Origin of the sequence: Streptomyces sp. NPDC000229 (assembly GCF_040300825.1) — a bacterium.
GTDB lineage: Bacteria > Actinomycetota > Actinomycetes > Streptomycetales > Streptomycetaceae > Streptomyces.
This window is the reverse complement of sequence record NZ_JBEPEL010000004.1, coordinates 112944-169764: the sequence shown is the minus strand read 5'-3', so window position 1 is coordinate 169764 and position 56821 is coordinate 112944. Positions and strand designations below refer to the sequence as shown.

The following is a 56821-nucleotide window of genomic DNA, read 5'->3' as shown; positions in this document are numbered from 1 at the left end:
CGGGCCCGGCCTCGGCGGTCGACGCGTCGGTCAGACGCGGTCGGCCGCGATCAGGACGTACTGGAAGGAGCCGTCCTTGTAGGAGTTGATGAACGCCTCTTCGATGCCGGTCACCAGGGAAGAAGTGGCCCGCAGCTCCCAGTAGGGCAGGGTCTCGGCAGTCAGGTCGATGACGGCCTGCGGTACGAGACGGTTGTCGGCCATGGCGCGCAGGTACTCCCGGCGGGAGTGGATGTTGCACTCGAAGTGGGCGTTGATCTGGGAGACCCACTTGGAGGGCTGGCCGTAGCGCGGGTTCCAGCAGCCGGTGATGGTGACGTAGCGGCCGCCGACCGCGAGGATGCGGGAGTGCTCGGCGAAGAGGTCGTGCAGGTCGACGTACATGCTGGACTCGTTGTTCCACGAGGCCGCCGCCTGCCCTGTCTCGAAGGGGGTGGCGAGCATGTTGCACACGCGGGCGCGGACATGGTCGTCGATGCCGAGCTCGCGGGCGCGCTGGTTGGCGAAGTCGGCCTGCTTGGCCGACAGGGTGACGCCCTCCACCGTGCATCCGAAGCGCTGGTGGGCCATGACCATGGAGCCGCCCCGGCCGCAGCCGGCGTCCACGAGCGTGTCGTCACGGTCGATGGAGCCGAGGTGGTCCAGGAGGACTTGGGCCTGTGCCGACTCCAGGCGGTGGAGCTCGGCGATCAGCCTCTTCTCGTACGCGCTGTCGTCCGGGCTTCCGAGGGCGGCGTGGTCGACGTCGCCGATGCCGTAGTGGTGGTGGTACAGCCCGTCGACATCGCCGAGACGCAGGTTCACGGGCCTGGCCTCCTGGTCCCAGTAACGGGCGATGTCACCCTGGTAGGGGGACGCCGGGGAGGGGATGAACGCGGAGGTGCCGTTGGCGGTGGTGAACTCGGTGCTGGTCACAGATGAATCCTTCTTACCAGAAATCGGGCAGGCTGTAGCGATAGGTGTTGGTCATGTGCCAGTAGTGGTTGCCGTCGACCCACGCGGCCACTCCCCGCAGGAAGCGCAGCACGCTCGGGGCGGGGCAGGCGGCGGCCAGGGCGGCCGCTTCGGCTTCGAAGGCGTGCATGAGGTCGTTGTGGACGTCGACGGCCTTCAGGTAGGCGTCCCGTTCGGAGCGGTCCTCGCGCTCGGCGATGACCACGGGCAGGTTCAGGTGCCGGCCGGGGCTGTCGAGTTCCTTGGTGTACGAGTACAGGTCGTTGACGATGGTGGTCGCGTTTCCGGCGAGCGCGATGACCCGCTGCATGGCGGGCCGGGCATGCAGGTCCGCCGGCAGTTCGTACCCTCCGACGCTGTCGGTGATGGTGGGACAGGGGCGGAAGTTGTTGAACTGACGCATTGCCAGGTACTCCCACACCTCCGGAACGTGATCCGTCTCGGCCCAGGCGGCTTCGGCGAGGTACCCCATGTGCAGACGGGCCATGTCGTGCCGGAACCGGTCGGCCTGGGAGGGGGTCGCCAACTGGACGAAGTACTCCATGGCGGAGCGGTAGGCGCGCCGGGGGGCGTCCGACTGGAGGGACTCCACCCATCCCGGCTCGTACTCCTTCGTGGTGTGCAGCGGGTCGAGAGCCGTGTGCGCCAGCAGAAGTCGGCTGCCGAGGCCGATCGGTGAGCCACCGTGGTCTTCGCAGTAGCAGTCGTCGACCGCGTTCTCCGCGACCATCAGCCGCGTGGCGATCATCAGATGGTCGATGGTGGGAGCGTCCGGGTGGCAGGCGACCATGTAGCGGCCGACGGAGAAGCCGTCGAACTGGTCCTCCCACTCCGGGGGGAACGCCTGGACCTCGTCCACCGCCCATGCCTTGATCCTGCGGCTGACCTCGGCCACCCGCACCGCATCGGGCTCCGGCACCGGGTGGTGGTACAGGCCCGGGATCGGCCTGCCCTGCGCCCGCTCCTCGGGTGCCGGAGGTGCCGGCGGCTCCTCGCGCCGCACCAGGTGCAGGCCCGCGGTGCCCAGACCACTGGGGCCGCGCAGGATACGTTCCAGGGCGGGCTTCGGTTCCCTCACCGCGGTTGTTGCATCGTGGCTCAGGTGATGAGGGATCGGATCGCCGCTCGGGCCGCCGCCCGGTACGGACCCGGCTGCGGGCTCGGGCGCTGTGGCGGGGATGGGCACGGGCGGCGGGCCGGGCAGGAAGGGCAGGGCGGGCCGGGCGTCGGCCTCGGCGCCGACGGTGTGGGCCTGGTCGAGGACGTGGGTTCCGAAGCGGTCCGCTGCGGCAGACAGGCTCGACTGCAGAGGGGAAAGCCCAGGATCGGGCATCCGTGACTCCTTGGTGAGGTGGGTGGGCTGTCCCGGGTGCCGGGCGGGCTCGCCCGGCCCGGGAGGGGCCGGGCCGAGACGGCCGTCGGACGGGCCCACTAGGGCGTGTCTTTTGGATCAGGCCGGATCAGCGAGCGGGGTCCGGTGCGTGCAGATGCAAGGCGGATGTGGGGGTCCCCCCGCCGAAGGCACGGGGAGGCGCCACTGCGGAGCATGGGCGACCGACGACAACGCAGCAGATGCGCGTGCCAGGGCTCGCGAGCCCGGCAAGATCCGAAAGACACGACCTAGTCTCGCCTTCGGGCGATCTGCACGTTCTCCAGCACGCCGAGCGCGTCGGGCACCAGGATGGCGGCGGAGTAATAGGTCGTGACCAGGTACGAGACGATCGCCTGTTCGCTGATGCCCATGAAGCGCACCGAGAGGCCCGGCTCGTACTCATCCGGCAGGCCGGTCTGGCGCAGGCCGATGACGCCCTGGTTGTCCTCGCCGGTTCGCATGGCGAGGATCGAGCTGGTGTTCTCCTTGCTGATGGGGATTTTGTTGCAGGGCAGGATCGGGACCCCGCGCCAGGCCGGGACGTGCTGCCCGCCGACATCGACGTGATCCGGGTAGATCCCGCGGGCGTTCCACTCCCGCCCGATCGCAGCGATCGTCCTGGGGTGGGCGAGGAACAGCTTGGTGCCGCGGCGGCGGCAGAGCAGCTCGTCCATGTCGTCCGGGGTGGGCGGGCCGGAGTGGGGCTGGATCCGCTGTCTGAAGGCGGCGTTGTGGAGGAGCCCGAACTCCCGGTTGTTGATCAGCTCGTGTTCCTGGCGCTCACGCAGCGCCTCGATGGTGAGCCTGAGCTGCTCCTCGGTCTGGTTCATCGGCCCGTTGTAGAGGTCGGCGACCCTGGTGTGGACCCGCAACACGGTCTGCGCGACGGAGAGTTCGTACTCGCGCGGGTTGAGCTCGTAGTCGACGAAGGCACCCGGCAGCTCGACTTCGCCGGTGTGGCCCGCCGACATCGCGATCTCGGCCTCGCCGTGACGGTTCTGCCGCTGCTGAGGGAGCGACCTGAACCGCTGGATGTGGTCCTGGAGCCCCGGTGCCGAGGACAGTACGGCGGCGAAGTCGGCGCGGGACAGGGTGAGCAGGGTGCCGGCGGTCTCGGCAGTGGCGGTGCAGTCCCATGTGGCGTCGGTGTCCAGCAGGGCGTTCTCACCGAACCGGTCGCCGTCGGCGAGTACGGCGACGGTGACCTCGTCGTCGTACTTGCCGACGGAGGTCCGGTTGATCCGGCCGTGGGCGATCAGGTGGATCTGCTCGGCCGGGGCACCGCGCTCGGCCAGCACCTCTCCGGCCCGGAAGTCGCGCTGGACGCACCGGCCGGCGATCGCGGTCAGGACCTCCACGTCGTCGAAGCCCCGCAGCAGCGCCAGTTCGCCGAGCTCGCGGGGGATCACCCGGACGCCGGCACCGTCCTGGACGAACTCGATGCGCCCGTCGCCGACGGTGTAGGTCAGCCGGCGGTTCACCCGGTAGGTGCCGCCCTTGGTCTCCACCCAGGGGAGCATCCGCAGCAGCCAGCGAGAGGAGATCTCCTGCATCTGCGGGGCGGACTTGGTTGTGCTGGCGAGGTTGCGGGCAGCCGCGGTGCTCAGGCTGGACTGCCGAGGCGGCTCCAGCTGCGCTTCCCGGCTGGTCTCAACGGTCATCGGGCGAGCTCTCCTTGGCAAGGTGGTGGTCGGCGTACACGCGCTGCTCGCGCGCCAACCGGCGAAAGAGGCAAAGAGGAGGAAGAAGCGAAAGACGAGCAGTCTCTTGGGAATCGGTCCAGATGCCGGGGAACAGTAACGGCCGGTGCACCCGGCTCGCCCCGAGAGTCCGATGGCATTAGCTCAATGCAGTGATCTTGCTCCGTGCAAGGTTTGTCCGGACCGGTGCGGGCATGCGGAGCCGGGCCGAGAGCATGCGTCGGCATGTGAGGGTCGGGCTGCGGCCGGTGTCGTCCGGCTCGGCGCGGGTCGGACGCCGCTCACGGTCGGTCCCGCTCGCGTTGTGTCGTATGCCGACGGCGGGGAAGCGGGAACGGGGTCAGCAGCAGGGCAACGGCCCGAGCCGCCCGTTCGCCGGTCTTCACCGGACCGTTCGAGCGAGCGGCCTGGCCGCATGGCCGGCTCGGTGTCGTCGCGGCAGCGTCGGCCGCGAGGTCATACGTCCTGGATGCGCGGGAAGGGCCGGTCCGCCTCCAGGGCGAAAGCCACTTCGAGGAGCGTCCGTTCACTGCCGGGGCGGCCGGAGAACATGACGCCGATGGGCAGTCCATTCTCCGTCGTGCTGGTGGCCGGTACCGAGATCGACGGCGTGCCGACGACGTTGTTGAGCGGTGTGAACGCGACGTAGGCGAGAATCCGCTCGATCAGTGCCGGGTAGGGAACGGCCGGGCTGAGGTGACCGATCGGCGGTGTGGTGTGGGCGAGCACCGGGGAAAGGACGAGGTCGAGTCCCCGGAACGCAGCCGCGTAGGCCTCCCTCGTACGCTTCAGCCTGCTCAGTACGCCCGGAGTGCGCCGCCAGTTCTTCAGGTAGGCCTCGCGCAGGCCCCGGCTGAGGCCGTCCATGCGGCGCCGGTCGAAATCCGTGCCGAGGGTCCGGCCCGTGACGCCGAGGAGGAACGACAGCATCCCCCAGTAGGTGAGGAAGTCCTCGGTGAAGCGGGGGTCGAGGGCCAACTCCACCGGCTCCACGGTGTGGCCGAGCCGTTCGAGCGTCGCCACCGTCTCCGTGACGGCGGCCCGGGTCTCGGTGTCGGAACGGACACCGTTCGGCGAGTCCAGCAGGAACCCGATGCGCAACCGCCGTTCCGAGGGGCCTTCGACCAGGCCCAGGGGCGGCAGCTTGGGGTTGCGCCAGTACGTTTCGGCGGCGGCGAGGAACGCGGCTGTGTCCCGCACGGAGCGGCTCACGACGCCGTCGGAGACGATGTCGATGGGCAGTTGACGGCTCTGGGCGTTCGCCAGGACCCGGCCGCGGGTGGGCTTGAGGCCGACGAGTCCGCAGCAGGCGGCGGGGATCCGGATCGATCCCCCGCCGTCGTTGGCGTGCGCGATCGGCACCGCACCGGCAGCGACGAGCGCCGCGCTGCCGCCCGACGAACCGCCTGCCGAGTGGCCCGTGTTCCACGGGTTGCGGACCGGCTCGGCGCCCTCGTACTCGGTGGTCGGACTGAACCCGAACTCGGGCAGCCGGGTCTTGCCCAGCACCGTGACACCGCTGCTCAGGAACTGCCGGGCGAACGGCGCATGCCGTCGCGCGGCCCTCGGGGTGAAGGCCGCGCTGCCGTGGCCGGTGGGCAGTCCCAGGTAGTCGGTGTTGTCCTTGACGAAGGTCGGCACCCCGGCGAAGACACCGCCCGCCCCTGTGGCGTGCGCCGGGGCATCGATGTGCACCTGGACCGCGTTGAGCCGCGCCTCGACCGCGCGTACTCGCTCAGCCGCGTCCCCGGCGGCCTCGGCGGCGCCGACCTCGCCCCGCCGGATCGCCGCGGCAAGGCCAACGGCGTCGTGTTCTCCCAGGGCGTCGTCCCGGAAGGCGTGGACCGTGGTTCGTCCCTCGTAAGTCGTCACCGCTGCCTCAGCCCCCGGACGTGTGGATGGTTGTCCGCCATCATTCCTTACCAGTAAGTAACAGGCGAGGGTTCCGCAGAGGCTCGTCGGCATGGCGTCAACTCCGTCGCGGCGGGTACCTGCTGGAGCGCCTCGCCCCTCTGATCGCCCAGGGGCGGGCAGCCGGCGGGCCGGGGCCGCTGGAGGCCGCATTGTGCGACTGGCGCGGGGCGGTTGTCCGCCCGTGGGCGGGGGATGCTGACCGGGGCCGCAGAGCTGGAGGCATACCTCCGCGAGCACGGATGAGACGTCGGTCACCGGCCGGGGCCGGGCTCGTCGGGCAGGCGCGGCGGCCGTCCCCCGGTGCTGCCGGTTCAGTACGCCATCGGCGAGAACCGCTGCGCCGTGTTCGGCTGCCGCTGCGTCAGGGACGGCACGATCGGGACCACATGGGCGATCGGCCCGGCGAGCGATGGGCCCAGCAGCGACAGAGCCTTGGGGGAAACCCGGTCTCGGTCTCAGTGGGCGAACACCGGCCCAGCCGACGGATCCGGACGTCCTTCGGGCAGCAGAGCGAGGCCGGCAACGGCAACGACGACGGAGATGACCGCGCAGGTCAGGAACGCGGTTCCGAAGCCGTCGACCGACGGGACGCCCGCTCCCCCGCCGCCCTCGAGGCTCGCGCCGGCGACGGCCGCCACGACCGCGATACCGAGGGAGGCGCCCAGTTCGTGGCCGGTGTTCACCAGGCCGGAACCCAGGCCCGCGTCGGCGTGCTCCACACCGTGCATGGCGCTGGTGATGGCGCAGACGAAGCCGGCACCCAGGCCGAAGGCGAGCAGCAGGAAGCCGGGCAACACCTGGGTCCACGCGTTGCCGTCCCGCTCCAGCCCCGTCAGCAGGAGCGCACCGACCGCGGCGACAGCCAGCCCGCCACCGGCCGTCGCCCGCCAGCCGAGCCGTGCGACGGCCTGTCCACCGAGGTGAGCTCCCATCGTGGTGACGAGGGCGACCGGCAGGAACACCAGACCGGTCTTCAGCGCGGAGAAACCGAGGATGTGCTGGAGGTAGAAGGAGCACAGGAAGAACGCCGAGATCAGGATGCCCGACGCGGCGAGCATGACGAGGCAGCCGCCCAGCAGCGAGCGGCGGGCGAGGAACGGCAGCCGTACGAGCGGCGCGGCCGCCGACCGCTCGGCCGCGGCGAACAGACCGGCTGCGACCAGCGCTCCGACGAGCGGAATCCACGCGGACGCATCGCCGAACCCGTGGTCCCGCGCCTGGACCAGACCGTAAATGAGCAGGGCGGGCGTTGCGGTCATCGTCAGCGCACCGGGAATGTCCACCCCGGGCGCTGCCCCGTTCCCGTGGCCGGGTCCATGCCCGTGACCGGCCGTCTGCTCCTTGAGCAGAGCCGGGACCGCGACGAGGACCAGGAGACCGATGGGGACGTTGACGTAGAACACCCACTCCCAGCCCGGGCCGGAGGTGAGCACCCCGCCGAGGAGGACGCCGAAGGCGGCGCCCGTGCCGCCGATCGCCGCCCAGACACCGAGGGCGCGGTTGCGCTCCGGCCCCCGGAAGACCGACATGACCAGGGCCATGGCCGCCGGGGACATGATCGCGGCGCCCACGCCTTGGGCGGCGCGGGCCGTGATCAGCACCCCGCCGCTCTCCGCGAGCCCGGACACCAGTGAGGCGACGGTGAACCCGGCCAGGCCGACCAGGAACACGCGCCGGCGGCCGAGCAGGTCGCCCACCCGCCCGCCGAGCAGCAGAAGGCTGCCGAAGAACAGGGTGTACGCGGTGACGACCCAGGTCAGCGCACCGGCGCCGAGTGCGAGTTCCTCACCGATCGTCGGGAGCGCGACGTTCACCACCGTCACGTCGACGATCAGCATGAACTGCGCCATGCACAACAGCGCCAGGATCAGCCACCGGCGCGGGTCCGGCGGACCTGGGTGCGCTTCACCGTGCTGCCCGTGCCCGTGCCCGTGCCCGTGCCCGTGCCCGTGCCCCTGACCGTGGTCATGGCTCTCCCCTGGTCTGTGCGCGTCGCCACGGGAAGCAGCCTTGTGCCACCGGCCGGGATCGGCTTGCGCCCCCTGGCGATGCCCCGCCCCGGCCGACGTCTCGGGGGTGTGACTCTCCGAACCCACCCGCACTCCTCAACTTGAACAATGCTGTCAAGATTCACCCTAGGGCATCGGCAGCCTAATCTGAACAGTCCTGTTCAAGTTATTGGAGCGTGCTCTCCAGGCGTACTGCTCGGCACCGCCAGGTCCTCGAAGACCTTGGCTCAAGGTCTCCTGGCGGACCCTCGGCCGGCCCAACCCCCGCTCATGACCGGGGCGGCGATGGCCCGTTGCTCGCCGTCCGCCGCCTGCCACAGCCTTGCCCCACCGCCGCGCCCGGCTGCCCGTGCACGGCAAACAACTGCCGGCTGAACGTACGTCCCAACCGCCCGGTAGGCATCCCCGACGGCGGTGGCCACCGGATCAGGAGCAGCAAGACGGTGATCGGTTACGCCTCGTCCCTGAGGCGGTCGGTCACCACCAGGTCACCGTCCGGGGTGCGCCGCGCCAGGGCGCCGGTGCGGAAGTAGCCGTCGGTGGTGAAGGAGCGTGCATTGTGGTCGGGCGCCCGGAAATAGCCTCGGAGGATGGAGGGACCGCGGGCGAGGAGTTCGCCGGGCTCCCCGTCGGGCACGTCCTTGCCGTCGGCGTCGACGAGGCGGATCTCGTCATCGGGTGAGAGCGGGCGTCCCTGCGTGTTCAGCACGGTCTCGTCCGGATCGTCGGGCCGGGTGAGGGTGAGCAGCCCCTCGGCCATGCCGAAGAGCTGCTGGAGGCGACAGCCGAATTCGGGACCTATCCGTTCGGCGGTGGCCCGGGGCAAGGGCGCGCCGCCGACCTGCACGAGACGCAGACTGCTCAGGTCGGCGCGGGCTGTCGGAAGTCCCTCGAGCCAGAGCTGGGCGACGGCGGGCGCCACCGATGTGAGGGTGACCCGCTCTCGGCCGATGGCCGGGAGGCATTCGGCGGGTTCCGGGTTCTCGGCCAGGACGACGGTGCCGCCGACGGAGAGGGTGCCCACGATGCCGGGGCAGCCGAAGGTGAGGTTGGACCCGGCGGGCGGCACAGCGAGGTACACGTCGTCCTCGGTGAGTGACACCAGCTCGGCGGCGGCCCGTGCCTGGTAGGCGTAGTCGTTGTGGGTGCGCGGGATGAGCTTGGGCGTCGCGGTGGTATCGCCGGAGAGCAGGAAGAACGCCACGTGACCGGCGCTCTGTGCCAGCACCGGCTCGGGCGGGGCGTCGACGGAACCCAGCGGGAAGTAGTGGCAGCCCGACGGGTCGGTCATGAGGCCGCCGTACGGGGACGCGGTCTCCGGCGTATCAAGGGTGAACACTCGCCTCAGGAAGGGCCCTCGGGCCGCGATGTCGGCGGCCATCGCCGTGTGGTCGAAGCCGTGGTACGTCGAGGGACCGACGTAACCGGCGGCCTGGGTGACCCGCGCGACGTGGGACACCTCGGCCGGGGGGTGCGAGACCGGGCAGAACACGGGGACCGCGCCGGCGCGCATCAGCGCGAACACGGTGACGACGAACTCGGGAACGTTCGGCAGTTGCACCATGACCCGTTGCCCGGGCCGGAGGCCGCGCAACCGGAATCCGGCGGCCATGCGGTCCACGCGCCGGTTCAGGGCCGCGTACGTGGTGCGGGTGCCGTTGTGCACGAGCGCGGTGCGCGGCCCGTACTGCAGCGCCCAGCCGCGCAGCAGGTTGTCCAGCGTGGTGCCACGCCAGTGCCCGGCCGCCCAGTAGCGGTCGACGAACTCCTCGGGCCAGGGTGTGCAGCCTTCGAGCATGGATGTCATGTGCTTCCTTCTGTACCAGTCGGGGGCCGGTCCAGCACGACGGGACCCCCAGGTGGCACCGGGCCCCCGGCGGGCAGTCGGGCCGTCCGGTGTTCGTCCGGTTCGATGTCGCGACGCGGCCCCATGTCGCTTCTCGGCCTTCTCGACGCCGGGAAGCGACCTTGCTGTTCTGACCTGAGCAGTCCAATCCGCCAACGCCCCTGTGCGCAATGCGCCTTCCCGACCAAGGACGCCGAACTCCCTCAGCGGAAAGACCAAGGGGCGCCGCTGACCAGGAACGTGCGCGCGAGCATGATGTGCGGAAGCCAGTCCTGGGGCGGGTTCGCCGAGCGCAGGAACAACCTGTTCACCAACGCGCTGCTCTGCGCGATCGGCGCCCAGCACGGCAGGCCGGCCGCCCAGGTGCCTCGTCGCACCGCTTCGGGTGCGGCACGCCCCGCTCACCTCTCTGAGCTGCTCCCGGTGAGGGGCACCGGCTGCGCAGGGGTTCTCGGCCCGCCATCAGCGAGGCGTCGGTTCACGAGATCGCTGGTCCCTGCACGCCACCCGGTGCACGGGGACGCTGCTCCACGGCTGGGTCGAGCAGGTACGGCTTCCGCGGCGGGCCCGTCCGGCGCGGCTTCACTGCCGCGCGGGGTCTCCCCAGGGGCCGATGCTCCGGGAGCGCAGGGGCTCGACGAAGCGCGGCGGCACCGTGTCGGGGTGGTCGGGGCCCCAGTTGAGCGCCTCGCCCCGCATGACCACGTGTGCGTTGTCGGTGTACCAGTCGACGAGGTCGCTGTCGGAGCGGACGAGCCACGTGCAGCCCTTCTCGGCGTCCGCGGTGAAGTCGCCGTGGCGGATCAGCGGCGGACGCCAGAAGTAGGTGCCGGGCCACATCTTGCCGTAGTTGTACTCGAAGGCGCCGTCCAGGCAGTAGGCCTCCTCACTGCACGGGTGGTGCGCCAGCGGCTCCTCGCGCCACCCCGGCCTGGCCTTGATGAGGCGGGTGTAGAAGCCGGTCTTCTCGTCGCGGTGCAGCAGCTTGATGAAGAGACCCGGCACGGGTGTACCACCGAGGTCGAAGCGCATGGGGCTGCCGTCCTCGACGTCGATCCACGGCATCTCGGAGGTCTGGAGCACAGTGAGCTTCTGGTCCTCGCGCACATCCGGCCGGTCGCGGTCGGCGAGGTCGAAACGCCAGTCGCCGTACTCGCGGAAGAGGAGCACCTCCGTTCCGGCGGTGGCGTGGACGGGGGGCGTGAGGACGCCGGCGGGCGCGGTCCAGTAGCCCTCGGGGCCGAGGGTCGTGGCGCCGATGGTGACCTCGCCCGACAGGACGTACCACTCGGTGTCCGCGTGATGGACGCCGGCGGGCCTCGACCAGTCGGCGGTGAAACGGACCTTGAGCGAGGCCGAGCCGTCCTCCTCGTCGTAGCTGAGATTGACCTGCTCGGCGGTCCCCGTCGCGTGCTGGAACTCGGCGGGGTGCCGGATCAGGTCGCGCTCGTCGATGAGCTCCACGTGTGGGCGCACGGGTCCTCCTCCACTGAGGTTTCCGGTGCGGAACGTATCGCTTATCAATAGCAGGTGCAAGATGTATCGTTAATTCTCATGACGCGACCCGGCCGGCCCGCGGGGCCCACCGACGACACCACGACGACCGTGCTGACGGCCGCCCTGGAGCTCCTGCTCACCGAGGGAGCGGCGGCGCTCACCCCGCAGCGCCTGCACACCGTGACGGGCGTGTCCCGCTCGACCGTCTACCGGCACTGGCCCACTCCGTACGCCGTGCTGGCGGCCCTCATCGACGTCGCCCCGCTGCCTTCCCAGGAGCCGACGGGTGACGTCGCCGCCGATCTGCACAGGGAGGTCGACCTGTTGTGCAACCGACTGCGCGACAAGCCCGTCGGGGGGTTCCTGCAAGCCCTGATCGCCGCGGCGTCCCTCGACCCGGCCACGGCGGAGCTGCGGCGCAGGTACGTCGGGGACCTGCTGGCCCCGTTCCACCACGCGCTGCGCGCCGCCGGGGTCGCGCGGCGGGACCGCGAGGACGCCGTGGCGGCCATCGCGTCGCCGCTGCTGGTGGAGGCCCTGCTCCTCGACCGGCCCGCCGGGCGGACCAGGGCGCACCGGACGGCGGACGAAGTACTCGCGAAGCTGGAGCTGGTGCGGGCATGACCAACGCCGTAGGTCCACGCGCCGTCTTCGGGGTCGTCGTCCCCAGCACCAACACGGTCGTCGAGCACGACTACTGGACCTCGGGCGTCCGCGGAGTCGCGTACCGCGCGGGGTCGATGCACATCCCCGATCCGGTGATGGGTGACGATCGCGGCTTCGAGGCGTTGCTCGGCCAGATCAGGGCGTCCATCGACACCGCGGTGCGGGACGTCCTGACGGCCGAGCCCGACCGCATGGTCATGGGGATGTCCGCCGAGACGTTCTGGGGCGGCGTCGAGGGCAACGCGGCCTTCGAGCGGCGGTTGCGCGACCGTACGGGACTGCCCGTCACGACGGGCGCGAGCTCGTGCCGGGCGGCCCTCCGGGAGCTCGGCTGCCGCCGGATCGCGGTCTTCTCGCCCTACCAGCCGGTGGCCGACCGGGAGGTGGGCCGCTTCTTCACCGAGGCCGGGTTCGACGTCACCGGCGTGACCGGCCTGCGCTGCCCGACCGCGACGGACATCGCCCGGGTCCCGGACGACCGGCTCCGGCGGGTGGTGGACGAACTGGACGGGCCGGACGTGGACGCCATCGTGCAGGTCGGCACCAACCTGTCGTTCGTGGCGCTCGCCGACGCGCTCGAAGCCGAGCTCGGCAAGCCGGTGATCGCCATCAACAGCGCGACGCTGTGGCACGCACTGCGCGAGCACGGTATCGACGACCGCGTCGCCGGTGCCGGCCTGCTGCTGCGTGAGCACTGACCGTCCGGCTGCCGCGGGCGCTCGGGTGTGTCAGCGGCGGACGTACGTGCCGGAGGGCTCGCCCACCACGACGCCGTCGCGGTAGGCGACGCGGCCGCCGACGATGGTGGCGACCGGCCAGCCGCGCAGCTCCACTCCGTCGAACGGGCAGTGGTCCTGGCCGGACAGCAGGACGTCCGTGGACACGGTCTGCCGCTTGTCGAGGTCGACCACGACGATGTCCGCGTCGGCGCCCACCAGCAGGGAACCCTTGCGAGTCAGGCCGTACGCCCGTGCCGGGTTGGCGGACACCAGCTCGGCGACCCGGTGCAGCGGCAGGCCGCGGCGGTGGTGCCCTTCCGAGAGCAGCACCGGGTACAGCAGCGCGGTGCCGCCGAATCCGGGCAGGGCGGGCCACAGCTCGTCGCCCTTGTGCTCCTCCATGCAGCAGGCGTGGTCGGAGGCGATCCAGTCGATGTCGCCGTCGAGCACCCCGGCCCACAGGGCCTCGTTGTCGTGCCGCGTACGCAGGGGCGGGTTCACCTTGGCTCCGAGGCCGGCGCCCGCCGCGTCGAGCGACGCGTGGTCGAGGCAGAGGTGGTGGAGGGTGACCTCGGTGCGTACGTCGAGGGCGGGATGGCTGCGCCGGGCGGTGCGCGCCGCGTCCAGCGCGTCGGAACCGGAGAGGTGGAGCAGGTTGACCGGGCAGCGGGCCGCCTGGGCCAGCGTGAGGGCCTCGCCGATGGCGACGCGTTCGGTGAGCGGGGGGCGGCCCCGGTGGTAGGCGGCGAGGGTCTGCGGATCGCCGTCCTTGCGGACGCGGTCGATGAACAGCCGCATCAGTTCGGACTGTTCGCAGTGGAGCGACAGAGAGACACGGCGCCCGGGGCGGACGGCGGGACCTGCGCCGGCTTGCGCGACACCTTCCATCAGCTCGAAGAGGTGCCCGAGGTCGTACTCCTGGCCGTCGTCGGCCATCCGGAAGGAGGCGGCGTCACGGGAGCTGGAGGCGAGGTTGAAGCCCTTGTAGAACATGTAGTACTTGAACGAGGTGACGCCGTGCTCGGCGATCAGGCGCGGGATCTCGCCGATCTGCTCGGTGGTCATCGGGGCGAGGTGAAAGCCGTAGTCGGTGAACGCCCGGCCGGCCACGGCCCGCAGCACCTCGGGGAAGATGTCCTCGTAGCGTCCGGTGCGGTTGAGGTAGTGCTCTCCGGTACGGAAGTACGACAGCACGGTGGTGGCGCCGCCGACGAGTGAGGAGCGGGTCTCCTCGTAGGCGTCCAGCGCCACGTCGCGGTAGATGCCCAGGTGGTAGTGCGCGTCGACGGCACCCGGCAGGACGACGCGGCCGGTGGCGTCGACGACCTCGTCGGCGTCGGAGGTGGACAGGTCGTGGCCCAGGGCGGCGATACGGCCGTCCCTGACGGCGAGATCCGCACGGATCTCGCCCACATGGGGCTGGACGAGCGTGCCGTTGGTGACGAGCAGGTCATAGCGTGCCATGCCTCGGGGCTGCCGGGAGCAGCCCCCCACCCCCTTCGATACCGGTGTGAGTCGGTGACTGGTGTGAGTCGGTGACTGGTGAGTCGATGGCTGGTGTGAGTCGGTGGGGGCCCCGCGCGAGAACCACATGTTTCCTCTACTGGAACAGCGTTCCCCTTCCCGGCCGTGACGGCACATGCTAACTTCACCCATCCTGTTCCACAACGAGGAACGGGATTTCACCTAACGGAACCGGGAGGCGAAACCCATGCCCGACGGACCCCTGCGCGGCGTCTGCGTGCTCGACTGCGCGACGCTCTTCGCCGGGCCCCTGGCGGCGACGATCCTGGGCGACTTCGGGGCGGACGTCGTCAAGGTCGAGCACCCGCGCAAACACGACCCCGCGCGCACGCACGGCCCCGCGAAGGACGGCATCGGACTGTGGTGGAAGTCGCTGGCCCGCAACAAGCACACGGTGACCATCGACTTCGGCAAGCCGTCCGGGGCGGCCCTGCTGCGCCGGCTGGCCGCGCGGGCGGACGTCCTGATCGAGAACTTCCGCCCCGGCACGCTCGAGCGGTGGGGCCTGGGGCCGGACGTCCTGCACGAGGTCAACCCCCGGCTCGTCATCGCCCGGGTGACCGGCTTCGGCCAGTTCGGCCCGTACGCCGGGCGCCCCGGGTTCGGCACCCTCGCCGAGTCGATGAGCGGCTTCGCCGCCGTCACCGGCGAACCCGACGGCCCTCCGACCCTGCCGCCCTTCGGGCTCGCCGACGGTGTCGCGGCGCTCACCCTGGCCGGTGCCGTACAGACGGCGCTGTACCACCGCGACGTGCACGGCGGCCCCGGCCAGGTCATCGACCTGGCCATCATCGAACCGCTGCTGACGCTGCTGGGCCCGCAGCCCATGGCGTACGACCAGCTCGGCATCGTTCCGGAACGCACCGGCAACCGGTCGGCGAACAACGCGCCGCGCAACACCTACCGCACGCGCGACGGCAGGTGGGTGGCGGTCAGCACCTCCGCGCAGTCGGTGGCCGAGCGCGTGCTGACCCTGGTCGGTCACCCCGAGGTGACCGACGAGCCGTGGTTCGCCACCGGTTCGGGCCGTGCCGCGCACGCCGACCTCCTCGACCGGTACGTGGGCGACTGGATCGCCGGGCGCGACCTCCCGGACGTCGTCGACGCGTTCGACAAGGCCCACGCCGCGGTGGCACCCGTCTATGACATCCGCGATGTCTTCGCCGACCCGCAGTACCGGGCGCTGGACTCGCTCACCACCGTCGAGGACGACGAGCTGGGACCCGTACGCATGCAGAACGTCCTGTTCCGCCTGTCCCACTCCCCCGGTGCCATCCGGTGGACGGGACGCGGCCCCGGGGCCGACAACGACGCGATCTTCTCCGGCCGGCTGGGCCTCGGCGCCGACGAACTGGCCGCACTGCGCGAGGAAGGTGCCATGTGAGCAGCGGGAAGAAGACGACAGGTGCCCTGTGGGAACGTGCCGCCGGGGCCGAGGTGTTCGATCTGGCGCAGCCCATGCGGCGCGGCATGCCGCAGTCCCCCAACCACCCTCCGTATCGGATGCTCCTGGAGCGGCGGCACGGCGACATGGTGCGGGCGGACGGTGGCTCGGCGGCCAACGAACTGATCGTCACGGGCGGCCATGTGGGCACGCACGTCGACGCGCTCGCCCATGTCTCCCAGGACGGGTACGTCCACGGCGGCGTGCCCGCCGGGAACGTACAGGGCCACGAGGGCTTCAGCGCGCTGGGCATCGAGGAGTTCCCCCCGTACGTCGGCCGCGGCGTCCTCCTCGACATCGCACGGCTGCACGGCGTCGCGGCCCTCCCCGCCGGGCACGAGGTGACGGCCGGTGAACTGGCCGCGGCCGAACGCGCGGGCGCGGCCGTCCGCCCCGGCGACGCCGTGCTCGTCGCCACCGGCTGGTCGCGGCTCTGGCACGACGCCGACACCTTCGTGGGCACGGCCGGCGGCGCTCCCGGGCCGGGCGTCGAAGCGGCGCGCTGGCTGGCCGACCGGGGCGTGGGGCTGGTCGGCGGCGAGACCATCGCGTTCGAGCACATCGCGCCCGGCAAGGGCCACGCCACCCTCCCGGTCCACCGCGTCCTGCTGGTGGAGGCGGGCATCCACATCGTCGAGACCATGCGCCTGTACGGACTGGCCGACGCGGGCGCCGACGAGTTCCTCCTGGTGCTCGCCCCGCTCCCGCTGGTCGGCGCCACCGGTGCACCGGCCCGTCCCCTGGCGGTGGTGGAGCGTGGCTGACGCGACCGGCACACCGGCCGTGCCGTACGCCCACCGGCTCGCCGCTTTCGCCGTCGCGGCCCGGGACGAGCCGCTGCCGCAGCCGGTCACGGCCGATGTCGTCGGCCGGATCCTCGACACCGTCGGCAACTGCCTCGCCGCGCTCGGGGAGGACGGCGACGCCGGGGCGCAGGCCGCCGTGGGGCGCGTCGCGCGACGGGCCGGCGGCGCCCCCGAGGCCTCGGTGATCGGCTCGGCGGAGCGGCTGCCCGCCGACCGGGCCGCCCTGCTCACCGGCACGCTCGCCCACGCACTGGACTTCGACGACACGCATCTGCCCTCCGTGCTGCACCCCTCTGCGTCGGTGGTGCCCGCGGCTCTCGCCGCGGGCGAGGCGGCGGGCGCGTCGGGGCGCGAGCTGATCGCGGCGGTGGCGGCCGGCGGTGAGGTGTGTGTACGGCTCGGACTCGCCTCGTACGACGCGACCCTGCGCAACTCGGTGTTCTTCGAGAAGGGGCTGCACGCCACGTCGATCTGCGGGACCGTGGGCGCCGCCGTCGCCGCCGGACTGCTCTACGGCCTCGACGGCGCTCGGCTCGCCGACGCCATCGGCATCGCGTGCTCGCTGGGCGGGGGGATCATCGAGGCCAACCGCACGGGCGGGACCGTCAAGCGCGTCCACTGCGGATGGGCCGCTCACGCCGGCGTGAGCGCCGCCCAGCTCGCCGCCGAGGGGATCACGGGGCCGCCGACCGTGCTGGAGGGGCGCTTCGGGTTCTTCCGTGCCTACCTGGACGATGCCTGGCAAGCGGGTCCCTTTCTCGCCCGCCTGGACCGGATGGACGAGGCCGGTTCGTGGGAACTGCCGCGCACCGTGTTCAAGCCGTATCCCTCCAACCACTTCACTCACCCGGGCATCGACTGCGCGCTGGCGCTGCGCGCCGCCGGGCTGCGACCGGACGCGGTCGAGTCGGCCGAACTGGGGGTCGCGGCGGCTCCGTTGCGGACCATCGGCGCCCCGCGTGAGCTCAAGGTCCGTCCCACGACTCCGTACCACGCGAAGTTCTCCGGCCCGTACACCGTCGCCTCCGCGCTGGTCGGCGGCGGTGGGCTGGGCCTGCATCTGGACGACTTCTCGCCGGAGGCGTTCGCGGACCGGCGGCGCCTCGCGCTGGCGGAGAAGGTGAGCGTGGTTGTGGACGAGCTGTGCGACGAGGCGTTTCCCCGGTCCTTCGGCGCCGTCCTGCGGGTGCGCACGTACGACGGGCGGCGCTGGGAACACCGGGTGTGCTCCTCACGCGGCGGACCGGGGAACCCGCTCACGCTGGACGAGCTGGAGACGAAGTACCGGCTCAACGCGGCACGGGTGCTGCCGGACGAGGCGGTCACGGCGCTGGCCTCCCGGATACGGGCGCTGCCCGACCGCGGCGACCTCCGCGGTCTGCTGCCCACGAACGGTGGGCGGTTCGCCGGCGGCGGTCAGGACGGGTAGGAGATTCGGGGGACGGATCATATGGCTTCGCCCGCCGCGAGGATGCGGCGGGCGCCGCGTACGACAGCCTCGTCGATCATCCGGCCGTCGTCGGTGAGCACCGCCTGCCCGGCCCGCACGGCCGCCTCGTACCGGTCGACGAGCCGCCTGGCTCGCTCCACCTCCGCGGGATCAGGTGTGAAGACCTCGTGGACGACGGCCAGTTGATCCGGGTGGATGCAGGCGCGCGACCGGTAGCCGAGCCGTCGCAGCGCCTCCGTGGAGCGCCGCAGGGCGTCCGCGTCGCGGTAGTCGGTGAAGACGGGGCCCACGGGCGGGCGGATACCGGCGGCGGCGGACGCCAGCAGCACGTGGGTACGCAGGGCCAGCAGTTCACGCTCGTCCTCCCCCGGTTCCATGCCGAGCTGGGCACGCAAGTCGGCCTCACCAAGCTGGAGTTGTACGACGCGCGGCGACGCGGCGGCAATGGCGGGGGCCTCCAGCAGCGCCGCGGCGTCCTCCAGGAGCGGCGACACCGCGATCCGGCCCGGGGTGATGCCGGCCTCGCGCTCGCCTTTGCCGAGCACGGCGTCCAGAGCGCGGACCTGCTCCGGCCCGGCGCACTTGGCCATGCACACGCCGTCCAGAGCCGGGGCGGCGACCGCCCGCGCGTCCGCGTGACCGGCCGCGCCCGGGTTGATCCGCACCCACAGGGAGCACGGCCCGCCGGGCCGCTGCTCGGCGAGCCAGCGGGCGACCTGGTCCCGGGCGGCCTCCTTCGCCGCCGCGGGTACGGCGTCCTCGAGGTCGAGGACGACGGCATCGGCGCCCCGCGTGAGGGCCTTGCCGAGGAGCGAGGGCCGGTCGCCGGGCACGTACAGCCATGAGCGCGGGGTCACGGGACACTCCATCCGGTCTCGGGCGCGGCCGCCCACCGGATACCGAACGGCGGGGCGGATGCCGCACGCCGCGGCTGAAGCCGGGTCGGGGCGGCGGACGAGTGCCGGCAACCGTATCGACGCCCGGTTCCGTGGGTCAAGACGAATTCATGCAGTTGTTTCGCCAGTGGATCCGACGTTTCCAGTGCAAAGCCTTGACAGCGAGGCGCGACGCGGGCTGTATAGGGGCCCAATAGGTAACAGCGTTTCCATCAGCGGAACAGCTTCCACACCCCTCCGGGTCCCGGAAGGAGCAGCCATGACCGCTCAGCCACGCCGTCCCCGCGTCGTACGCCGCGGGGTCCCGGTGATGCGGCCCATCCGGTCCGGGCACGCCGTGGACGTGCTCGGCGGGGCCGCCACCGGACTCGTACCCGGCGCCCTGCTGACGGGCGCTCCGCTGCTGGGCGGTGTGGTCGGGATGCCCGGCACCGCCCTCCGTTACGTACTGCTCTCGGCGGCGGTGCTCAGCGGCGTCACGGCGTCGGTGGCCGCCCGGTGGCGCCGCCGTGAAGTGCCCCTCTCGGCTGCGGCTACCGCCCGGTGCGGCGCGACCGCCTGCCTGCTGACGGCCGTCGCGGGGCTGTGGCCCTCGGTGGCGGTGTTCTGCACGACGGTTGCGGCGGCGGCTGTCATCGGCGCCCCCGCGCTGTCCCGGCACCGTGGTACGACGCCGTGGTACGCGGGAGCCCTGGCCGGCCTTGGCGCGGCGGGGGCGGTGGCCGGAGCACTCCAGGACCGGCCCGGCACGGCGCTCGCCGTGTGCGGCTGCGCCGGAGCCGCCCTGCTGATTCCGGCTGCGGTCGGCGGCGGGGGCAGGACCACCGTCGGCAAGGGCTCGGTCAGGGGCGCGGCCCCCGGCACGCGCGGACTGTCGGCGTCGGTCGGTGCGGGTGCCGCGGCCGCCTTCTTCGCCGCGCAGGACCTCTACGTCTTCCGGTGGGAGCTGCTGGGCGGTTCCCTCGCCATGTCCACGGCGCTCGCGGCAGGAGCGGCCGTGGGCTTCTTCACGATCGGGGCTGCCGCGTCCCGGAACCGTCCTCCTTCGCCCGCGAGCCTGCCACTGCTCCTGCTCTCCCTGGCCGCGGCGGTGTCCGCCTGTGCGGTGGCGGCGAGCGCCCGGCAGCTCACCCTGGCGCTCGCGGGTGTGCTCGCGGTGGCGGCCGGGTGCGGCCGGCTGCTGTGCGCGGCCGGGGGTGCCCGGGCGCTGGGCTCGGGCGCGGCACCGGGGCCGCACGCCGTGTGGGGGGTGGCCGGTGCGGTGGCCGGGGCGGGGATCTGGGCGTCGGCGGGGCAGTGGGTTCCGGCGGGCGACGCCCTTGTCATGGCCGCCCTGTGGCCCGTGGGTGGAGCCGCGGCCTGGACGGCGTGGACGATGCACGCGCACCGCCGCCCTCGGGCGGGCTCCTCCGTACCGGATGGCGAAGCCGCCCTCGCGGTGACGGACGCGACCGTGGGCCCGGGGCCTCGGCGGCCGGGCGCGGCCCGACGCGTACGGCATGGCAGAAAGGCGTCCTCATGAGACCTCCCGCGTCCGGCCGGTCCGGACGGACGGCCACCGCGGCCGCCGCGGCGTGCGCCCTGCTCCTGTACGCCGGTGCCGGCGCCGCCGCGGCCCCGAGGGGGGAAGGGCCGGGGACGGCGACGGCGCGGGTCTCCGCGGCGGTCGGCCTGACCGAGGGCCAGAGGATCACCGTCACCGGTCAGGGCTTCCGGCCCGGCCTCCCTTCGGTCGCCGTCGGCCTCTGCCGCAAGGGGTACGCGGGCACCGGGGACTGCGACCTGAGCGGTGGCGCCACGCTGGTCAACATCGACGGGTCCGGCCGGCTGCCCACGGTCACGCTCACCGTCCGGGCCAGGTTCGCCGGCGTCGACTGCCGGACCACCGCGTGCGTGGTCGGCATCTCCCCGCTGCCGTCCGCCGCCCCCGCCGCTCTGCGTGCCGCCAACACCGTCGACATCCCCGTGGGTTTCCGGGGCGGCACCGTGCCGGGCGAGCCCTCGGGCAGGGGCGGCGTCGCGACGGCCACCGGCGCCTCCCGTACGCCGGACGCGCGCTGGGGCGGGCCGTCGACCGCGCTGTGGGCGGCGTCCACCGGCGTGACCGTGCTGTGCGCCGCCCTGGCTCTCGTCATCCCACGAGGCAACCGCTCATCCCCTGTGCCCCACACCGGAGGTAGACCATGACACCCCTACGGCTCTCCCGCTCCACCGCCGCCCTCGCGGCGGCAACGGCCCTCGCGGTCACGGCTCTTGCCGCTCCCGCCGCGGCGGCGCCGCAGCTGACCGTGAGCAAATCGACCGGCCTGGCGCCCGGCGACACGGTCACCGTTTCCGCGAAAGGGCTCAGCCCCAACCAGCCGTTCGTCCCGCTCGGGCTCTGCAGGCCGAACCCGGCCGCACCGACGGACTGCGAGACCGCACCGGAGTCCTCGGTCATCGGGAAGACCGACGCATCGGGTGTCTGGCACAGCGCGTCGTCCAACGGCACCACGGCCCGGATCACGGTCAAGGCGAAGGTGGGCGGCGTCGACTGCACCGCGAAGGCGGGGTCCTGTGTCATCGCCGTCTCCATCATGGCGACCAGGGAGCTGGCCCAGGTGCCGCTGACGATCGGCGCGGGCGGCACCACGCCGTCCTCTCCCGGCGCTCCCTCGGCCACCAGCGGCGCCCCCACGTCCGGCGGCGTCGGAAGTCTCCCGGAGACAGGTGCCGGCGACGGCATACCCGTGGCGCTGCTCGGCGGCGGCACCCTGCTCGTGTTGGGCGCGTCGGTGCTGTTCCTGGTGCGCCGGGGACGGCCCGGCACGGACTGACAGCGGGCCGGGCGCCCGGTCAGCCAACCGGCGCCCGGCGCTCGTCCCGTTCGCGGAGGCATGCCGCGTACGTGGCAGCGTGGACGGTACGGGCCAGCCGGGCGCCCCACGGCGAGCGGGGGCCCATGAACGTCTCCTCCGCCTGGCCGTCGCGCGCGGCGGGCGCGGCGACGCACACCGCGTCGGTCGGCGTCCCGGAAGCGTCGAAACCGGCGTCCAGCAGCGCCTGCACCTTGGCCTCCGTGGCCGTCGCGACCGCGTTGACGTACGCCGCCGGGCTCAAGGGGACGGGGAGCGCGGCGATGGTGGGGAGCGCGGCGATGGTGTTGATGGTTCCGGCGACCGGCGGTCCGACGTCGGCGGGGCCGGGGGCCGCGGCCCAGCCGTGCACGCCCACGCCGGCGGTGACGAGGGCCTCCGCGCCGCCCTCCGTCGCATGCCGGAAGTCCCGTACGGAGGCTGCGGTCATCAGCCCGACGCCCGGTCCGCGCAGTCCGGCTCCGGAGGCCATGTCCGCCAGGTGGCGGTCGGCGTCCATCCTGCGGTAGCCGCCCCGCACCTGGGCATTGATCACCCACTGCCGCTCGCCCCAGCCACCGCCGAGGACGGCGGAGGACAGCATGCGCCAGCCCGGGCCGGGCGCCCACACCAGGGCGGGCCGGACGGTCCCGTCCTCCTCGCGCTCCACGATCCGGGCGTCGGACAGCGTGGTGGTGCGGCTGGGAAGGGGTGGGGAGGCTGCGGTCACCGAGGAACCCTAACCCACTGCTCCGAGCCCGGCGCAGGCCTGGTCGAGGCCGACGACGTCGGCGTACTTGGCGTCGAGGTCGAAGAGGTTCGCCTGGTGCGGTGCGGGATCACGGTCGGCGACGGCTTCGCGGACGACGAGGGGCCGGAAGCCGTACTGGAGGGCGTCGAGCGCGGTGGCGCGGACGCATCCGCTGGTGGAGAACCCTCCGATGACCACGGTGTCCACGCCGTACGACGTCAGCCGGTCGTGCAGGCCGGTGCCGAAGAAGGCGCTCGGGTAGTGCTTGTGCACGGTGTCGTCGCCGGGGAGGGGCGGGCACGCCGCGGTGAAGCGGGCGTGCGGGCCGTCCGCGCGGAAGGCGTCGAGGCCGGGGACCTTGCGGTGGAAGTGCGGTACGTGGGAGGCCGGTTCGCGTGCGTAGCGTACGGCGGTGAAGACGACCGGCAGGCCCGCCTCGCGGGCGGTGCGGGCGAGGTGCTCCATGGCGGCGAGGGCGGCGGCCGCCGTCGGCAGGAAGAGCGCGGAGTCGGGGTCGGCGTAGGCCCGTACCGGATCGACCAGCAGGACGGCCGGCCGCTCCCCCCAGCCGATGCGCCGGCCGAATCCGGCGGTCCGGTAGTCCTCGTCCAGACCGCCGGAGGCGTCCAGACCGCCGGAGGCGTCCAGACCGCCGGCGCCCGCGCCCGGTCCACCGGAGGCCGCGCCCACGTCAGATCACCCCTTCGGCGGCGAGCTTCTCGCGCCGTTCGTCGGTCAGGCCCAGCAGCTGCCCGTAGATCTCGTCGTTGTGCTCGCCGAGGGCCGGACCGGCCCAGCGGACGGCTCCTGGTGTGGCGGACAGGCGGGGTACGACGTTCTGCATGGGGAACTCGCCGAAGTCGGGGTGCGGTACGCGCACGATGGCCCGGCGCGCGGCGAAGTGCGGGTCGGCGAACATGTCGGCGGCGGTGTACGTCCTGCCGGCGGGAACTCCCGCCCGGTGCAGGGCCGCGAGCAGCTCCTCGGACCGCTGCCGCGCGGTCCAGGCGGTGATGAGGTCGTCGAGTTCGCCCTGGTGCGCGCCGCGCGCCGTGTGGGTGGCGTAGTGGGGGTTGTCGGTGAGGTCCTCCCGGCCCATCACCTCGGTGAGGCGCCGGAAGACGGTGTCCTGGTTGGCGGCGATGAGGACGGTGGCACCGTCGGCGGTCGGATAGGCGTTGCTGGGCGCCACGTTGGGCAGGACGGCTCCGGTGCGTTCGCGCTGGTAGCCGCCGATCTCCCATTCGGGCAGCAGGGACTCCATGTAGGCGAGGACGGCTTCGTACAGCGCGGAATCGACGACCTGGCCCGTGCCGGTGCGTTCCCGGGCGTGCAGGGCCATGACGGCTCCGTACGCGGCCATGGTGCCGGCGAGTGCGTCGCCGAGGGAGACACCGGTACGGGACGGGGGCCGGTCGGGTTCGCCGGTGATGTGCCGGATGCCGCCCATGGCTTCGCCGATGGAGCCGAAGCCGGCGCGGGACGCGTACGGTCCGCTCTGCCCGTAGCCGGTGACGCGGACGAGAATGAGGCGGGGGTTGAGGGCGGTGAGCTCCTCGGGTCCGAGGCCCCAGCGTTCCAGGGTGCCGGGGCGGAAGTTCTCGACCAGGACGTCGGCGCGGGTGGCGAGTTCACGGGCGAGGGCCTGGCCGTCGGGGTGGCGCAGGTTGCAGGTGACGGACTTCTTGTTGCGGGCGACGACGGGCCACCACAGCGATTTTCCGTAGGGGCGTTCACGCCCCCACTGGCGCATGGGGTCGCCGCGACCGGGGTCTTCGAACTTGATGACCTCGGCGCCGTGGTCGCCGAGGAGTTGGCCGCAGAAGGGACCGGCGAGCAGGGTGCCGGTCTCCAGGACACGGATGTCGGACAGAGGTCCAGTCATGTCCGTGAGTGTAAGTTTGGGAAACGCCGTTTCGCTAGAGGAATCGTCCGGGCAGAATGCGGCGCATGGAGAACTCATCGGCGGCCGTGCCCGCTCGCTCCGTCGGCGTGGTGGAGGTCTCACCCCGCGACGGCCTGCAGAACGAAAGCACCGTCCTCGGCGCCGCGTTGCGGGCGGAGCTGGTACGGCGTGCCGTGGCGGCGGGCGCGCGGCGGATCGAGGCGGTGGCCTTCGTCCGCCCGGACCGCGTGCCGCAGATGGCGGGCGCCGAGGAGGTCATGGCGCTCCTGCCCCGTCCGGACGGGGTGCGCTACGGCGGTCTCGTGCTCAACAGGCGGGGGCTCGCGCGGGCGGTGGACGCCGGGGTGCACGAGGTCAACTGCGTGGTGGTGGCCACGGACTCCTTCTGCCGCCGCAACCAGGGAGTGAGCACCGAGGAGGCCTTCGGCGCGTGGGCGGACATCGCGAAGGCCGCGCATGCGGCCACCGTCTCGCCGACGCTGACGATCGCCGCCGCGTTCGGCTGCCCCTTCGAGGGCGAGGTGCCCGAGGAGCGCGTCGTGGAGATCGCTCGCCGAGGTGCCGCGACCGGAGCCGCCGAGATCGTCCTCGCGGACACGATAGGCGTCGCCGCGCCGGACGCGGTGACCCGGCTGCTGCACGCGGTGCGGGAGGCCGCCCCTGCTGTTCCGCTGCGCTGCCACTTCCACAACACGCGGAACACCGGGTACGCGAACGCCGTGGCGGCCGTGGCGGCGGGAGCCTCGTGGCTGGACGCGTCCCTGGGAGGGTTCGGCGGCTGTCCTTTCGCCCCGGCGGCGACCGGGAACATCGCGACCGAGGACCTCGTCTATCTGCTGGAGCGGATGGGGACGCGTACGGGTATCGGGCTGGACGCGGCCTGCGCCGCGGGCACATGGCTCGGCACGCTGCTGGGGCGGGAGGCGCCCGCGCTGCTCGGGCGGGCGGGCCGGTTCCCGGCCACGGCCGGCGACCGGGCGTGAGGGAGGGGCACCATGGGCGCGCATCCGCACGGCTGGTGGATCCTGCTCCACCTCGTCCTGTTCGTTTTCTGGCTCGGCGGCGACCTGGGGGTCTACGTCTCCAGCCGCTACGTCCTGCGCGCGGAGCTGCCGTTCGCCGCCCGCGCCACCGCCCTGCGCATCATGGGGATCCTCGACCTCGGGCCGAAGATCTGCCTGGTGCTGTTCCTGCCCAGCGGCGTCACGCTCATGGCGCTGGAGCCGCACGGAGCAGAGGCGGTCCTGAACGGCTGGACGGTGGCGGCGGCCTGGGCGGGAGCCGCCTGCTGGCTGTGGGTGACGGTCGCGGACCATCACCGTCCGGGCCGGCGCCCCTGGGTGCGGCGTGCCGACTGGAGCGCCCGGATCGCCGCGACGGGGGTACTGCTCGGCGTGGCGGCGTACACGCTGGCCGCGCCCGCGCCCTTCGGGGTGACCACCGAGCCGCGCTGGCTCGGCGCGAAGGTCGCGCTGTACGCCACCGCCATCGCGTGCGGGCTGGGCATCCGGTTCACCCTGCGGCCGTTCGGCCCGGCCTTCGCGACGCTCGGTACGGAGGGCTCGACGCCGGGGACGGAACGGGCGCTGCGGCGGGCGGTGGACGGCTGCGTCCCGTACGTGGTGACCATCTGGTGCTGCGTACTGGGCGCGGCGGTGCTGGGCGTGCTGAAGCCGGGGGCGAACCTGTGAGGGGTGCGACGGGACAGCCCCCGCGGTCCCTGGGTCCGCCGGCCGGTCAGCCGGCGGCGGGCCGGTGCCCGAACTCGGCCGACAGCCGCTCGGCCGCTTCGAGCAGCAGCGGGGCGCACTCGCCCATGCGGGGCTTGAAGCGGGTCTGCGGACCGGCGACGCTCAGGACGGCGATGACATGCCCGTCGTGCCCGAGGACCGGAGCCGCGATGGAGGCGGATCCGACCTCGCGCTCCCCGACGGACGTCGCGTAGCCACGGCGCCGGATGGCGGCGAGCTCCTTGCGGAGCTTCGCGGAGTCGGTGACGGTCCGGTCGGTCAGCGGCTCCAGCGGGTGCCGGTCGAGGTACGCGTCGATCTCGGCCTCCGGCAGGAAGGCGAGCATGGCCTTGGACGAGCTGCCCGCGTGCAGGGGGAAGGGGATGCCGAGGGCGACTTCCATCCTCAGCTCCTGGACGGGCACGACCTGGTCGACGTACAGGCGGGTGTCACCGCGCCGGATGGACAGGGTGGCCGTCTCGCCGCACTCGTCCGCCAGGCGCCGCAGTTCGGGCGCGGCGAGGATGCGCAGGTCGGTGCGGGCCAGGTAGGCGCGGCCGAGCGAGATGGCCGCGGGGCCGAGGGCGTACCGGCGGGTGACGGAGTCGGTGATGATCAGGTCACGGTTGCGCAGTGCGGTGAGGATGCGGTGCACCGCGGCCTTGGTGATCCCCAGTTCCTGGGCGATCTCGGTCACGCCCAGGTCGGGGCGTCCGCCGCGGCCGAAGAGGAGGAGTACGTCCATGGCGCGCTCGACCGCTGCGATCGACCTGCTGCTGTTCTCGTCGGTCACGGTGTCTGTCCCCCGGTGTGGTGCGGGCGTACTGAGTCGGCCGGGGCGACCGGCGCCGACCACGGCCCAGCATAGGGCGCCATTTCCCCATGGGAAACACTCCCCCGGCCACGTATCGCAATCCCATTGACACCCGCTCTCGCACGTCGTTACGATGCGCGTGACACTGTTTCGCATCAGGAAACGACGTGGGGGCGGAAGTGGCCATGGACACCGGTACCGCCGTGGACGAGACCACCTTCCGCCGGGTGCTGGCGCGCTGGCCGAGCGGGGTCGGCATCATCACCACCGCGGGACCCGACGGCCTGCGCCACGGGATGACGGCGAGCTCCTTCAGCAGCGTCAGCCTCGACCCTCCGCTCGTCCTGGTCTGCCTCGACCGCCGCATCCGCTCCCACGAACTGGTCACCCGCAACGGCGTGTTCGCCGTCAATGTGCTGGGGCGCGACCACATCGGGCTGGGCCGACGGTTCGCCGGGCTGACACCGGGCGTCACCGACCGGTTCGCCGAGGGCGACTGGCTGCCCGGCGCCACCGGCAGTCCGGTGCTCACCGACGCCGCGGCCTGGGTGGACTGCCGGGTACGCCATGTCTACCCGGGTGGGGACCACACCATTTTCGTCGGTGAGGTCATCGCGGCCGGAGTGCCCCGCATCACGTCCCCGTTGCTGTTCCACTCCCGCTCCTGGGGGCAGCTCGCCGATCCCCTCCCCGAAAGCGTCACCATCGCCGACACGGAGCTGGCCCGCGTGCTGGCGGCGGAAGGGGGCAACCGGCGGCGGGCGGCGCGGCTGACGGCCGCCGTCCGCGCCGCCGGCGTGCGGGTACGGCTGCCCCGCGACGAGCTGCGCCGCTCCCCCGCCCCCGCCCTGCCGGAGCGCGTCTCGGTCCGGGTGAAGGACGCCGCCGAGGCGGCGGAGGCGGCCACCGCCGGGTACCGGGCGGTGGAGGTGACCGTCGCGGCGGACGGCCTCGCCGCCGCGGCCGCCTCCGTCGTCGCCGCCGTGGCCGGCTCGGGCACCACGGTCGTGGCTCGCGTCGACGACGCCCTCGACCCGGCGCGCGGCCGTGCCGTGCTGCACACCGTCGGCGCGCTGCGGGAGGCGGGGTGCGGCGAGATCGCACTGGACGAAGCCGGGCCCCGCGTCGGTGAGGACCGCGACGACGGGTCGCCGCGCCATCTGCGCCGGCTGCTCCAGGACGCCGTCCCGCAGGCGGGGGGCGTCCGGCTGCGGCTCGCCCTGCGCGACCACCACGGTCTCGGGCTGGTCAACGCACTCACCGCGATGAAGAACGGCGTCAGGGACTTCGACACCGGCTTGGCCGGCTCCGGCGGACTGCTGCCCACCGAGCGCCTGGTGCTGCTGTGCTCGCGGCTCGACGTCGAGACGCCGGTGGAGAGCGAGGCCCTGCGCCCCTGCCTGAACGAGCTGCACGCCCTGCGGTACGGGCGACGGCGAAGCGGCCCCGTCCGACCTGCCGTCTCCTGACCGTACGCCGCACCGGGCTTCCGCCGGACGCCCCATCCCGGCACCCGAAACCAGTGAGGAGCCGCACCCATGCCAGCGCCCCCACCACCCCCCGCCCGCCTGACCGCCGAACGCCTCCTCGACTCCATGACCCCGGCCGAGCGCGCCAGGGCCGAGCGCGTCGAGGCCGTCCTGCCGGCACTGCGGGCCTCGGCCGCCGGGGCGGACGCCGACGCCGCGTTCCCGGCCGGCCATGTGGCGCTGCTGCGCGACGCCGGGCTTCTCGGCCTGGTCGTACCGGAGGAGTACGGCGGACTCGGCGGGACACTGCGGGACCTGGCGGCGGCGACCTTCGCCATGGGCACCGCCTGCCCGTCCACCGCGCTCGCCTACTTCTTCCACAACACCAGCGCCTCGCGCGGGCTGTTGCCCCTCGAAGCCATCAGGGCCGGGCTCTTCACCCCCGAGGAGGCGGGCGAGGTGACCGCGTTCGCCGAACGGGTGCTGACGACGATGGCGTCCGGGCGGTGGCTCGCCAACTTCGCCAGTGAGTCGGTCAAGAGCTCCGGAGCCAACATCTCCATCGCCACCGCCGCGACACCGGCCCCCGGCGGCTGGCTGCTGTCCGGTGAGAAGTCCTTCGGTTGTGCCACCGGCGTCGCCGACACCTACCTCGTCACCGCCAAGCTGGAAGGGAAGGACGGGCCGGACGCGCTGGCCCTCTTCCTCGTTCCGCGCACCGCGTCCGGAGTCACCTCCCGCGAGCCGTGGAACGGCCTCGGTATGCGCGCCAGCGCCAACCACGGCATCCGGCTCACCGACGTCTTCGTGCCCGACGACCAGGCGCTCACCGTGCCCGGCGCGTTCACCCGCATGCTCCGGGTCAGCCGCGGCAGCTTCGTCGGCAACCAGCTCGCCATCGCCGCCGTGTACACGGGCGCGGCGCAGGCGGTGTACGACCACACCCTGGCGACCCTCACGCGCAGGACGTTCGCCGACACGGGCAGGCCGATCGCGTCCAGCCCCGTGCACCAGGTCCTCATCGGTGACATGACGCAACGCCTCCAGACCGCCCACCTGTGGCTGCGGCGCCAGTTGGAGCTGGAGACCTCCGAGCCGCCCCTGCGCCCCAAGTCCGAGGTGTTCACACACTGGCGGCTGGGCAAGGGGTCGGTGACCGAGGCCTGCTTCGACGTGGCGCTGGGCGCGCTGAAGGCCTGCGGTACGTCGGGGGCCACGATGGACGGGCCGGTGGGGCGTGCGCTGCGTGACCTCGCCATGGGGCTGGTGATGACGTTCCCGGCGGAACGGGGACGGCTCGAAGCGGCCCGGATCGCCACCGACGCCCAGGAGAACGCCCTGTTCGCGACCGTGGAGGCCGACCGGTGAAGCCGACCGCGAAGCCATGTGCCGCAGTGGCCGACCTGGTGGACGGTGTCTGGCAGCCCTGTTCCCGTGAGCTGGGCGTGGTACTGGAGGACCCGGCCACCGGTGAGCCCGTCGGCCGGGGGGTGGCCAGTGCGCCGGAGCGCGTCGAGCGTGCCCTCGCCGCCGCGGTGTCGCTCCACGCCGACGAGAGCTGGGCGGGGCTCGCCGACGAGGTGCGGGCGGGCGCGCTGGAGGCGGCGGCCGCCTCGATCGAGGCCCGTGTCCCGGAGATCGTACGGGCCGAGGCGTACGCCACCGGTGTCCCGCTGGCCCAGACGTCGGGGCTGGGAGTCATCGTCGGCGGGGCCTTCCGCATGGCCGCCGCGCGCCTGCGCGCCGGGCTGCTGCACGCCGGCGCCGTACGGCCGGACGGCCGGTCCGTCGAGGTGCGCCGAGCCCCGCTCGGGCCTGCCCTGTGCGTCGTCCCGTACAACGCGCCCGCGCCCATGGCCGCCCACAAGGCGGCGAGCGCGCTGGCCGCCGGCTGCCCGGTCGTCGTCAAGGCACCGGAACTGGCCCCGTCCGGAACCCAGTTGCTGGTCGAGGCGGCCGCCGAGGGGCTGGCCGCCGCCGGGGCGCCACCGGCCTTGCTCCAACTGCTGCACGGAGACGGAGCCACCGGGGCGCGGCTCGTGGCGGACGACAGGATCCGGGTGGTGTCGTTCACGGGAGGTACGGCGGCGGGCCGCGACGTCGCCGCCGTGTGCGGGCGCGCGCTGAAGCCGGTCCAGCTCGAACTCGGCGGCAACAACCCGTTGATCGTGATGCCGGACGCGGACGTGGACGTCGCGGGCCGCATCGCGGCCGAGCTGCTCACCACGCTGAACGGCCAGTGGTGCCGGGCGCTGGGCCGGCTCGTCGTCCCGGCGCGGCTGCTCACCGACGTCCTCGACGCGGCGGCGGGGCTGCTCGCAGCACTGCGCGTGGGCGATCCGCTCGACCCGGACACCGCGTACGGGCCGCTGGCGCACTCACGCCACCGTGCGAAGGCGCTCGCGGCGGTCGAGGCGCTGACCGCCGCGGGGGCGAAGGCGCATGCCCTCACCGGCGTTCCGGAGCGCGGCAATTTCCTGCCGCCTCTGCTGGTGACCGGTGCGCCGGAGGCCGCCACGCGCGAGGAGATCTTCGGGCCGGTGGCCACCGTGCACCCGTACGCCGACGAGACCGAGGCCGTGGCGCTCGCCAACTCCACCGGATACGGGCTGGAGGGATACGTGGTCGGTCGGGACGAGACGGCTGCCCTGAGCGTCGCGCGGCGTGTCCGGGCGGGCGAGGTGAAGGTCAACGGCTCGTCCGTGCTGAGCCTGCACCCCGAGACGCCCCGCCCTGCCTGGGGCCTGTCCGGGCTGGTGGACGAGGGCACGGACGAGACGATCCTGCACTTCACCGGCGCCCGGGTCACCGGCGTCGAGGGGGCCTTCGCACTGCACTCCCCCGGCACCGGCGCGGAACGCGGTGCGCGGTGAGCCACGTCCTGGTCGCGGGCGCGGGGCCGGTGGGGCTGACCGCCGCGCTCGTGCTGGCCCGGCGCGGGGTTCCGGTGACGGTCCTGGAGAAGGGGGCGGGCCTCGCGGAGGAGTCGCGGGCGTCGACGTTCCATCCGCCGACCCTGGAGATGCTCGACGAGCTGGGGGTCGTCGAGGCGCTGCTCGACCGGGGGCTGGTCGCCCGCACCTTCCAGTACCGCGACCGCCGCACCGGACGGCCGGTCGCCGAGCTGGACCTGGCGGTGCTCGCGGGCGACACGCCGTACCCGTACCGCGTGCAGTGCGAGCAGAGCAAGCTGACGCCGATCCTGCTCGACGCGCTGGGCCGGCACCCGGCGGCGGACGTGCGGTTCTGCCGTCCGGTCGGGGACGTGGCGCAGGACGCCCGCTCAGTGACCGTGGCGCTGGCCGACGGCTCGCGGGTGCGCGGGGACTGGCTGATCGGCGCGGACGGGGCGCACTCGGCCGTACGGCGGGCCCTGGGCTGGGACTTTCCGGGCGTGACGTATCCGGAGCGCTTCCTGGTGGCGTCGCTGGACGAGGACCTGACGGCCGCGGTGCCGGACCTGGCGCCGATCGCGTACGTCCTCGATCCGGACGAGTGGCTGGTGCTGCTGCGGACGCCCGACCACTGGCGGGTGCTGCTGCCCACGCCGGACGGCACTGCGGACACCCATGAGCTGGCGCGGCTGCCCGAGCGGCTTCGTGGCGTGGCCGGGGACGGTGTGCGGCCGTGGCGCGTCGCGCACGCCAGCCTGTACCGGGTGCACCAGCGGGTGGCGGACCGCTTCCGGTACGGCCGGGTGCTGCTGTGCGGGGACGCGGCGCACGTCAACAACCCGCTGGGCGGCATGGGCATGAACAGCGGTATTCACGACGCCGTCCTGATGGGCGGCGCGCTCGCCGACGTGATCGCGGGTGGGGCCGGGGACGAGGAGCTGTCGCGTACCGCCGAGCGGCGTCGGCGTTGTGCCCTGACGTACGTCGGAGCCGAGACCCATCGCACCTGGGAACGGTTGCGGGCGCGTGACGGGGCGACCCGGGCGGCGGTGCGCGCGGAGTTGAGGGCCGTGGCGGCGGACCCGGGCCGGGCCAGGGAGGCGCTGCTGCGCAGTTCGATGATCGCCTCGCTGAGGCCGCCGGGTGGAGCGGAGGGGGGCGCGCGTGCCCGCTGAGCTCATCGTCCGCCGGAACCCGGCGCGAGTGGCCGAGGTCGTCGGCAGCGTACCGGTGGCCGAGGTCGCGGCGGTGGACCGGGCCGTCCGGGCGGCGGACGTGGCCGCCCGCTCCTGGGCCGGGGAGTCAGCGGAGGAGCGGGCCCGTGCGCTGCTGCGCGCGGCCGACGCGCTCGACGGTGTGGCGGCCGAGGCCGCGCCGTTGCTGGCGCGCGAGTCGGGCAAGCCGTTGGCGGACTGCGCGGGCGAGCTCCGTTTCTCGGGGGCCGTTCTGCGCTGGTACGGCGCGCGCGCCGTGGGGCTGCTCGCCGACCGTGTGACCGACGACGCGGCGGGTCGGCTGACGGTGCGTCACGAGCCCTTCGGCGTGGTCGCGGCACTCACGCCGTGGAACGCCCCGGTGGTCCTCACCGTCGTCAAGCTCGCGCCCGCACTGGCGGCGGGCAACGCCCTGGTGGTCAAGCCCTCGCCGCTGGCCCCGCTGGCCGTGTCGCTGGTCCTGCGCGCGCTCGCGCGTCACTTCCCGCCGGGGCTGCTGCATGTCGTGCACGGGTACGCCGAGACCGCGCGGGCCCTGGTGGGGCACGCACGTGTCCGGAAGGTGTCGTTCACCGGCGGGCCGGAGGCGGGGCGTGCCGTAGGGGCGGTCGCCGCGGCCACGCTGACGCCGACCACCATGGAACTGGGCGGCAATGACGCCGCCGTGCTCCTCGACGACGCCCGGCTGTCGGCGAGCGACCTGGAACGGCTGGTGATGGCCGGCTTCGCCACCGCCGGACAGGTGTGCATGGCGGTCAAACGGATCTACGTACCACGTCGGCGGTACGAGCGGTTCGTGGCGGAGTACGTCGCGGCGGCCGAGCGGGCGCTGCTGGTCGGCGACCCGCTGCGCCCCGCCACGACGGTGGGCCCGGTGATCAGCGCCGAGGCGGCGGACCGGGTCCGGCTGCTCGTCGCCGACGCCCGGGGCCGGGGCGGTCGCTGCGTCGAGCTGGGCAGGGTGTGCCCGGAGACGGATCTCACGGCCGGGCACTTCGTGCGGCCCGCGCTGCTGTTGGGGCTCGACGACGACGCGCCCGCGGTGGGGGAGGAGCAGTTCGGCCCGGTGGTCCCGGTGCTGCCCTATGACGACGAGGACGAGGTGGTGGCCCGCGTCAACGCCACCGAGTACGGGCTGGGCGCTTCGGTGTGGAGCGCCGACGAGGACCGGGCGTTCGCCTTCGCACACCGCCTGGAGGCGGGGTTCCGCTTCGTCAACACGCACAACCGCACGGGGATGTCGCTGCGGGCGCCCTTCGGCGGGGTCAAGCGCAGTGGGCACGGGCGGGAGTACGGGGCCGAGGGGCTGTACGCCTACACGCAGCCGTGCGTCACGCACGCGCCGGCGGCCTTCCGGCCGGGCGGTACGGGGATGCCGTTGGGCGCGTATCCCGGCGAGGTGTGACCGGCACCGGGAAGCGGGGCGCTCGGCTCCGCTTCGACGGCGGGTATTGACAGGTCCGGTCGCCTCCGCTGTCATCCCCGTATCGCGAGCAGAAACTTCGTTTCCTCAAGGGAAACTGCTGCCCGCCCTTGGAGGCTCGAATGCACCTGCCCGCTCTGCGCAAGGTGATCGTTCCGGCACTGGCCGCCCTGCTCCTCGGCGTCGTCCCGGCCACCACCGCCCACTCCGCGTCCGCCACCGCCCACTCCGCGTCCGCCGTCACCAAGGTGTCGACCACCGTCGACGTGTCGTGCGCGGCCTTCACCTACCGCCAGTCCGCCGACTGGTACTTCCCATCCGCCGCCGCGTCCGGCGCCCCGAAGGGCCTGATCTGGCTCCAGCACGGCTTCTCCCGGGCCAACAACCACATGACCGACCTGGCCGGCCGCTACGCCGCAGCCGGGTACCTGGTGTTCGCCCCGACCCTGCGCAGCGCCGACATGTTCGGCTGCACGCTCCAGAACATCGGCAACAACAAACCGTTCCTCGACAACGTGGCGACCTGGTTCGCCTCCGCCGACAACGCCTCGTCCCAGCTGGCCCGCAGCTACGCGTCGGCCAGGAGCCGGGCCGGCCGCACCGATCTGGGCGCACTGCCGACCGCGTTCGTCTTCTCCGGCCACTCCGCGGGCGCGGAAGCGGCGGAGTACGTGACACAGAGACTGCGGTCCTCCCACCCGGCCGCCTTCGCCAAGGTGCGCGGCCTGGTGCTGCTGGACCCGGTGAAGTCGTTCATCGGGAACAACACCGACGCCTCACTGTCCCAGCTGGCGACGACGTCCCTGCCCATCCTGACCGTCTCCGCCCCCGGCTACAGCTGCAACAACAGCGGCAGCGGCACCACCGCGCTCCAGCAGCTCCTGCCGCGCCCCTTCGTCGGCGTACGCCTGACCTCGGGCGCCCACACCGACGCCGAGGGCTCCTCCACCGACAACGCCGGCACGCTGATGTGCGGCACGCCGCAGCAGAAGAACGTGTCGGCGCTCCAGACCCTCGCGGTCGGCTGGGCGAAGGACGCCTTCACCGGCGGCCGCACCGCGGACCTGTACCCCGGTGGCGCGTACTACGCGTCCCTGCTCGCCGCGGGCACCATCCAGACCCTGACGGGCCGCACTTCCTGAACCCGCCGCACCTCCTCGACGCGCCACGGCGGACGGGTCGTCAGTCACCGGCGGCCTGCTCGTAATCGACCGTCACCCGGTCCGCGAGCCGCGGCCGCAACCAGTCACCCAGCGCGCGATGCGCTGGGTGACTCCGGTACCCGGCGAGTGCGGCGGCCGAGGCGTGCCGGGTGGTCAGGCACAGGTCGTACGAGACGGCCGACCCGGTGACGTCGAGGCCGACGCACATCGACTCGATCTCGCGGACCAGGGAGGGCAGTTGCTCCAGTCGCCTCTTCGCCTCGGGGGCATCGGCCGGGTCTGTGAACCTCATCAGGACGACGTGGGTGAGCACGGCGGAACCTCCGGTCGGTCGTCGCTCCCGACCCCTGTCGCGGGGTGGCACCCGAGTGTATGTTTGGGAAACGCTGTTCCGCTAGAGGAACCAGGGGAGCCTGTCATGGACAAGGGCGTCACCGTGCGCGTCGCCGCTGCCCAGTTCGCCGTCGGCACCGACCGCCGGGCCAACCTGGCCGCCTGCCTCCGCGCGATCGACACGGCGGCGCGACGCGGCGCGCGCCTGGTGGTGCTGCCGGAATTCTGCAACCACCTGTCCTGGTACGGCGACCGGGCGCACGCGCTGCGCATGGCGTGCCGGCCCGGTGACGACTTCCTGGCACCGGTGGCCGCGGCGGCCGAGCGGCACGGCGTGTTCGTCAAACTCCATGTCACCCTGTCCACCGCCGACAGAGAACGGATCACCGCGGCGAACCTGCTGTACGGCCCCGACGGCGCGCTCGTCGCCCATGCGGACAAGCAGGTCCTGATGGGCAGCGAGAGGGACCACCTCGACCCCGGGCGCGACGCCGGGCCGGTGGTGGACACGGTGCTCGGCAGGCTCGGCCTGTACGCGTGCATGGAGGGTGTGATCAGCGAGGTGTGCCGGGGGCTCGCCCTGCGCGGCGCCCAGGTGCTCCTCAACAGCCTCAACTCCTTCGCCGTGGACGAGGCTTCGCTGCACATCCCGGTGCGCGCGGCGGAGAACAAGGTCTGGGTCGTCGCCGCGAACAAGGTCGGCCCCCTGCTGCCCGACGAGCACGCCGACGCCGTCGCCGCCGGGCTCGGGGTGCCCCGCGAGGCGCTGCACGGCGCCGGGGAGAGCCGGATCGTCGCCCCGGACGGCACCGTGGTCGCCCGCGCCCCGCGCACGGGGGAGGCCGTCGTCGTCGCCGACATCGAACCGGCGCGGGCCGACGACAAGCGGCGCCCGGACGGCACGGACGTCTTCGCCGCCCGCCGGCCCGCGTTGTACGCCCCCATCGCGGCCCGGCCCCGCCCGGCGCCGGACTTCGCGGGCCGGCGGGCCGACGAGGCGACGGCCGCCGTCGTACGTCCCGGCGCGGCCGAACCGCGCGACGCGGTGGCCGAGACGGCGGAGCTGGCCTCGCGGGCGGCCGCCCGTGGGGCGTCCCTGGTCGTGGTACCGGAGCTGTTCTGCTTCCCCGGCGGGGTCGCCGGGGAGACGGCCGGCGAACGCGAGACCCTGGCCAAGGAGGCACTGGCGGCGCTGGCCGGCGCGCTCGCCGGCACCGACACGTACCTCGCCTGCACGCTCCCCCACGAGGGCGTCCACACCGGGTACCTGATCCGTGCCGGCGGCCCGGTGCTCATGCAGCCTCAGCTGCACCGCAGCGCGCGGCACGCCGCCTGGTCCGACGGACCGCCCGGGTCACGGCTCGGCACCTACGACACGCCGTGGGGCAGGGTCGCGGTCGTCGTCGGCGACGACAGCCTCTACCCGGAGACCTTCCGGCTCGCCGCGCTCGCCGGGGCGGACACAGCAGCCGTCTGCTTCACCGGGACGGAGCCCTGGGAGAGCGCCCTCGGCCTGCCGGAGCGCGGCGCCGAGAACCGGATGAACGTCGTGGCGGCCGGTCATGCCACGGGCGCGATCCATTGCCTGCCCCGTGACTTCGGTCTGTGGCAGACGCGCGAGGCACCCTTCGACGGCCGGATCAGCCACCCCCACACCACCCCGGCGGAAGGCCGCCTCACCCTCGCCCCGATACGGCCGGCCCAGGCCGCCCACCGGCTCGTCTCGCGGGGAACCGACCTCGTCGACGGGCGTCCCTGGCACCTCGCCGAGGCCCTCGTATCGGCCGCACGCCCAGGAGGAGCAGCGTGAACGAAACCGTCGGAACCCTCAAGTCCGTCCAGGACATGACGGACGACGCCCCGGCCACCGACGTGACCGACACCTTCGAGCAGTGGCGCGCGCTGCTCACCGAACTGAAGGCGAAGATCGACGTCCGCTTCGAGCTCCACCGGGATCCCTCCACCAAGGAGCTGGACACCTACGGCTCGCCGCCCGAGAGCCCCGGCGGCTCGCTGGCCGCCTACTCCGGCCCGGAGATCGACTGGATGGTGCACTCCTGGCTGGGCAACCCCACCCGCGGCTTCGCCAATCTCCACCTGACCGTCTGGCTCGGTCCGCACATCCGCGTCCCGCACCTGGGCATCGCCCTGCTCTGCTGGCCGGGCGGCTGGTTCTACCTCGACTCCGTACCCCGGACGAACCTGCTCGCGGACGGCGACTACTACGACCGCTACTACGAGCCCGTGGCGCGGGAATGGCTGTCCGTGCGCGAGGAGAACCCGGAGCTGTCGTGGTTCACCAGCCGCGCCGGATTCATCCGGGCGAGCCTCTCCCCCACCGCGTACTGCTACTCGATGCCCCGTGACGAACACCATGTCGCCCTCGTGCGGCGGCTGGCGCACGCGCACGTGGACCGGTGGCTGGGGTGGGTGGACGAGGCGGAGCCCGTACCGGAGGAGCAGCGGGCCGCGCTTGCCGCCGCCGACCTGGCGACCCGCCGCAACATCGCCGAACGCGACCCCGCCAACGTCATGGGCGTGCGGTACTTCGGTGAGGAGGCCACCGAACGGCTGGTCCGCGCCCTGTGGGGCGGGGACCGTCAGTCGCCCCGGCCCGGAGGACCTGTGTCATGAGCCAGGTCCGGTCCCTGTGGTGGGCCCGCCGGGTGCCCGGCCTCAAGGAACCGTTCGACACCGCCCACCTGCGTGTCTTCTACCCCGCCCGGCACACGGGCTCCGACGCCGAACGCCTGAGCGGCGAGGTCCCCGCCGATCCGTCCCGCGCCCCTTACCCCGTCGTCCTGCTCCTGCCCGGTATCAACGTCGGCCAGGACGCGTACCGCTGGCTCGCCATCGCCCTCGCCGGGAAGGGGCTGGTCACGGTCACGGCCGACCTGGTCGGTGAGCTGTTCGCCGGCAGCCACGGCCTCACCCCGGCCATCGACCTGGACGCCGCCTCCCCCTCCGGGTACGGCTCCCGGCCCACCACCCCGCTCGTCGCGGCGCTGCTCGCCGCGATGGGCGAGCTCGCCGACCGGCCTCCCCTGGCCGGGCTGCTGGACCTGGACCGCGTCGCGCTGGGCGGGCATTCGGCGGGTGGCACGGTGGCGTTGCAGTCCGCCGGGTTCACGCCGGGCGTCCGCGCGGTCTTCACGTACGGCGCCCATACGCTGGTGGCCTCGATGCTGGGCTGGCCGCCCGGCACGGTGCTGCCGGTGAGCGGCACCGCGCCGGTCCTGCTGCTGTCCGGCGAGACCGACGGCGTGATCGCCGCGAGCACCGACCGGTACGGGGGCGAGGGCGCGGCCGATCCCGTGGAGCGCACCTTCACCGAGGCCCTGCGGGACGCGGACGGTGCGCATGTGTGGGCGCGGCTGACCGGCGCGGGACACTTCACCCCCTGCGATCCGCACGACCCGACCACGGCCCGCGGGTTCCTCGAACGGCCGGGCGGGGCCCAGCACTCGGCACGGGCCCTGCTGGCCCGGCTCGTCACGCTCTTCTGCGCCGCCCATCTCCGCGGCGACGCCGCCGCCCGCGGCGCGCTGGTGTCCCTGCTCACCCCGCCCCATCCCGGCCTCGCCCTGGTGCGTCGCCGCTGAAGTCCCGCTGACCCCCCGACTCGACTCCGAGGAGCGGCACGCATGCTGAAGAACTTCTGGTACGCGGTCGAGTTCGCCGACCGCGTCGGGCGCACGCCCCGCAAAGTGGTGTGCCTGGGCCAGTCGCTCGTGCTGTACCGCACGGGCGAGGGCCGCCCCGTCGCCCTGTCCGACCTGTGCGCGCACCGGGGCGCGGCCCTGTCCGGCGGCACTCTCGCGGGTGACTGCGTGGTCTGCCCCTACCACGGGTGGCGGTTCGACGCGGACGGGGCGTGCACCCTCGTCCCGGCCAACCAGCCGGGGCGGGGCATTCCCAGGAAGGCGCGGGTCGACTCGTACCCCGTACAGGAGAAGTACGGTTTCGTGTGGGTGTTCCTCGGCGACCTGCCGCCCGAGGAGCGGCCGCCGATCCCCGTCTGGCCCGAGTTCGACGACCTCGTCGAGCACGGTGGGCGGTTCAGGGCGGTCAGGGGTGAGTACCTGTGGCGCTCCAACTACGAGCGGGTGCTGGAGAACGGCTGCGACATCGCGCACACCCCGTTCGTCCACGCGGGCTCCTTCGGCAACCCCGACCGTCCGGAGGTCGAGGAGTACACGCTGGAACAGCCCGACCAGTGGTCGGCGTTCGCGACCGTCGCCCTGCGTCCGCCCACCGCCAAGGGGCTGTGGGCCAGGCTGTACGCGGACCGCGGGGCACGGGCGAAGGACCGGCCGCCGGTGGTGACGACGGCGGGCTGGATGCTGCCGAACCTGATCAAGCTGCATGTGCGGCTGCCGCTGGGCAGCATGGTCATCTACGACACCAACATCCCCGTCGACGAGACGACGACCCTGGTGAAGTGGGTGGCTCTGCGGGACTTCTTCACCGGGGCGTGGGCCGACGGCAACACCCGTAAGCGAGTCCTGAAGATCTTCGGCCAGGACGCACCGGTCGTGGACGGCACCCGCCCCGAACTGCTCCCCGCCGACCTGGGCGCGGAGCTGCACCTGCGGTCGGACCTGATCTCGGTGGCGTACCGCCGCAGGCGTCAGGAACTGGCCGCGAAGGGCTGGATGGTCGGTGACGCCGACCGCATCACGGGCGACGTCCCCGCACGCACCGCCACCGTGATCCCTTCACCGGGTCGGGGGGACATCCCCGAGTTCGCGCGCGCCTGGGAGCAGAAGGCGCACGGATTCCACCCCACCGTCGAGAGCGAGTGATCATGTCGGAAGCGGCGCTGTCCCCGTCCGCCGAGCTGTCGGCCCTGATCCTCGACCGGCTCGTCGCCGGTACGGGGGTGAGCGAGCGGGCCACCGAGTGGGCGACCCTGCGCGGTCCCGCGTCCCCCGGACCGGTGGGCCGCGTGCGGTACTTCACCGGCGGCCGGCCGTCCGTCGCGTCGGTGGTGTACATCGGGCTGGTGCTGCCCGCGGCGGGACTGGACAGCCACATGGTGTTCGCCTTCGGCGCGGACGACGGCCCGTTGCCCCACTTCACACTGGACTCGGTGTACGCGGGCGGTGCGTACGCCTTCCACCTGGACCTGGTGCAGCGCGCCGACCTGGCCGCCCATCCCGTGTACACCGACACCGTGTACGGGCCGCTCACCAAGCCCCACGCCCGCGCCGCCGACATCCCCGGACTCACCGCCGCGGCCGTCGGCCCGCGCCAACGGTCCCTGATGTCCCCGTGGATGCTGGTGCACCGCGCCGACGAAGCGGCCCTGCGCGCCATGGGCCCGATCGTGGAGGAGTACGCGGACCACTGGCTGTCGCTCGCCGCCGCGATGCCCGCCGAGGCGGCCCGCGAACTCGCCGGCACCGACCTGCCCGAACGGGACCGGCGGCTGCGCACCGCGCTGTTCAGCCGGGAGATCGACCCGGTGTGGGGCAGGGTGGACCGGCTGCTCGGATCCGCGACCACGGACCGGCTGCGACACCTGCTGATCACCGGCCACCCGGAGGGGACGCGATGACCCAGGTCTCCCCCAGCGCCTGGCAGCAGCGCATCACGGGCGAGTGGCACGGCCGCCCGTCCCTCTTCGACGCCCACGGCACCTGGTGCGGCTACGAGGACATCCGCCGTTCGTCCGACTTCGAGGACGGCGCCACCGTCTACCGCATGGACGGCGGCCTCACGGGCGGCGGGCCGCTCGCGGGCCGCTTCCGCCTCGCCGCACCCTTCGCGTTCGCGGTGAGCGACGCCGACGACAACCGCCGCTACCAGGGGCCCGACTTCCACGGCAGCGGGCAGCCGTACGGCGGCTTCGTCGACGCCCACTACTACGGCCCCGGCTGGCAGGTGGGCCTGAACACCTGGAACCACGTGCTCCCCGGTGGCACCACCCAGGTCTACTCCTCGGTCCTGTACCAGGGCTGGACGGTCATCGGCTGTTTCAACGGCCTCTATGTGCGGACCACGGACCACGACACGAACCCGGACACCCGGCGGGCCGTCTCCGCGCACCGGGACGCCGAGACCGCCAACGGCCCCGTCCCATGGATCCTGCCGACCAAGCGGGCGGGGCGCTACGCGGGTGACTGCGAGCTGTGGGGAGCGGACCAGAAGCCGCTGGGCACGGTCCGGATCGTCCACCGGCTCACCCCGCTGGACCTGCTCCGCACCGAGCACCGTGTCACCTGGACCGGTGGCGGGGCCGACCGGGCGTTCACCGTGGTGCGGCGGCGGGACGGGACGCGCGAGTTCTGGGAAGGCCCCGACGCCTGGGGCGGCGCCCAGGCCTTCGGCCGCGCCAACTTCCCGCTGTGGCACTTCACGGGCGAAGGCGTACGGGGCGTGCACCGGGTCAGGGGGCGGGAGTTCGCCCTCGACGCCACGGCCGGCATGTCGGCGGGCGGGCGGCTGGCCGTCACGTACGAGCTGTTCGGCGGCAACGTCCTCAGCGCCGTGCTGCACGGTGTCCTGACGTGGGAGGCGGAGTCGTGAGCGGCGGCACGGTCGTGGTGGTCACCGGCGGTACGCGCGGGATCGGCCTCGGGCTCGCGCGGGCGTTCCTCGCGCGCGGCTGCCGTGTGGCGCTGTGCGGCCGTGGAGGGGTGAAGGCCCTGCCCGGTCCGGCGGACCGGTTGCTGGGGCAGGTGGCGGACGTCACCGACCGGGCGCAGGTGCAGGTGCTGTGGGACGCCGCGTACGAGCGGTTCGGACGGGTCGACGTCTGGATCAACAACGCGGGTGCCGCCGCGCCCCGGCGCCCGTTGTGGGAACTGTCCGCCGCGGACGTCGAGGCGGTGGCGGCGACGAACCTGCTCGGCACGGCCCACGGTTCGGCCGTCGCGGTGACCGGCTTCCTCGGCCAGGGGCGGGGGCGGCTGTGGAACATGGAGGGCTTCGGCTCGGACGGGCGCACACTGCCCGGCCTCGGCGCGTACGGCGCCACGAAGAGCGCGGTCACCTACCTCACGCGGGCCGTCGCCGCCGACCTCGACGAACGGGCCCGCGCACACCCGCACGACGTGAGGGCGCTGCGCCTGTCCCCCGGGATGCTCGTGACCGACCTGCTCGTCCATGGATACACCCCCGAGCAGTACGCGAAGGCCCGCACGGTCCTCAACATCCTGGCCGACCGGGTGGAGACGGTGACCCCGTGGCTCGCGGACCGGGTGCTCGCCGACCGCACCCGCAACGGGGGCCGCGTGGCCTGGCTGACCCGCCGCAGGGCGGCCGCGCGGTTCGCCACGGCGGCCTTGCGGCGCCGCGACGTCCTCCCCGAGACCCTCCCGGGTCGGTGAGCGCGGTGGACTACCCCGTCGCGCTCGCCCTGGAGGACTTCGTACCGGTGGTGCTGACCGGTGTCGCGGCGGCACGGCTGGTGGTGCCGATCGGCCGCGCCGCCCCACGCGCCCGTGCCGTCGCGGCCACCGGCGCCGCCCTGGTCTTCGCCGGCGGCCTGTCGAAGGCCGGCTGGAAACTCACCGTCGCGCTGGACGGACCCGACATCCAGCCCCTGAACAAGGCGCTCTTCCCGCTCCTGGCGCTCGGGTTCCTGCTCCTCGCCCACGCGCTGCTGAGCATGCCTCTCCACGACGGTCCCGGCGAACACCGGCTGCCCCCGCTGTGGGGCTTCGCCGTGGCGTGGACGGCGGCCGCCGCCGGCTCCCTCGCGCTCCGCTCGACACTGCCCCTCATGGTGCTCACGGTCGCCGCGGTGACGGTCTGCGGCGTACGGCTGATCCTGCTGGCACGCTCGGCCGGGGAGCCCCGCGCGGCCACGGCCACCGGTCTGTGGCTGCTGGGCACGTACGCGCTCGGCCCGCTCGCCACCCGGCCCGACCAGAGCGTGGCCCTCCAGTGGGTGGAGCAGTCCTGCAACACACTCACGCAGGCCGCCCTCCTGTACGCGGCCTGGCGCCTGTCCGCCTCGTCCCTCCCCTCCGTCCGGAAGGTGCCCCTGTGACCGACGCCCTCGGCTGGCGCCGCACGTTCGGCGTCATCGCACCCAGTACGAACACCGTCGTCGAACCGGACTTCTACCGGATGACGGTGCCGGGCGTGACCGCCCACTTCTCCCGCATCCACATCCGCGACCAGAACATGGCGGGTGACGCGGGCATGGAGCGGCTGCTGGAACAGATACGTGACGAGATCGGCGCCGCCTGCGAGCGGGTGCTCACCTGCGAGCCCGACTCCATGGTGATGGGCATGTCCGCCGAGACGTTCTGGGGCGGGGTGGCGGGCAACCGTGCCTTCGTGAAGCAGATCCATGACATCACCGGGCTCCGGGTGGCCACCGGCGCGGAGGCGTGCGAGCGCGCGCTGCGCCTGTACGGGGCCCGGCGCATCGGGGTGCTGACGCCCTACCAGCCGGTCGGGGACGCGAACGTACGGCGCTTCTTCGGCGAGCTCGGCTTCGAGGTCGCGGGCGTGACCGGCCTGCGCTGCCCGACGGCGGTCTCCATCGCCCATGTCGGGGAAGACCGGCTCCGCCAGGCGCTGACCGCCCTGGCGGCGCTCGACGGGGTGGACGCGCTGGTCCAGTGCGGAACCAACCTGTCCATGGTGTCGCTCGCCGACGAGGCGGAACGGTGGCTCGGTCTCCCGGTGATCGCCATCAACGCCGCGACCTGGTGGATGGCGCTGCGCGACAACGGGATCGAGGACAAGGTGTACGGCGCCGGGTCACTGCTGCGCGAGCACTGATCCGGCACGGGAGCGGTCGTCGCGCAGTGCGGCGACCAGACCGGCCAGCATCAGCGCCTCCCCCGCGTTGCCGAGCGGGGGTACGGCCACGGCCGCCGCCGCGGCGACGAACAGGGCCACCGCTCCCAGGGCGAGCCACGGCACGCCTCGACGTCGCCAGAGCACCACTCCCGCCGCCAGCAGCAGGACCATCGCCGTGACCGCCGCGAGCGGGACTCCGCCGGGCTCCGCGTCCGCGTACCGCACGGTGTCCGCCCAGTGGCGCGGTGCGAGCTCCAGCCCCGGCAGAGTGGCCCAACTCGCGGACAGGGCCAGCACGCAGGCGATTCCCCACGCCCCGGCCACCACCGCGCGGCCGCCGCTCACCAGCATCGCGGCGCACGGCACCACCAGCGGCGTCAGCACGGCGTGGACGACGTACCGGCCGGTGCTGAGCGTCTCCAGCGCTGGGCCGTGGCCCAGCACCGTACCGGCGGCGGCGACGGCCGAGTCGTACGCCAGGGCGCAGCCGAGCAGCGCGATCCCCCGCCCCGGGCGCGGACCGCGCAGCGCCACGGCGGCGAGTGCCACTTCCAGGACGGCGACCACCGCCAGAGCCGACGAGTACACGGTTGTCCGCCCCCCGCCGGCTCAGTGGGCGTAGAGCGACTCGACGAGCTGCGCGTACCGCTGCTCCACCGTTCCCCTGCGCACCTTGAGGGTCACGGTGAGCTCGGGTCCGCCGGGTTCCCACGCCTCCCGGAGGACGGCGTGGGCGCGGATCCGTTCGGGGCGGGAGAGCCGGGTGTTGGCGTCCGCGACGGCGGCGGCGATCTGACCGTCGAGGTCGCAGGTCGCCGCCCTGGCGGTGACCGCTTCGCGGTCCGGGACGATGAGGGCGACGTTGTGGGGGCGCCCGTCGCCGATGACCACGGCGTGGCCGATCAAGGGCGAGGACTCCAGCAGGACGGTCTCGATGCGGGTGGGGGACATGTTCTTGCCGCCCGTGTTGATGATGATGTCCTTCTTGCGGTCGATGATGCGGACGTTCCCGTCGTCGTCGACGCCGACGACGTCACCGGTGTGGAGCCAGCCGTCAGAGTCCACGGCCTGCGCGGTCAGTTCCGGCTCGTCGCGGTAGCCGCGCATCAGGAAGGGTGCGTTCACCAGCAGTTCGCCGTCCTCGGCGACGCGTATGCGGGCGCCGGGTACCGGTCGGCCGACGGTGCCGGGCCGGGGGTCGCCGGGTGGGTTCATCAGCGCCATGCCGGACAGCTCGGACATCCCCCAGGCGTCGCCGAGCGGCACGCCGATCGCGTGGAAGAACGCCACCAGCTCCGCTGACGCCGGTGCGGCCCCGGTGACACAGATCCGGGCGCGGTCGAGGCCGAGCCTCTTGCGCAGCTCGGCGAGGACCGGTTCGGCCTGGTCGAGTTCCTTGCTCTGTTCCGGCGTCAGTGTTCCGGCGCGCCGGCCGGGACGGAGCCGGCGCGCGGTGTCGACGCAGTCCTCCACCAGGGCGCGCAGTGCCGGGTCGGCCTCGGTGAGGGCCGCGTCGAGCCCCGCTTTCAGCCGCTGCCACACGGCGGGCACCGCGCCGAAGAGGGTGGGGCGGACGGACGTGAGGGCGGCGGATACGTTTTTGAGCTCGGGTACGCAGGTCAGCCGCGTACCGAAGCGGATGTTCGTGTAGTGCGAGGCCCATCGGTCGGCGATGTGGGCGGCGGGCAGGAAGGACAGGTGGCTGTCCTCGTGCGTGATGCCGAGGAGCTGCTCCGTGGCGTCCAGTTGGGCGGTCATACCGGCGTGGGTGATCTCCACGGCCTTGGAGCGGCCGGTGGTTCCGGACGTGTGGATGAGCGTGAGGACGTCGTCCGGCCGTACGCGCTGCCATGCCTCCGTGAAGTCGAAGCCCGTCGGCGCGGCGGCCTCCACGGCGGCCAGGCCGATCGCGTCGTCGGCGAAGTCGTCCACGGTGACGAGGTGTTCGACGTCCGTACCCGCGAGGGACCGGCGCAGCACGCCCAGGAAGCGCAACTCGGTGACCAGCACGCGCGCCCGGGACCGGGCGAGTACGTCGGTGAGCTGGTCCGGGGGCAGGGTGTTGTAGAGCGAGAACGGTATGGCGCCGAGGTGGAAGGCGGCGCAGTCCACCACGTGGAACTCCGGCCGGTTGGTCAGCATCAGCGCCACGGTGTCGCCGTGCCGGACGCCCAGGCCGTGCAGTCCGGCGGCGACGGAGGCGACGCGTTCGGCGTACTGTGCCCAGGTCGTGACGTCGCCCTGGACGGTACGGAGGGCGGGGGCCGGGCCCCGGGTGGCGGCGGTGCGCTGGAAGGCCTCGCAGAGGGTCGCGGCCTCGGACATGGCGGCTCCTTGGCGTCGGGTGGTACGCGGGAGGAGGATCAGGACTCCGCGCCGAAGCGCAGGCGGAAGTCCCGCAGCACCAGGCTGAACAGCGGCGGTCTGCGGACGAGGCGGCCGAGCGGGCTGCTGTCGGGCACCGCCCAGCGCGCGGTGGCGAGGGCGACACCGGTCCTGGTGCGCACCGGGCTGGTCCTGGTCCGCCCGTCGAGGGTCTGGGCGACGTGGTACGTGAGAGGCCAGCGGCCCGGCAGGCGTCGGATGCGTCCGAAGGCGGCGGTGGCCAGGAGGCCGTCGTCGGCCTTGGCGGACGCGCGCAGGCCGGCCGAGCGGTCCAGGTCGAAGGACGCGAGCTCCTTCGGGATGCCCCACAGCTCCCGCCCGCCGGCCATCGAGGCGGGGCTGTCGACCCAGATGTCGGTGATGGTGACCCGGGGGCGGGCGCCGTCGCGTACGAGGACGGCGGCGAGGAGCTCGTCGTAGTGCAGGACGCTGTCCTGCTCGTACACGACCCACGCGACGCCGGCCACGCAGCGCCCGGCGACGGTGACCGGCCGGGTCCCGGGCGGGAGGCCGGGCGGCAGCACGTGGCGTGGTACGAGCCACAGGGACAGGTACATCTGCCCGGCGAGGTGCCAGGGTTCGGGCGGGTAGGCCGTCACGGTGGGTCCTTTCGGCCGGCGGCCCGTCCCAGGCGCAGCGCGGCGGGTGCCGTGGCCGGCACGGAGGGCGTGCGTGGGGGGACGGGTGCCAGGGTGCGGTAGGGCTCGCCGGGGGCGGGCCGGGGGTCGGGATCGCCCTTGTTGGGCCACAGGGCGGTGGCGCGTTCGGCGAGGGCGGTGATGGTGAGGGAGGGGTTGACGCCGAGGTTGGCGGAGAGGGTGGAGCCGTCGACGACGTGCAGGCCGGGATGGCCGTGCACCCGGTGGTAGGGGTCGACGACGCCCGTGTCGCTCGTGGCCCCGATGGTGCAGCCGCCGATGAGGTGGCCGGTGGTGGGGATGTCGAAGAGGTCGGCCCACGTGCCGCAGGGTATGCCGTCGATCCGGCGGGCGGCCTGCCGGGCGGCCCGGTGTCCGGCGGGTATCCAGGTGGGGTTGGGATCGCCCTCGCCGGGCCGGCTGGTGAGCCGGCGCCCGAGCAGGCTCCGTCGCGTGTAGGTGGTGACCGAGTTGTCGAGGGTCTGCATGACGAGGAGCACGAGGGACTGCTGCGCCCAGCGGCGCGGGTCGTGCAGGGCGGGCAGGTCGCGCAGGTTCTTCGCCATGGCGGCCAGGCCCAGCAGCAGCCGGGAGCGGCCGGGCACGGGGTCCACGAGGGTGGCTCCGAGCAGGCCCAGCAGATTGCTGCCGCGTCCGTAGCGGACCGGTTCCACGTGGGTGGTGTCGTCGAGGTGGACGGAGGAGGTGATGGCCACGCCCCGGGTGAAGTCGGCGTGCCGGTCGCGGGAGCGGGCGGCGAGCACCGCTTCGGAGTTGGTGCGGGTCAGCCGCCCCAGGTGCGGGGAGAGCCCCGGGAGCGCCCCCGTGTCGCGCAGTCGGTGCAGGAGGCGTTGGGTGCCCAGGGCGCCCGCGGCGAAGACGACGTGCCGCGCGGTGAGGGTCCGCTTGCGGCGCCGCAGGGCCCGGCCGGTGCGTACGGAGGTGACGGCCCAGCCGTCCCCGGCGGCGCGGACGTCGGTGACGGTGCGTTCCGCGTGTACGTGGGCTCCGTTGCGCTCGGCCAGACCGAGGTAGTTCTTGGGCAGGCTGTTCTTGGCGTTGTGCCGGCAGCCGGTCATGCAGGCCCCGCAGTGCAGGCAGGCGGCCCGGTCGGGTCCCGCGCCGCCGAAGTAGGGGTCGGGGACGACGGTGCCGGGCGCGCTGCCGGGCGGCCCGAAGTGCACGCCCACCGGCGTGGGGCGGAAGGTCTCCTCGCGGCCCAGGTCGCGCGCGGTCTGCCTCAGTACGTGGTCGGAGGCGGTGACCAAGGGGTTGAGGGTGACGCCGAGCATGCGGCGGGCCTGGTCGAAGTAGGGGGCGAGTTCGGTGCGCCAGTCGGTCAGGGAGGCCCAGTGGGAGCCCTCGTAGAAGGCGGCGGGCGGCTCGTACAGGGTGCCCGCGTAACCGAGGGACCCGCCTCCGACGCCCGCTCCCGTGAGCACGAGCACATCACCGAGGAGGGTCATGCGCAGGATGCCGGTGCAGCCGAGCCGGGGCGCGAAGAGGTAGTCGCGCACGTGCCACGAGGTACGGGGGAAGTCGGCGTCGTCGAAGCGGCGCCCGGCCTCCAGGACGCCGACGCGGTAGCCCTTCTCGGTCAGCCGCAACGCGGTGACGCTGCCGCCGAACCCGGAGCCGATGACGAGGACGTCGTAGTCGAAGGCCGTCGCCGTCATGGGCGTTCCTTCGTCATGAAACCGGCCATGAGGGGGATCACCAGCCTCTCGATCGCGGCGCGCCGTGCCCCGGGCCGGTGCTCGGTGAAGGCGACGGGGCCGGCGAGGCCCGGCGTGAAGGGGGCGAGCGCCATGTGCGGCAGGAGCAGGAGGAGCAGGGAGAGCAGGGCGTCGGTGTCGGCGTCCTCGCGGATGTCCCCGGTCTCGACGGCGCGCTGGACGAGGGGCCGCAGCCCGGCGAGGTAGAGGCCGTGGACGGGGGCGCGCACGGCTTCCCTGACGGCCGGGTCCATCTCCATGTTGGTGGCGGCGGTGACGCCGCGCTCCAGGGGGTGGGTGGCGAAGTAGTCGACCCAGGCTTCCAGGGCGTCGGTCAGGTGGGTGGTGAACTCCTTCGTCCCGTCGTATCCGTCGAGCCACGGCTGCATGGCCGCGTAGATGCGCAGCGAGGTCTGTTCGGCGACGTACGTGAACAGGTCGAGTTTGCCCGCGAAGTACTGGAAGAGGGATCCCTTGGCCACTCCCGCCGCGCGGGCGATGACGTTGAGGCTTCCCGTGGAGTAGCCGTGCGTGCCGAACTCGTCCATCGCGGCGACCAGGACCCGCTCGCGCCGGGCGGGCGAGAGGTGCGTCCAGGTGGAGGTGGGCATGGGGTGCTCCCGCTCTATGACCGGGCGGTCATGTGACCGCCCGGTCATCGTCGCCAACGCACCGGCCGATGTCAACGCCCATGCAACACAGGCTGATTGACAATCCATCAGTTCCGGTCCCACCCTATGACCACCCGGTCACATGACCGCGTGGTCACCCTCGTGCGTCTCTCGTCGGAAGGCTCGTGATGAAACGCGTCTGTGTCATAGGAGCGGGATCGTCGGGCATCGCCGCCTGCCAGGTCCTCGCCGAGCGGAAGATCCCGTACGACTGCTACGAGGCCGGCTCCGAGGTGGGCGGCAACTGGCGCTACCTCAACGACAACGGCATGTCCTCGGCGTACCGCTCCCTGCACATCAACACGTCGCGGCAGGTCATGGAGTACGCCTGCTTCCCCATGTCGGAGGCGTATCCGGTCTATCCGAGCCACTTCCACATCGCGCGGTACTTCGACGAGTTCGTCGACCACTTCGGCCTGCGCCCGTCGATCACCTTCCGGACGGAGGTCACCGGCGTCGAGCCGTCACCCGCCGGCCGCCCCTGGTCCGTCACCACCCGGCACCGGGACACCGAGGAGGCGACCACCCGCTCGTACGACGCGGTACTCGTCGCCAACGGCCATCACTGGAAGCCCCGTTGGCCCGAGCCGCCGCTGCCCGGCTCGGACTCCTTCGCCGGGTCCCAGACGCACTCGCACCACTACAGGACGCCCGAGCCCTTCACCGACAAGCGGGTCCTCGTCCTCGGAATCGGCAACTCCGCGTGCGACATCGCCGTGGAGACCTCGCGGGTGTCCCGGCGGACCTTCCTCGCGATGCGGCGCGGCGCCCACATCCTGCCCAAGTACCTCTTCGGGGTCCCCACCGACCATCTCACCGGCTCCTGGCTGGCCCGCGCGCCGCTCGCCGTCCAGGACCGGGGGCTCCAGCTGCTGCTGCGGCTCAGCCGTGGCCGGCTGAGCGACTACGGCCTGCCCGTCCCCGCCCACCGCGTCCTGGCGGCCCACCCGACGATCTCCGACGACCTGCTGTCCCGGCTCGGCCACGGCGACATCACCGTCAAGCCGATGATCGAGCGCCTCGACGGTGACCAGGTGCTCTTCACCGACGGGTCGCGCGAGACCGTGGACGCGATCGTCCACTGCACCGGCTACGCCATCAGCTTCCCCTTCCTCAGCCGCGAGCTCATCGACCCGGCCGGCAACGACATCGGGCTCTACCGGCGGGTGGTGGACCCCGATCACCCCGGCCTGTACTTCATCGGACTCGTCCAGCCGCTGGGAGCGATCATGCCGCTCGCCGAAGCGCAGTCGCACTGGGTGGCCGACCTGATCGAGGGGAGGTGCACGCTGCCCGGGCGAGCGGCGATGCGCCGCGAGATCGCGACGTACCGGGCCCGTACGGCACGCCGGTACGTCGCTTCCTCGCGTCACACGATCCAGGTCGACGCCCTCGCGTACCTCCGCGAGATCAGGGCGGAGCGCCGCCGCCGTGCACTCAGTACGCCTGCTCCACGGTGACGTTCCGGTCCGTGGCGTCGCCCCAGTACCGCACGTAGGAGGCGGCGACGGGGTCCCCCAGCGACGCCTTGAGCCACAGGGCGGACCACCGGCCGGTGGCCCGTATGCCCTCGGTCTGGTCCAGGGTCTGCGGAGAGGCGTCCGGGGCCGCGCCCGGCGGGTTCTGCACGTCGGTGATCCCGAAGTGGTTGGCGCCGTGCAGGCCGACCAGCGCCTTGGGCTTGAAGGACAGCGCCCGGTAGGTGTCCCGCGCCGCCACGGGCGCGGCGACCCCGTCCGCGTCACCCTGGACCAGGGCGACCGGCACACCGGCGTTGTCGATGGGGCCGACCGGCCCGCCGCCCCGCGGCACGCCGTTCGTACCGAAGAAGGCGGCGGCCTTCAGCTGCGCCGGCTTGACCGCCCCGGGCGGCAACCCTGCGCAGAAGGGCGGCACGCACTGCCCCTGAAGAGTGGACAGGCCCGCCGCCCCTCCGAACGAATGTCCCAGCAGCGTCAGCGTGCCGGTGTCGATACGGCCGGCGACGGGGCTGCCCACCCGGGCGTTCTCCGCTTCGGCCCAGGCGACCGCCGTGAGTGCCTGGTCCGACGACGCCCACAGTCCGGGCACGCCGAACACGGGGCGCTCATGGTTGGGAACGACGACCACGAACCCGAAGGCGGCGACCGTACGGGCGAATCCCGCATAGTGCGACTTGTCGACGTTGGCGCCCTGGAGGAGGAGCGCGACCGGCAGCCCGCGGTTCGTCGTCGCCGGGTAGTACACGTCCGCCGCATCCACGCCGACCCTGGCGGCGTACGAGCCGGTCGGGAACGTCGTCGGGTTCTCAGGCGTCACGGCCGCGCGGGCTTCGGTGGGACTTCCGAGCGCCGCCATGAGCGCGACGCTCATGAGCCCCACGACGATGCCGCGACGACGGCCGTGCGAGACGAAGGGAAATGGACGTGCCATCGGGACCCCGATCCTCGAGTGGGATGACGAAGAGGCGTCCGGCGGGTCGAGCACCGCGATCATTCCGGACCCGCCGGGCCACGTGTTCCTCTTGCAGAAACTTTGTTTCCCTACACGCAGTTAACTGTCACGGGGACGCGTGCGTCAACCGCCCGGAGCCACTTGCCGTACGCGCTCCGGCCGCGCTCCCGCGGGGGTGCGCGCACCCTGCGCCCAGAGCCGCTGACGTCCCCCGCACACGCCGGGAGCACGCCGAAAGGGTGCCCCGCGTACGTGCGTTCGCACGAGCGCGGGGCACCCTTGTCGATCCGGCGGGAGTCAGTTCCCCTCGGTTTCGAAGGTGCGCAGCAGGTCGGCAGCGACGCTCACCGCAATCGTCGCGGGTTCCTTGCCGGTGATTCCGGACAGCCCGATCGGGGTCTTGATCCGGTCGATGGTGGCCTCGTCGTGACCGCCCTCGGTGACGAGGCGTTTACGGAACCGCACCCACTTGGCCGCCGACCCGATCAGCCCGATGGAGCCGAGATGGGTGGTGCGCAAGGCGGCGTCGCACAGGGCGGCGTCCTCGGCGTGATCATGGGTCATGATCAGGATGTGGGTGCCGTGCGGCAACTCCTCCAGCACCTCCTCGGGCAACAGCGGCGTGTGGTGCACGTGCACCTGCGCCACCGCGTCCGCCAGCACATCGAGCCGCTCCTCGGTGAGAACGTCGGAGCGGCTGTCGACCAGATGGAGGTCGAGGTCCTGACGTGCCAGAATGCGCGCCAGTTCCAGCCCGACGTGCCCGACGCCGAAGATCGCCACCGCCCGTACCACCGGCAGCGGTTCGAGCAGCACCGAGACCGTGCCGCCGCAGCACTGCACGCCGTGCTGGTTGGTCACCTTGTCGTTCAGGGCGAAATCGATCAGCTCCGGCTCCGGCTTGGACGCGGCGATCATCTCCCGGGCCCGATCGATCGCGACGGCCTCGACATTGCCGCCGCCGATCGAGCCCCACGTCCCGGTCCGCCCCACGACGAGTTTCGCACCGGCGTCGCGCGGGGCATGGCCGCGCACGGTCGCGACGGTCACCAGCACGCCGGCCTCCCGGCGTGCTCGCAACCGTGCGACCGCGGCGACCCACGTCATGTCAGGCACCGCTCGCTGTTCTTGCATCGGTTCGCATCCTGCTGCTGGCGGCGTTCCCGTCTCCGGTGTGCCCATGGGTGACAAGCCCCTGGTGGGCGTAACCGTTCGGGGAGGCATCGGCCCGGCGGGCCGCCTGGATCGCCCAGTACACCGCTTCCGGCGTGGCGGGCGAGGCCAACTCGACGCTGACCCCGCCCGGCCCGAACGCGGCGGCGGCCTGCCGCAACGCTTCTCGTACCGAGAACGCCAGCATCAGCGGAGGCTCACCCACCGCCTTGGACCCGTATACCGCGCCCTCTTCGGTGGCGTTCTCCAGAAGCGTGACGTTGAACTCCTCCGGCATCTCCGAAAAGCTCGGCAGCTTGTAGGTGCTCGCGGCCTGGGTGAGCAGCCGGCCCCGGTTCGGCCCGTCACTGGCGTCCCAGCGCATGTCCTCGAGCGTCAGCCAACCCGCGCCCTGCACGAAACCACCCTCGACCTGACCGATGTCGATCATCGGGGACAGGCTGTCGCCGACATCGTGCACGATGTCCACCCGCCGGATGCGGTAGGCGCCGGTGAAGCCGTCCACCTCCACCTCGGCCGCGGCGGCGCCATGGGAGAAGTACTTGAACGGCGAGCCCCTGAAGGTCTTCGCGTCCCAGTGCAGCCCCTCGGTCCGGTAGAAACCGGCCGCCGACAACTGGACTCGCTGGAAGTACGCGGTACGCACCAGGTCGTCCCAGGCCAGCTCCTTGTCGCTGCCCAGGCTGCGCGCGACGCCCTCGACGATGCGCACGTCCGAGGCGTTGGAACCCAGCTGGGTGGCGGCCACCTGGAGCAGCCGCTCGCGCAACTGCTCGCAGGCGTTCTTCACCGCCGCGCCGTTGAGGTCCGCCCCGGCACTGGCGGCTGTGGCGGAGGTGTTGGGCACCTTGTCGGTCCGGGTCGGGGCCAGCCGCACCTTGTGCAGCGGGATGCCCAGTGTGGTCGCGGCCACCTGCAGCATCTTGGTGTGCAAGCCCTGGCCCATCTCGGTGCCGCCGTGGTTGATCAGGACCGAGCCGTCCTTGTAGATCAGCACCAGCGCGCCGCCCTGATTGAAGGCGGTGAGGTTGAACGAGATCCCGAACTTGAGGCCCGTGAGCGCGAGTGCCCGCTTGGTGTTCCGGTGCGCGGCGTTGAAGGCGGCGATCTCGCGCCTGCGATCGGCGATGCCGGCGTTTTCCTGGACCGCCTGCCAGACGGCGGAGATGCGTTCGGGCTGAAGAACCAGCTGTCCGTACGGCGTCGACTGACCCTTCTGGTAGAAGTTGCGCTCCCGCAGCTCCATCGGATCCAGGCCGAGCAGCGGCGCGCACCGCCCCATGATGTCCTCGATCACCAGCATGCCCTGGGGTCCGCCGAAGCCGCGGAAGGCGGTGTTGGAGACCTTGTTCGTCCTGGCGATGCGGCCGGCGATGCGCGCGTTGGGGATCCAGTACGTGTTGTCGATGTGGCACAGCGCGCGGGCCACCACCGGCTCGGACAGGTCCAGGCTCCAGCCGCCGTCCGCGGTCAAGGTGGCGTCCAGGGCCCGGATACGGCCGTCGGCGTCGAAGCCGATCTTCCACGCGGCGTGGAATCCGTGCCGCTTGCCGGACATGGTCAGGTCCTGCGTCCGGTTGAGCCGCAGCCGGACCGGCCGGCCGGTCAGCTTGGCGCCGAGCGCGGCGACTGCCGCGAACCCGTGCGGCTGCATCTCCTTGCCGCCGAAGCCGCCGCCCATCCGCAGACACTGCACGGTCACCTCGTGGCTGTGCAGACCGAGCACGTGCGCGACGATCTCCTGGGTCTCCGAAGGATGCTGGGTGCTGCTCTGGACGAACACCTGCTCGGCCTCGTCGACGTAGGCCAGCGCCGCGTGCGTCTCGAGGTAGAAGTGCTCCTGATCGGAGAACTGGAACTCACCCGTGAACACGTGCGCGGAGTCGGCGAAGCCGGCGTCGACGTCGCCGGTCAGCATCACGGGCCGAGCGCCGTGAAAGCTGTCCGCCTCCATCGCGTCCTGCAACGTGATCACGGAGGGCAGTTCGTCGAGTTCCACCTCGACGGCCTCCGCACCGAGCCGGGCCGCCTCCAGGGTCTCGCCGAGTACCCAGGCGACCGCGTGCCCGTAGAACATGACCTCGTCGGGGAACAGCGGTTCGTCGTGCTTCATCCCGGCGTCGTTGACGCCGGGCACGTCGGCACCGGTCAGCACGCGGACCACACCGGGCACGGCCAGCGCGGGCTCGGTACGCAGCGCGGTGATCCTACCGTGGGCCTTCATGACCTGGACCGGGTAGGCGTGCAGCACGTCCTTGGTGCGGTGGACCAGGTCGTCGGTGTAGAGAGCGGTGCCGGTGACATGCAGGGCGGCGCTCTCGTGCGGCATCGGGACACCGACGACAGGCTTCTCGGGACGCTCGGACAGATGGCTCATGACGACACCGCCTCGGTGGTTCGCGCGTGCAGCTTCAGCAGGCTCTGGCCGAGCATCGCGGAGCGGTAGTCGGCGCTGGCGCGGTGATCACTCATCGGTGTGCCCTCGGTTTTCAGCACCAGGGCCGCGGCCTCGGCAGTCTCCTGCGCCCACGGCCGGCCCTCCAGGGCCGCCTCGGTGGCGAGCGCGCGGATCGGAGTGGCGGCCACACCGCCCAGGCCGATGCGTGCCTTGCGGACGATGCCGTCCTCGATGTCGAGCGCGAATGCGACTGCCACGCTGGAGATGTCGTCAAAGCGCCGCTTGGCGATCTTGTGGAAGGCCACGACCGGCGACAGTGGCAGTGGGATGCGCACGGTGCGGATCAGCTCGCCGGGACGGCGCACGCTCTGCCGGTAGCCAGTGAAGTAGTCCGCCAGCGGGACCTCGCGCTCACCGTCGGCGTCGGCGAGCACCACCGATGCCTCCAGCGCGAGCAGCACCGGCGGACTGTCACCGATGGGGGAGCCGGTGCCCAGGTTGCCGCCGAGGGTCGCACCGTTGCGGATGAGCCGGGACGCGAACTGCGGGAACAGCTCCGCCAGCAGCGGGACGCCGCCCTGGAGGCGGCGTTCGATCTCGGTGAGCGTCAGCGCCGCACCGATGTCGATGGACTCGGGTCCGACTCGTAGCTCACGCAGTTCGGGCAGCCGGTCGACGGCGACCACGCAATCCGCTCGGCGGGCACGGATGTTCACCTCCACGCCCCAGTCGGTGGAGCCGGCGACCACCACCGCGTCGGGCCGTTCGCGCAGCAACCGCAGCGTCTCGGCCAGGGTGCCCTTCCGCACGAACACGCGCCCGTCCTGGGCGTATTCGGTGGCAGTCGGTGCGGGCGGGGCCTGCTCGCGACGCCGCGCCAGCGGGTCGTCGTCGGTGGGTTCCCCCACGGCGAACGCGGCATCGCGAATCGGGCGGTAGCCGGTGCAGCGGCACAGGTTTCCGCTCAGCGCGTGCAGATCGAAACCGTTCGGGCCGTGCTCGGGGTCGGTGCCGTCGGCCGGATCCGTGTGCGCGCAGCGGTCGGGCCGGTAGTACTCGGCGGCCATGCTGCAGACGAATCCCGGCGTGCAATAGCCGCATTGGGAGCCGCCACGGACCGCCATCTCCTCCTGCACCGGGTGCAGGGTGGGTGGCGTGCCGGGTTCACCGGCGGTGGCGAGGCCCTCGGAGGTGATGACCTCCTGGCCGTCGAGCGCCGCGACCGGGACCAGGCAGGCGTTGACCGCCACCCAGTCGGTGGGCTTGTTCACCCCGGGGCGGGCCACCAGGACCGAACAGGCGCCGCACTCACCCTCG

49 protein-coding genes and 1 pseudogene (1 of these 50 running past the window's edge) are annotated in these 56821 nt (G+C 72.8%); 27 read left to right on the top strand and 23 right to left on the bottom strand.

Features of this window, described 5'->3' with window-relative positions:
- Positions 1 to 30: 30 nt before the first annotated feature.
- From ABT360_RS04370 to ABT360_RS04355, 4 genes are all read right to left on the bottom strand, one after another.
- On the bottom strand, positions 31 to 915 hold the full coding sequence (locus tag ABT360_RS04370) for a geranyl diphosphate 2-C-methyltransferase (RefSeq protein ID WP_351810428.1): 885 nt from the start codon (positions 913 to 915) through the stop codon (positions 31 to 33).
- A gap of 13 nt (positions 916 to 928) precedes the next feature.
- A complete protein-coding gene (locus ABT360_RS04365) occupies positions 929 to 2287 on the bottom strand; it encodes a family 2 encapsulin nanocompartment cargo protein terpene cyclase (RefSeq protein WP_351810424.1) in 1359 nt (452 codons plus the stop codon).
- 287 nt (positions 2288 to 2574) lie between these two features.
- A complete protein-coding gene (locus tag ABT360_RS04360; RefSeq protein ID WP_351810421.1) occupies positions 2575 to 3987 on the bottom strand; it encodes a family 2B encapsulin nanocompartment shell protein in 1413 nt (470 codons plus the stop codon).
- Between the two features lie 495 nt (positions 3988 to 4482).
- On the bottom strand, positions 4483 to 5898 hold the full coding sequence (locus tag ABT360_RS04355) for an amidase (RefSeq protein ID WP_351810418.1): 1416 nt from the start codon (positions 5896 to 5898) through the stop codon (positions 4483 to 4485).
- A 98-nt stretch (positions 5899 to 5996) separates the two neighbouring features.
- Between ABT360_RS04355 and ABT360_RS04350 the strand changes: the two are divergent.
- Positions 5997 to 6183, top strand: a pseudogene (locus ABT360_RS04350) (MerR family transcriptional regulator); the annotation flags it as partial.
- Between the two features lie 212 nt (positions 6184 to 6395).
- Here the strand turns inward: ABT360_RS04350 and ABT360_RS04345 are convergent.
- The 3 genes from ABT360_RS04345 to ABT360_RS04335 form a co-directional block, all read right to left on the bottom strand.
- Entirely contained in the window at positions 6396 to 7790 is a 1395-nt protein-coding gene (locus ABT360_RS04345; protein ID WP_351810415.1) for an MFS transporter, read from the bottom strand.
- A 610-nt stretch (positions 7791 to 8400) separates the two neighbouring features.
- Positions 8401 to 9756, bottom strand: a complete 1356-nt coding sequence (locus ABT360_RS04340; protein WP_351810412.1) for a (2,3-dihydroxybenzoyl)adenylate synthase — start codon at positions 9754 to 9756, stop codon at positions 8401 to 8403.
- A gap of 621 nt (positions 9757 to 10377) precedes the next feature.
- Positions 10378 to 11271 (bottom strand): DUF4437 domain-containing protein, encoded by an 894-nt coding sequence (locus ABT360_RS04335; RefSeq protein WP_351810409.1) that lies wholly within the window; start codon positions 11269 to 11271, stop codon positions 10378 to 10380.
- Between the two features lie 78 nt (positions 11272 to 11349).
- Between ABT360_RS04335 and ABT360_RS04330 the strand changes: the two genes are divergently transcribed.
- Positions 11350 to 11916 carry a TetR-like C-terminal domain-containing protein gene (locus tag ABT360_RS04330; RefSeq protein ID WP_351810406.1) on the top strand — a complete coding sequence of 189 codons (567 nt, stop codon included), beginning with the start codon at positions 11350 to 11352 and terminating at the stop codon, positions 11914 to 11916.
- On the top strand, positions 11913 to 12656 hold the full coding sequence (locus ABT360_RS04325; protein ID WP_351810403.1) for a maleate cis-trans isomerase family protein: 744 nt from the start codon (positions 11913 to 11915) through the stop codon (positions 12654 to 12656). Before ABT360_RS04330 ends, ABT360_RS04325 begins: the two co-directional genes overlap by 4 nt.
- Positions 12657 to 12686: 30 nt before the next feature.
- On the opposite strand, the gene ABT360_RS04320 is transcribed toward ABT360_RS04325, so the two are convergent.
- Positions 12687 to 14141, bottom strand: coding sequence for a dihydroorotase (locus ABT360_RS04320; RefSeq protein ID WP_351810400.1), 1455 nt, complete (start codon positions 14139 to 14141; stop codon positions 12687 to 12689).
- Between the two features lie 247 nt (positions 14142 to 14388).
- Here ABT360_RS04320 and ABT360_RS04315 point away from each other — a divergent pair, with 247 nt between their 5' ends.
- Genes ABT360_RS04315 through ABT360_RS04305 form a run of 3 tightly spaced genes read left to right on the top strand, consistent with a single transcriptional unit; the run spans position 14389 to position 17880 of the window.
- Positions 14389 to 15585, top strand: a complete 1197-nt coding sequence (locus tag ABT360_RS04315) for a CaiB/BaiF CoA transferase family protein (protein WP_351810397.1) — start codon at positions 14389 to 14391, stop codon at positions 15583 to 15585.
- On the top strand, positions 15582 to 16409 hold the full coding sequence (locus ABT360_RS04310; RefSeq protein ID WP_351810394.1) for a cyclase family protein: 828 nt from the start codon (positions 15582 to 15584) through the stop codon (positions 16407 to 16409). Before ABT360_RS04315 ends, ABT360_RS04310 begins: the two co-directional genes overlap by 4 nt.
- Positions 16402 to 17880, top strand: a complete 1479-nt coding sequence (locus tag ABT360_RS04305; RefSeq protein ID WP_351810391.1) for an MmgE/PrpD family protein — start codon at positions 16402 to 16404, stop codon at positions 17878 to 17880. Before ABT360_RS04310 ends, ABT360_RS04305 begins: the two co-directional genes overlap by 8 nt.
- 17 nt (positions 17881 to 17897) lie before the next feature.
- Here ABT360_RS04305 and ABT360_RS04300 read toward each other — a convergent pair whose 3' ends face one another.
- Positions 17898 to 18758 carry an HpcH/HpaI aldolase/citrate lyase family protein gene (locus ABT360_RS04300; protein WP_351810388.1) on the bottom strand — a complete coding sequence of 287 codons (861 nt, stop codon included), beginning with the start codon at positions 18756 to 18758 and terminating at the stop codon, positions 17898 to 17900.
- Between the two features lie 298 nt (positions 18759 to 19056).
- Between ABT360_RS04300 and ABT360_RS04295 the strand changes: the two genes are divergently transcribed.
- The 3 genes from ABT360_RS04295 to ABT360_RS04285 are packed head-to-tail and all read left to right on the top strand — an operon-like array spanning position 19057 to position 21613.
- Positions 19057 to 20319, top strand: coding sequence for a hypothetical protein (locus tag ABT360_RS04295; protein ID WP_351810385.1), 1263 nt, complete (start codon positions 19057 to 19059; stop codon positions 20317 to 20319).
- Positions 20316 to 20984 (top strand): neocarzinostatin apoprotein domain-containing protein, encoded by a 669-nt coding sequence (locus ABT360_RS04290; RefSeq protein ID WP_351810382.1) that lies wholly within the window; start codon positions 20316 to 20318, stop codon positions 20982 to 20984. Before ABT360_RS04295 ends, ABT360_RS04290 begins: the two co-directional genes overlap by 4 nt.
- Positions 20981 to 21613: a neocarzinostatin apoprotein domain-containing protein gene (locus tag ABT360_RS04285; protein ID WP_351810379.1), complete on the top strand. Its 633-nt coding sequence runs from the start codon at positions 20981 to 20983 to the stop codon at positions 21611 to 21613. Before ABT360_RS04290 ends, ABT360_RS04285 begins: the two co-directional genes overlap by 4 nt.
- Before the next feature lie 19 nt (positions 21614 to 21632).
- Here the strand turns inward: ABT360_RS04285 and ABT360_RS04280 are convergent, their stop codons facing one another.
- Genes ABT360_RS04280 through ABT360_RS04270 form a run of 3 tightly spaced genes read right to left on the bottom strand, consistent with a single transcriptional unit; the run spans position 21633 to position 24267 of the window.
- Positions 21633 to 22361, bottom strand: a complete 729-nt coding sequence (locus ABT360_RS04280; RefSeq protein ID WP_351810377.1) for an adenosylcobinamide amidohydrolase — start codon at positions 22359 to 22361, stop codon at positions 21633 to 21635.
- Between the two features lie 9 nt (positions 22362 to 22370).
- Positions 22371 to 23072 (bottom strand): isochorismatase family protein, encoded by a 702-nt coding sequence (locus tag ABT360_RS04275; RefSeq protein ID WP_351810374.1) that lies wholly within the window; start codon positions 23070 to 23072, stop codon positions 22371 to 22373.
- Between the two features lies 1 nt (position 23073).
- A complete protein-coding gene (locus ABT360_RS04270; protein ID WP_351810371.1) occupies positions 23074 to 24267 on the bottom strand; it encodes a CaiB/BaiF CoA transferase family protein in 1194 nt (397 codons plus the stop codon).
- A 65-nt stretch (positions 24268 to 24332) separates the two neighbouring features.
- On the opposite strand from ABT360_RS04270, the gene ABT360_RS04265 reads away from it, so the two are divergent.
- Together ABT360_RS04265 and ABT360_RS04260 are read left to right on the top strand one after the other, a co-directional pair.
- Positions 24333 to 25271 carry a hydroxymethylglutaryl-CoA lyase gene (locus ABT360_RS04265; RefSeq protein ID WP_351810369.1) on the top strand — a complete coding sequence of 313 codons (939 nt, stop codon included), beginning with the start codon at positions 24333 to 24335 and terminating at the stop codon, positions 25269 to 25271.
- A gap of 12 nt (positions 25272 to 25283) precedes the next feature.
- Complete coding sequence (locus ABT360_RS04260) at positions 25284 to 25979, top strand: hypothetical protein (RefSeq protein WP_351810366.1); 696 nt, start codon at positions 25284 to 25286, stop codon at positions 25977 to 25979.
- Positions 25980 to 26025: 46 nt separating this feature from the next.
- On the opposite strand, the gene ABT360_RS04255 is transcribed toward ABT360_RS04260, so the two are convergent.
- Entirely contained in the window at positions 26026 to 26811 is a 786-nt protein-coding gene (locus tag ABT360_RS04255) for an IclR family transcriptional regulator (protein WP_351810363.1), read from the bottom strand.
- A gap of 188 nt (positions 26812 to 26999) precedes the next feature.
- Between ABT360_RS04255 and ABT360_RS04250 the strand changes: the two genes are divergently transcribed.
- The 6 genes from ABT360_RS04250 to ABT360_RS04225 all read left to right on the top strand — a co-directional run bounded on the left by ABT360_RS04250 (position 27000) and on the right by ABT360_RS04225 (position 34974).
- Positions 27000 to 28301 carry a flavin reductase gene (locus ABT360_RS04250; RefSeq protein ID WP_351810360.1) on the top strand — a complete coding sequence of 434 codons (1302 nt, stop codon included), beginning with the start codon at positions 27000 to 27002 and terminating at the stop codon, positions 28299 to 28301.
- A 69-nt stretch (positions 28302 to 28370) separates the two neighbouring features.
- Positions 28371 to 29669, top strand: a complete 1299-nt coding sequence (locus ABT360_RS04245; RefSeq protein ID WP_351810357.1) for an acyl-CoA dehydrogenase family protein — start codon at positions 28371 to 28373, stop codon at positions 29667 to 29669.
- Positions 29666 to 31174 carry an aldehyde dehydrogenase family protein gene (locus ABT360_RS04240; protein ID WP_351810354.1) on the top strand — a complete coding sequence of 503 codons (1509 nt, stop codon included), beginning with the start codon at positions 29666 to 29668 and terminating at the stop codon, positions 31172 to 31174. The genes ABT360_RS04245 and ABT360_RS04240 overlap by 4 nt, the downstream gene beginning before the upstream one ends.
- Positions 31171 to 32370 (top strand): FAD-dependent oxidoreductase, encoded by a 1200-nt coding sequence (locus ABT360_RS04235; RefSeq protein ID WP_351810351.1) that lies wholly within the window; start codon positions 31171 to 31173, stop codon positions 32368 to 32370. The genes ABT360_RS04240 and ABT360_RS04235 overlap by 4 nt, the downstream gene beginning before the upstream one ends.
- Positions 32360 to 33814, top strand: a complete 1455-nt coding sequence (locus ABT360_RS04230; RefSeq protein ID WP_351810348.1) for an aldehyde dehydrogenase family protein — start codon at positions 32360 to 32362, stop codon at positions 33812 to 33814. The genes ABT360_RS04235 and ABT360_RS04230 overlap by 11 nt, the downstream gene beginning before the upstream one ends.
- Positions 33815 to 33954: 140 nt before the next feature.
- The gene (locus ABT360_RS04225; RefSeq protein WP_351810345.1) at positions 33955 to 34974 is read left to right on the top strand and encodes a hypothetical protein; all 1020 of its coding nucleotides are present in this window, start codon (positions 33955 to 33957) and stop codon (positions 34972 to 34974) included.
- Between the two features lie 40 nt (positions 34975 to 35014).
- On the opposite strand, the gene ABT360_RS04220 is transcribed toward ABT360_RS04225, so the two are convergent.
- Positions 35015 to 35308 (bottom strand): Dabb family protein, encoded by a 294-nt coding sequence (locus tag ABT360_RS04220; protein WP_351810342.1) that lies wholly within the window; start codon positions 35306 to 35308, stop codon positions 35015 to 35017.
- Positions 35309 to 35413: 105 nt separating this feature from the next.
- On the opposite strand from ABT360_RS04220, the gene ABT360_RS04215 reads away from it, so the two are divergent.
- The 9 genes from ABT360_RS04215 to ABT360_RS04175 are packed head-to-tail and all read left to right on the top strand — an operon-like array spanning position 35414 to position 44070.
- Positions 35414 to 37138, top strand: coding sequence for a nitrilase-related carbon-nitrogen hydrolase (locus tag ABT360_RS04215; RefSeq protein ID WP_351810339.1), 1725 nt, complete (start codon positions 35414 to 35416; stop codon positions 37136 to 37138).
- Positions 37135 to 37962 carry a hypothetical protein gene (locus tag ABT360_RS04210; RefSeq protein ID WP_351810336.1) on the top strand — a complete coding sequence of 276 codons (828 nt, stop codon included), beginning with the start codon at positions 37135 to 37137 and terminating at the stop codon, positions 37960 to 37962. Before ABT360_RS04215 ends, ABT360_RS04210 begins: the two co-directional genes overlap by 4 nt.
- Positions 37959 to 38930 carry an alpha/beta hydrolase family protein gene (locus ABT360_RS04205; protein WP_351810333.1) on the top strand — a complete coding sequence of 324 codons (972 nt, stop codon included), beginning with the start codon at positions 37959 to 37961 and terminating at the stop codon, positions 38928 to 38930. The genes ABT360_RS04210 and ABT360_RS04205 overlap by 4 nt, the downstream gene beginning before the upstream one ends.
- Positions 38931 to 38972: 42 nt before the next feature.
- Entirely contained in the window at positions 38973 to 40133 is a 1161-nt protein-coding gene (locus tag ABT360_RS04200) for an aromatic ring-hydroxylating dioxygenase subunit alpha (protein WP_351810330.1), read from the top strand.
- 2 nt (positions 40134 to 40135) lie between these two features.
- On the top strand, positions 40136 to 40888 hold the full coding sequence (locus tag ABT360_RS04195) for a hypothetical protein (RefSeq protein ID WP_351810327.1): 753 nt from the start codon (positions 40136 to 40138) through the stop codon (positions 40886 to 40888).
- Positions 40885 to 41859: a hypothetical protein gene (locus ABT360_RS04190; RefSeq protein ID WP_351810324.1), complete on the top strand. Its 975-nt coding sequence runs from the start codon at positions 40885 to 40887 to the stop codon at positions 41857 to 41859. Before ABT360_RS04195 ends, ABT360_RS04190 begins: the two co-directional genes overlap by 4 nt.
- A complete protein-coding gene (locus ABT360_RS04185) occupies positions 41856 to 42662 on the top strand; it encodes an SDR family NAD(P)-dependent oxidoreductase (RefSeq protein WP_351810321.1) in 807 nt (268 codons plus the stop codon). The genes ABT360_RS04190 and ABT360_RS04185 overlap by 4 nt, the downstream gene beginning before the upstream one ends.
- Positions 42659 to 43327 carry a hypothetical protein gene (locus ABT360_RS04180; protein ID WP_351810318.1) on the top strand — a complete coding sequence of 223 codons (669 nt, stop codon included), beginning with the start codon at positions 42659 to 42661 and terminating at the stop codon, positions 43325 to 43327. The genes ABT360_RS04185 and ABT360_RS04180 overlap by 4 nt, the downstream gene beginning before the upstream one ends.
- Positions 43324 to 44070, top strand: coding sequence for a maleate cis-trans isomerase family protein (locus tag ABT360_RS04175; protein WP_351810315.1), 747 nt, complete (start codon positions 43324 to 43326; stop codon positions 44068 to 44070). Before ABT360_RS04180 ends, ABT360_RS04175 begins: the two co-directional genes overlap by 4 nt.
- Here ABT360_RS04175 and ABT360_RS04170 read toward each other — a convergent pair.
- From ABT360_RS04170 to ABT360_RS04150, 5 genes are read right to left on the bottom strand one after another with little or no spacing between them, the layout of a single operon-like run.
- Positions 44050 to 44679: a hypothetical protein gene (locus ABT360_RS04170; RefSeq protein WP_351810313.1), complete on the bottom strand. Its 630-nt coding sequence runs from the start codon at positions 44677 to 44679 to the stop codon at positions 44050 to 44052. The genes ABT360_RS04175 and ABT360_RS04170 overlap by 21 nt on opposite strands.
- 21 nt (positions 44680 to 44700) lie before the next feature.
- On the bottom strand, positions 44701 to 46416 hold the full coding sequence (locus ABT360_RS04165; RefSeq protein ID WP_351810310.1) for an AMP-dependent synthetase/ligase: 1716 nt from the start codon (positions 46414 to 46416) through the stop codon (positions 44701 to 44703).
- 38 nt (positions 46417 to 46454) lie between these two features.
- Positions 46455 to 47075 carry an acetoacetate decarboxylase family protein gene (locus ABT360_RS04160; protein ID WP_351810307.1) on the bottom strand — a complete coding sequence of 207 codons (621 nt, stop codon included), beginning with the start codon at positions 47073 to 47075 and terminating at the stop codon, positions 46455 to 46457.
- Positions 47072 to 48790: a GMC family oxidoreductase gene (locus tag ABT360_RS04155; RefSeq protein WP_351810304.1), complete on the bottom strand. Its 1719-nt coding sequence runs from the start codon at positions 48788 to 48790 to the stop codon at positions 47072 to 47074. Before ABT360_RS04155 ends, ABT360_RS04160 begins: the two co-directional genes overlap by 4 nt.
- Positions 48787 to 49440, bottom strand: coding sequence for a TetR/AcrR family transcriptional regulator (locus ABT360_RS04150; protein ID WP_351810302.1), 654 nt, complete (start codon positions 49438 to 49440; stop codon positions 48787 to 48789). Before ABT360_RS04150 ends, ABT360_RS04155 begins: the two co-directional genes overlap by 4 nt.
- A gap of 188 nt (positions 49441 to 49628) precedes the next feature.
- Between ABT360_RS04150 and ABT360_RS04145 the strand changes: the two genes are divergently transcribed.
- Positions 49629 to 50960, top strand: a complete 1332-nt coding sequence (locus ABT360_RS04145) for a flavin-containing monooxygenase (RefSeq protein WP_351810299.1) — start codon at positions 49629 to 49631, stop codon at positions 50958 to 50960.
- On the opposite strand, the gene ABT360_RS04140 is transcribed toward ABT360_RS04145, so the two are convergent.
- The 4 genes from ABT360_RS04140 to ABT360_RS04125 form a co-directional block, all read right to left on the bottom strand.
- Entirely contained in the window at positions 50938 to 51912 is a 975-nt protein-coding gene (locus tag ABT360_RS04140) for a poly(ethylene terephthalate) hydrolase family protein (protein ID WP_351810296.1), read from the bottom strand. The genes ABT360_RS04145 and ABT360_RS04140 overlap by 23 nt on opposite strands.
- A gap of 318 nt (positions 51913 to 52230) precedes the next feature.
- On the bottom strand, positions 52231 to 53040 hold the full coding sequence (gene xdhC / locus ABT360_RS04135; protein ID WP_351810564.1) for a xanthine dehydrogenase accessory protein XdhC: 810 nt from the start codon (positions 53038 to 53040) through the stop codon (positions 52231 to 52233).
- Position 53041: 1 nt separating this feature from the next.
- Positions 53042 to 55483, bottom strand: a complete 2442-nt coding sequence (xdhB, locus tag ABT360_RS04130) for a xanthine dehydrogenase molybdopterin binding subunit (protein WP_351810295.1) — start codon at positions 55481 to 55483, stop codon at positions 53042 to 53044.
- On the bottom strand, positions 55480 to 56821 hold the 3' portion of the coding sequence (locus ABT360_RS04125; RefSeq protein WP_351810561.1) for a xanthine dehydrogenase small subunit. Its footprint extends 122 nt past the window's final position; only the last 1342 of its 1464 coding nucleotides appear in the window; its start codon lies beyond the right edge, outside the window; the stop codon is at positions 55480 to 55482. The genes xdhB and ABT360_RS04125 overlap by 4 nt, the downstream gene beginning before the upstream one ends.

Excerpts from the sequence above, each read along its gene's own strand:
- ABT360_RS04260 (WP_351810366.1), top strand. The coding sequence starts at position 25,284 with ATGGGCGCGCATCCGCACGGCTGGTGGATCCTGCTCCACCTCGTCCTG.
- ABT360_RS04325 (WP_351810403.1), top strand. The coding sequence starts at position 11,913 with ATGACCAACGCCGTAGGTCCACGCGCCGTCTTCGGGGTCGTCGTCCCC.
- ABT360_RS04195 (WP_351810327.1), top strand. The coding sequence starts at position 40,136 with ATGTCGGAAGCGGCGCTGTCCCCGTCCGCCGAGCTGTCGGCCCTGATC.
- ABT360_RS04285 (WP_351810379.1), top strand. The coding sequence starts at position 20,981 with ATGACACCCCTACGGCTCTCCCGCTCCACCGCCGCCCTCGCGGCGGCA.
- ABT360_RS04295 (WP_351810385.1), top strand. The coding sequence starts at position 19,057 with ATGACCGCTCAGCCACGCCGTCCCCGCGTCGTACGCCGCGGGGTCCCG.
- ABT360_RS04290 (WP_351810382.1), top strand. The coding sequence starts at position 20,316 with ATGAGACCTCCCGCGTCCGGCCGGTCCGGACGGACGGCCACCGCGGCC.
- ABT360_RS04340 (WP_351810412.1), bottom strand. The coding sequence starts at position 9,756 with ATGACATCCATGCTCGAAGGCTGCACACCCTGGCCCGAGGAGTTCGTC.
- ABT360_RS04165 (WP_351810310.1), bottom strand. The coding sequence starts at position 46,416 with ATGTCCGAGGCCGCGACCCTCTGCGAGGCCTTCCAGCGCACCGCCGCC.
- ABT360_RS04270 (WP_351810371.1), bottom strand. The coding sequence starts at position 24,267 with ATGACTGGACCTCTGTCCGACATCCGTGTCCTGGAGACCGGCACCCTG.
- ABT360_RS04265 (WP_351810369.1), top strand. The coding sequence starts at position 24,333 with ATGGAGAACTCATCGGCGGCCGTGCCCGCTCGCTCCGTCGGCGTGGTG.
- ABT360_RS04245 (WP_351810357.1), top strand. The coding sequence starts at position 28,371 with ATGCCAGCGCCCCCACCACCCCCCGCCCGCCTGACCGCCGAACGCCTC.
- ABT360_RS04200 (WP_351810330.1), top strand. The coding sequence starts at position 38,973 with ATGCTGAAGAACTTCTGGTACGCGGTCGAGTTCGCCGACCGCGTCGGG.
- ABT360_RS04190 (WP_351810324.1), top strand. The coding sequence starts at position 40,885 with ATGACCCAGGTCTCCCCCAGCGCCTGGCAGCAGCGCATCACGGGCGAG.
- ABT360_RS04205 (WP_351810333.1), top strand. The coding sequence starts at position 37,959 with ATGAGCCAGGTCCGGTCCCTGTGGTGGGCCCGCCGGGTGCCCGGCCTC.
- ABT360_RS04145 (WP_351810299.1), top strand. The coding sequence starts at position 49,629 with ATGAAACGCGTCTGTGTCATAGGAGCGGGATCGTCGGGCATCGCCGCC.
- ABT360_RS04330 (WP_351810406.1), top strand. The coding sequence starts at position 11,350 with ATGACGCGACCCGGCCGGCCCGCGGGGCCCACCGACGACACCACGACG.
- ABT360_RS04140 (WP_351810296.1), bottom strand. The coding sequence starts at position 51,912 with ATGGCACGTCCATTTCCCTTCGTCTCGCACGGCCGTCGTCGCGGCATC.
- ABT360_RS04365 (WP_351810424.1), bottom strand. The coding sequence starts at position 2,287 with ATGCCCGATCCTGGGCTTTCCCCTCTGCAGTCGAGCCTGTCTGCCGCA.
- ABT360_RS04315 (WP_351810397.1), top strand. The coding sequence starts at position 14,389 with ATGCCCGACGGACCCCTGCGCGGCGTCTGCGTGCTCGACTGCGCGACG.
- xdhC (WP_351810564.1), bottom strand. The coding sequence starts at position 53,040 with ATGACGTGGGTCGCCGCGGTCGCACGGTTGCGAGCACGCCGGGAGGCC.
- ABT360_RS04215 (WP_351810339.1), top strand. The coding sequence starts at position 35,414 with ATGGACAAGGGCGTCACCGTGCGCGTCGCCGCTGCCCAGTTCGCCGTC.
- ABT360_RS04225 (WP_351810345.1), top strand. The coding sequence starts at position 33,955 with ATGCACCTGCCCGCTCTGCGCAAGGTGATCGTTCCGGCACTGGCCGCC.
- xdhB (WP_351810295.1), bottom strand. The coding sequence starts at position 55,483 with ATGAGCCATCTGTCCGAGCGTCCCGAGAAGCCTGTCGTCGGTGTCCCG.
- ABT360_RS04360 (WP_351810421.1), bottom strand. The coding sequence starts at position 3,987 with ATGACCGTTGAGACCAGCCGGGAAGCGCAGCTGGAGCCGCCTCGGCAG.
- ABT360_RS04320 (WP_351810400.1), bottom strand. The coding sequence starts at position 14,141 with ATGGCACGCTATGACCTGCTCGTCACCAACGGCACGCTCGTCCAGCCC.
- ABT360_RS04345 (WP_351810415.1), bottom strand. The coding sequence starts at position 7,790 with ATGGCGCAGTTCATGCTGATCGTCGACGTGACGGTGGTGAACGTCGCG.
- ABT360_RS04150 (WP_351810302.1), bottom strand. The coding sequence starts at position 49,440 with ATGCCCACCTCCACCTGGACGCACCTCTCGCCCGCCCGGCGCGAGCGG.
- ABT360_RS04155 (WP_351810304.1), bottom strand. The coding sequence starts at position 48,790 with ATGACGGCGACGGCCTTCGACTACGACGTCCTCGTCATCGGCTCCGGG.